Origin of the sequence: Nostoc sp. (assembly GCF_036917155.1) — a bacterium.
In the GTDB taxonomy this organism is placed as follows: Bacteria; Cyanobacteriota; Cyanobacteriia; order Cyanobacteriales; family Nostocaceae; genus Nostoc.
Map to the genome: position 1 here is coordinate 1 of NZ_JBALDZ010000247.1, position 57,671 is coordinate 57,671.

Consider the following 57,671-nt stretch of genomic DNA (forward strand, 5'->3'; position numbering starts at 1 on the left):
GGATTAACTTCTGCCTTTAATTGCTGTAACCCCTTCACCCATTCTATTTTGCCTGATTTCAGCAACTAATTACCCCTGTGAACGGTTACGTTTTTGGTTTATTTTTAAATATCTTAATTGCCTTAGAAATCTTAGAAAATATTACAGCCTATCTCCGAAAACACGTTTTTCAAGTTGAATTAGTTATTGTTACTTCTTTAATTGCTGTTGCCAGAAAAATTATTATTCTTGACTTAGAAAAAATTGGAGGTCTTGATATAATTGGTCTAGGTGTAGCTATTTTGGCCTTATCGATTAGTTATTTGATAATTCGTCTCAGTAATTCCAAAGATGCAGGTTGAAATAATTCGTAATTTGTAATGTGGATTTAGCGCAAAGTGCGGTCTTCTCTACGAGACGCTGCGCGATGGGGTCTCCCCAAGAGGAGCAACTTTGCAAGACAGACCCCGCCACAAAACTTGCTGCTTTTCCCATTCCCTATTCCCCATCAACTTTAGGTTTGTCGAACAATGACCGAAAACGACTCATGATACAGAGCAACTAAATTTATTGATGGGGATCATTAATTTTGAATTTTGAATTCGGAGCGAAGCGACGTGACAGATTTCTTTCAATTTGAAGCAGACTTTGTTGATTCCCTGCGTTGCATTCCTATGCAGGTACGCTGTAAATTAGATACCTGTGGCATCAAGTTAAAATTGCCCGACTGGAACCAAATGACTACAGATGAGCGTCAAGCTTTAGTTGAATTACCTTGCACCACAGAAACGGAAATTCAGTCTTACCACGACCATATCCAGCAGTTAATTATAGGACATACTGGTATACCAGCAAAAAAATTGCCCATCGAGCCTCATCCCGCATGGCTAGAATCTGGCATAGTACCAATTAGCCTTCAGGAAAAAGCTCAAGAAGTAGGTGTAACCCTGACACAACAAGATTGGGCAGCCTTAACGCCATTACAGCGTTTTGCCTTGATTAAACTCAGCCAGCCAGGACATGAAAACAAGAACTTTCCCAGAGCGATCGCAGAATTTCATCTGCTTTAATTAAGTAAGTCGGTGCTAATATTTCCAGCTATGTTAAGGAATTTTAATGTCGGGTGTGTTGTCGCCAAGCGCCGCACCGTCAACAATCTCAGGTGCGTTGCTATAAGGCATAACACACCCTACTGGCATGGCAAGCTTAAAATAGTACAATAGGTTTTTGCTTCAAAGCAGTTTCTTTCCCTACTCTCCACTCCCCATTCCCCATTCAAAACGAGATTAGTCAATTATCAGTAGCAAAAACAACCGACAACAGACAGCCGAAAATTATATATTTTTGCAATGGCACTGAATGCAGTAAAAACTACTATTTTTTGATAAACTGCCGTGGGTTTAATTTGCAGCTAGGATGTCAAAAGTACAGTACTGATACAATCTGATTTATCCGCCTAAGAAGTCAGCTTTATGACAAACTCTCAGTAGATGGAATACTTATTTACATTAGGTAAAACAATTTGAAATTTTGCATCGAGAATTTTAAATTTCTTAGCAGTAAGTGAAGCTATAGTGGATTTAGCAATGCTGCTGTTAATGTGGCCAAGGTTAGTCCTGCCGCCAAATTAGGTGAAGAATTAGTTTAGAAACGCACTTCTTATCGATGACAGGCAAAAACGCAAGACATAATGCATTTCTGCGGCTAGTGTCTGGTAATGGGGCAACTTCTGGAGCAGAATCTCGCTACTCACTGCCCCCCAGTAAAGAGATGGTAATTGGACGCGACCCCAGCTGCCAAGTTGTCTTGGATGCCATGATGTACCGAATGGTATCTCGTCGTCATGCAGTGGTTCGTCCCCTCTCTCTATCCCCAGATAGCAAATTTAGCTGGGTGCTTTGTGACTTGAATAGTGCTAATGGCACTTATTTGAATGGACAACGCTTGTATGAATGCCAGGAATTGCACCCAGGCGATCGCATTTCTCTAGGTGCTGATGGGCCGCAATATATTTTTGAGTATGAGTATACCTCAATTACTCCAGCGACGACACTGAACCAAGTTACACCACTGCCTTCGGCGACAAACTACCACAACCACACGCAATTAAAGCAGCCAGATTCTGTTAGCTTCACCCAGCTTTTTCCGATTATTTCTACTGGTAAAGATTTAACTAGTAAAGCTTACCTTGTACCGGGAATACTGACCGTCATCTTTGTAGTGTTAATGTTTGCTACAGTCGGTCGGCCCCAAGCTAATCAAGTGATTGTAGCAAGTTATATCGCTTTCGCTGCCTACTATTTTGTTTATCAACTTTGCGGTAAACAGAAGCCTTGGTGGGTACTAATGGCTACAGCATTGGGCACAACGCTGATTTTACTCAGTCCGGTGTTGGATCTATTTATCTTCGTGTTTCGCGGCATCCTACCTGGAAGCTTGCCCACACCTCAAGAATCGATCACCTTCACAGAGTTGCTGGTGCGGATGTTTTTTGGCGCTGGCTTGATGGAAGAACTACTTAAGGCATTACCTGTACTAGGGGCCTTTGCCATCGGTAGAATGTTATCTTCACCTTGGCGGGAACGCATCGGTATCTGGGAACCTCTAGATGGTATTCTCTTGGGAACGGCTTCTGCTGTAGGTTTCACTCTCTTGGAAACCCTCGGTCAGTATGTGCCAGATATCACTCAAAATGTCACGCAACAGGTGGGTATAGGCGCTGCTGGTCAATTGGCAGGTTTACAACTGCTAATTCCCCGAATTTTAGGCTCTGTAGCCGGACACATGGCTTATAGTGGCTACCTTGGTTATTTTATTGGATTGGCTGTCCTCAAACCTAGTAGGAGTTGGCAAATTCTTTCTATTGGTTATCTGAGTGCCTCTGCGCTCCACGCTCTATGGAATGCTACAGGATCAATCAATGCCTTGCTGTTAGTAGTTGTTGGGGTGTTATCTTACGCCTTTTTGATGGCGGCAATTCTCAAAGCACGAGCGCTGTCACCAACGCGATCGCAAAATTTTGCTACCCGATTTCTAGGCCCAAAGTAGGAGATGAGGGAGCAGGGGGAGATGAGGGGGATAGAGAATAACCAATGCCCAATGCTTCAATATTTACCTCTTGGGATAGATGGCCTAGTTTAAAAATTAGCGTAGAGTTACTTAATTGTGGGGTAACTGTAAATACAAAAATAAAAACCATTAAAATTTATTATAAAAGTTTTGATTTTTGGCTTTTTCTTTAGCACTTCTGCATAAGTAAACCAACATCTTTTCAAAAGATGCCTCTAAACAGAGTGAACCCAAAGTGCGGGTTACGCGAACACAACCCATGCTGAAAAGTTTTCCCTACTCCCCATTTCCCATTTCCCATTCATACCTCAGACTGAGACTTGTTGAGTTGTGTGAAAGCATAAGAAGCGATCGCTAAACTAACCTTTGCTTTATCTACTTCTGATAAAGCTGTCCACTCGCTATTTTGAAGATTACTGAGTGCAGATGCTGCATTTTGCGATTCACTACTTCGCATAGCATAAGCAAAAGGACGAGCCAATACTAAAAGATCCTCTGTTCCCCAAGCAGGTAGTACTGTCTGAACGCACTCAACCAGTTGCTCGCTGATTAATTGACGAGCCGCAAATATTTCAGCAGCTTTGGTGGCGATGGTGTTGAGCAATGTTTGGGGAACACAGGCAGCAAAATTAGTACGTAATATTTCTTGAAGATTAAGCACTACTACCTGTTGTTGGTTGTCATTGTACTCTGGTGTCGAAGTAATGCCAGACCAAAGTGTGTCTAGATGTCCATAAAAATCTTGCGATCGCCTTGTTAGTTCTTCATCAAGCAAATCGTCCATTCCGAACTGTTGTTCGAGTTCTTGAAAATAAGCTTCTGATTCATCATCACCTGGATTCCAGGGATAGGTAGCATCTTCTGGTTCCAGTAAGGCTTCTAATAACTCTAAGTCTATTTGAGATGGCAAAGAAGAGAAAGTGTCTGAGCCGTTAATTTTGTTAGCCATATTTTCTTACCTGATGATTATTTGGTGGTATTGACAACTACAAATTTTCAGAGGAGATTTCCGCAAAAAAAGTTGAATTTTTCTTCAAAAAAACAGATTTTAAAAGCTGATCCCTAACATAAAAATCCATTTGTGCAATAGCTCCGCTAGGAGTCTTCAATCACAAACTCCCAGGTTTCACCCCTCGTACTTCCAAACTTTACCTGCATTCCCGATTTCAATGGGACTTCCTCTCGGAGGATTTGTTGCCAACCATTAGGGCCTAAAAACCAGGTTGTGCCGTAGGTAGAAAAATCCTGCAAGTAATAAGTTCGCACCAACGTAGCATCAGTAAGAGTATTGCGGCAAAAGATTTCGGCGTGGCGTTTGGATACAGATGGTTCGGGAATAACGATATCATTATCTTTCGTGCGGCCGATGCGGGTAACTCCATAACGCAGTAACCAGGTTTTACCTTTGGGAGTAAGTGATCGCAAACAAGCAATTGGAAGTGAGGAACCGACATCAGGAATGGCTGTATCTGGTAGTTCCGTAATACCTTCATCCAGATTCTTAATGAGTTCGCCATTAAAATCTGGATGCAGGTAGAGAACAGGCAAAGTCCAAGCAGGTTGATTAAATTTATACAGTGTTAACAACTCTTGCCTAGCCTGGGCTACGGCTTCATCAATTGGCTTGTGCGATCGCAAAGCTTCGGTAAAGGCTTGAATAAAACTGTGGCTTTCGTGGTCAGCGATTTCATCGCGCATCCCCAAAACCGCAGGCACACCATGACGAATTAGTACTTCTGCTAAACTGCTGGCAGGGATAGCTTGATGGTTGATTGCAGCTGGTTGTGCGCCCCAACAGGCGTTAAAAACCGCTAGTTTCACACCTGTACGCGTCAATACTTGCGCCAATTCTATGCCATTCAGGGGCATCTCTGGTCGCAAAAACAGTAACCCTCCATCTGGGTCTGGCAAACCATGTCCAGCGTAAAAGAAAACATTGTATGCTTTGGTTTCTAATTCATCAATTAACTGCTGTGGAGTTGGTTGAATGAGTTGATTGACTACACAAGGCGCGTATCTTTGGGAATTACCAGGTGTATCTGCAAGAATTTGCTGTAAGATGGCGGCTTCTTGTTCTAGTTGCAGTTTGTCATCATGACCTAAAACTAGCAAAATACTTAAAGCCTGGTCAGTTTTCAAATAGGGTAAAGCATCAACCTCAGTACTGGTGCGACTAAATAGCAAATCTTGCGAGAGAGACATCGCCGATTGACCAGGCTCACGCTGCATAATTTCCCAAGGGAAAGCGATGAGATCCGGGTCGCGAATTTCTAGTCGAAAGCGCAAACGTGTATGCTGACCCATAGCAATACCGCGACTACGTTCTAGACTACCAAGAATTTGTCCGTCGAATACCCAGCGCCATAAATTCATTCCCAGGTATTGCATCAGACGACTGCTGTAGGGGCCAGTAGTCTGACCTGAAGGGGGTGAAATCAAATCTATGGGGAATGGTTTGGCCTGTTGAGATGTTGAGTTAGGGGAAATATCTAGGCGACTATGACCAGCAAACATCTGCTGCCATTCTTGCCAGACTTGGGTCAATTCAACAGGCCATACACAGTCACGTAAAACGTAGCCACTGGGATAGGGAGCCTTGACCACCCAAATGGCGAAGTTGTCAGTGCCAGTGTTTAGGAGACGGGCGATCGCCAAATTCAGGGATGGCATGGATTCATTAAACTAAAAGCTAATGTTATGAGGCAGGAGGCAGGGGGCAGGAGGTAGGGGGCAGGGGGCAGGGGGCAGGCAAAATAGTTCCGTTAGCATTAGCGGGGTGTTTAGCCCGTTCCGAGTTCCCAGTCCTGAGTAAAGAAGTGAGATTTCCCACTCAGCACTCATTACTCAGCACTCATTACTCAGCACTCTTGGGAGGCAGGAGGGGTAAATCAGTTATAGGATTCGACCTCTCTTGATTTGGAGCTACTGAACTCTCGTAGTCTGTGGGAAGTTGAGGCAACAGTGGGAGTCTTTGACCCTTTCCTCCAATAAGAACTGCCCTTGTCCTCTTGACTTTCTTGATAATTTCAAATAAAAGCCCTCCAAGGTGAAAATTTTCTACTTTTTTACCTTGTAAATTTTTTACTTAGGTTGTTACCTGTTATTATTCCAGGTTTTTACAAGTTTATCGAGTATTTGACTAAGTTGGACTTGTGTCAGCTGGTTCGGTAACTGGCGGTTGGGTAACGGGTGTACATGGACTTGGTGCATCTGATTGTAAAACAGAGACGCCAAAACGGTTGAGTTGAGACAAGTCTAGCAATATTGTTGCTGGCAAAGGTTTGGAATTTGGTGGAACTGAGGTAGTTACAGCTGGGGTATTAGTATTAGCTGGAGTTTGTGTACTTTTATTGGCACAGACTCGCATAGACACCGAAAAATTCCCAGAAGCAGGTTTAGGATTTGATTTTTTATCAATAACTTCTAAAAAAGTCCCACGGGGAAGTGATTGGTTGTTTCCCAAGGAGATGTCATTATTGGTTTTAATTACCCAACCAGGAGAAAGATTAGCCAGCGATCGCGGTGTGGGTGTTGCTTCAGTGGTAGGGTTGGCAGTTGGGGTGGGATTGGCAAAAGTTGGAAATGTCCATGATTGCGATCGCAGTTGCTTTACGAACAATCCTAAAGCACCTGCGGCTACTACAAATAGTAATGGAACAATCCACTGTAGCGGTAAACTACGCGTTTTGACTGGCTCCTTTTCAGTAATTACCTGAGTTTTGTGATTTGGGCTACCTAAAAGTGTCGGAGCTGTCGCTCTGGATGCCAAATCAACGGTTTTGGCAGAATAACTCTCTGGAATCACTGCTTTGATGGTGATTTCTGGTTCCCAATATTGGACTTGATAATGAACTAAAGCGACGGTGACATTATCGTGTCCATTTTTAGTATTAGCAAGTTCTACTAATCTATTGGCAACAGTTGCTATATCTGCTTCCCCAAGTAGAATTGGCAAGATTTCAGTTTCCCAGTATTCCTCCACCCGATCGAAATCACTCAAACCATCGGATGTGAGCAGAAAAACAGCATCTTCGTCGAGCATAAACCGTCCCGATGTGGGATGCAGTGAACTGCTGGGGCCCATCCCCAAAGCCTGGACGAGAGAGCCAGCAGCACTTTGTTGTACAGCCTCGCGGTAAATGGCATAACCTAGCCGCACTTCGCGGGAGGCGACATCATCATCGAGGGTAACTTGATAACAGCCGTGGCGTGTAATCCAGTAGGCACGACTATCGCCGACGTGGGTAATGTACATTTCATGAGCAACAGGCAATGCCATGACTAAAGTCGTGCCCATGCGTTGACGCCCTTGGCGATTTTCACCGTCATTGCGCTGACTAATTTTGTCATTGGCCATTGCCACTGCCTTATCTAAGTCATTTAGCAGCAGTGAAGGGTCTATGTGGTCATAGGGAACCTTTGTTAGTTGCTGTACCTGCTGCTGGATTGTTTCAATGGCTAAATTTGAGGCGACATTGCCGCCTTCGTGGCCACCGATGCCATCACAGACAATTGCTAAGGCTGTGGGCTGGGGTGGTTTGCTGACTAGAGTTCCACTGGGGGGGCTACAGGCATCTTCGTTACGCTGGCGACTAGGCCCGGTGTCGGTTTTGGTGATAATTTGGATTGTGGGTGTTTGCGATCGCCCTAACCCAGCCAGTCCTTGATCTAAAACTCCGATTAATTGATCGGTGGAATTAATCTGTCCCTGAATTAAAGCAAGGCTAACGCGATCGACAAATTCAGTTATGGCTGGTTTGGCATCACCGATCAACTGCTGCCAAAATTCACCTAACTGAGGTAATTCTGGTGTGGCGCTGTCGAAACGCAATTCCAACAAACGTACTAAGGATCCTTCTACCCGTAATACATAAGAGTCAAGTAAGCTAGAGGCGACACCTTCACTTGCAAGAGGTTGCCACAGATGAGCTATTTGCCATAACCAATTGAGTTGGCGCATCGATGTTGCATCCCGCCAAGCAATGGTTAATTCACTGCCCAAACTCACTTTTTGGATAGTGTCATCTACTAATAGTGGCGGTTTTTCTAAGAGTAATATCTCTCGCTCGGAAGAGCCGTCAGCAATAAACAGCACTCCGTACACCTGCGGTACGTGTAAGCGGTAGGGAATGAGTCTCAGGTAAGCTTTTAGGGGCTGAAGATTATCTAACTCTGGCGTTAGGGCTAATAAACCAGGCTTCGTATCTAAAAGAACAAATTTATCAAGGATTAAATAGCGATCGGCTAATATTTCTCCAGGGCTACCCACATTTGGGCCATCTACCACAGCCCAGAGATAATTTTTGGGTAGGGGCGTGGAACATCGCTGGCAAAACTTGTGAGTCAGGGGGTTGGCAGCCTGACAATTTTCGTTTGGACAGTAGAGCGTTGCCGCGTCATTTTCCATAGTTTTCGCACCGATCAGCGATTGGCAATTTCTTTAATAGCATTAGTAGGGACAATCTAGACCGCTCATCTTTCTTAAACTTGACATACCCAGACTTTAGATGATGATTTTAGCTGGCGGATATCAGCAGGTGCTAATACAAAACTTATCCAAAAAATACGCTCCTAAGTCAACCCTACAGCCTAATCATAGCTTCTATTGCCCTGTGACTCTCCATCGCCAAAGCAACTAACCCAACCCTGTCACCAAAGCATAACCCAAGCATAACTGCACGATTTGCTTTTGCTAAATTATCCATCATCAAGAGACGGATAATATTGGTATTTATTTAGTTTATAAGTAGGATAGCAAGAATTAACTTTAATTAAGAATTAAGAATAGCAAATATTAATTTTGGCAAAAGTACCGGATAAATGCAGTGGCTCTAAAAATCTCTTCAGATTGCTGTTAGCGGATAGCTAGGGTTGAGCCAGTGCTGAGTTAAGAAGTAGACTTATGAATCTTTTTACTCTAAGCCGAGGCACTTTTAACTCAGCACTCTTCATTGAAAGCGGCGGGAAACTCCATCCCGCAAGTGGCGTGGAGTTTTTTATCCAAAATGGTTCACCCAGCTCGCTACCGACTCATTGGCTTATTTTTTGTCGTCAATGGCAACTTGAGGGACTCCCATGCTGTAATTGGTAACACGGGCAGAAAGATTGTAGCTGACTTCTCCTTTTTGTAGGAGCGATCGCAGATAATGCTCTAAATCTGACCCCACACGGCGTAAGTTATAATCTGTGAGGTCTTCGCCACTAGATGCTTCTACTAATTCATCAAATTTTCGATAAATTTTTTGCAGGGCATCTTCATTCCAATTAAATTCGTTATCTGGGTCAACATCTAACGTTAAGACTTGTTGACTAGGAACTAGATCGCCATCCCGGTCAATTTCACCTGCGAAAATGCGGATATGCCGGGTTGTGGACTTGAGCAGCATCGGGTTATCCATAAAAAGGTGTAAGATTTGCGTGGATTACACTGAAATTATTGTAGACGCTATCTCTGAGCTTGGATGCTCTCAATTTACAAGCTTTGAATGCAGTTTTAAAAAGGTATATTGAATGGACATAAGTAAAAATATCACCTTTACTGATTAGTTTGTTACTTCTGTTATGAGTTAAAGACATAATTAACTGCTAGTACTGACAGTAGTCGAATTATTTTCCTGTAAAAATTAATGGAGAGAGTATTTTAATTTATTGTACTAATCTGACATACTGCTAAGATTTTTGTACTCACATCAAGCTCAAAAGACCGTAGAGTAGGCAATTGGCAGGAATAATTTGATCTGTGTACATTTTTTTCTGGAGAACAAAAGTTTTGACATTAATAATTATGCTGATCAATTTCTCCTGAATTTTATATTGCAAAAAACGCACACCAAGTAATTACACTGAATAGCGCTACATCGACTACTGGCTTTAAGAAACTCAAAAAAATCAAGCGGTTTTACTTACGTATAAACACCAAAATTAGAGTAACAAGTCAAACTGTTGTTGACGTTCACATAAAGTTGATGTAAAAACCTTTAAAAAGGTTGAGCAACTTCTTACAGAAACTTTATTGTGTAGAATCTTAAAAACTGAATAATAGTTATGGCTTACCATAAGCTACATCTGGCACAGAAACGTCAAAATCTAGACACTGAAAATCTAGCTTGAAAATACACCACAGGAGAGTGAAATGGAATACAAAGGTGATTGATGAAGAAAAATTCTTAATTCAAGCACTTTGGATTCAAAAGAGATATAAAGAATTTTTGCTAGACATCTACCTCCTTACCCTCATGACAACCAAGTAAAGGAATCTCAATAGCTATGAACTCCAAAGCATTACCACGCCAGATAAATAATCTCGAAGTAGGTGTTTATGAGTGCGAAATCCATCTTAAATTCCGGTTGATTGAGGAAAAGAGTTTATTAAGCGATCGCGAGCAGCTTTTACAGGTGCTACTTGATGCTTTAACCGAAGGGTCTGATGACTTTCTAGAGACACTGCAAGCGTCTGTTAAAGCGCAGGAAGTGTCTGAGTTTAAAGCCTCTCCTCAAATGCGACGACAGCTAATGCGCTTGCGTAATGTTGCTGAAAATCCTCAGACATAAAGGTGTAATTTAATTACTGAAAAACGTGAATTGGGCATCAAATCAAATGTTGATCCCATACCCCCGTTGCCATAAAAACTAAGCAGCAAGTAGAATTCATAAAAATATTGTGATTTCTGCTTTGTGAAGGTCTTATTTAGCAGCACAAAGTCCCAGGAACAGTTTCCGCTATTAAAAACTTTGTAGCAAAGGGTACTGGTAGAATCTAAGAGCAAATTCAGCCGGGTGCATTTTACCGAGTTTTTATCAAAACATTGCCGGAAGAACAAAACCCTGTGTCTTTACAGATGGGGAATTGGACAACAGGCGCGAATCAAATGAAAACCTAAAAGACCAAAGTAAAAATAAATAACCTTTCTTTTAGCTTTTTGCTAAAGCTAAGTGCCTGATTTGTTGAAATACTTATGTTTTATCTATTACTAGTAATAGGTAATGGTTTGGCAGCCAGTTACCTATTACCCAGAAGTGGGGAGTAGGGAGTAGGGAGTGGGCATTACCCGGATTTCTCACCACATCTCTCAAAACCTTGTGCAGAGGAGCAGAGGGGCAGAGGGGCAGAGGGGAAAGAACAAGGCACATTGAACTCTCCCCTGCTCCCCTGCTCCCCTGCACCTCTGCATTTCAAGCTTGTGAGAAATGCGGGATTAGTGTCAACTTAACGTGAAACCGCTTGTCCGCCGGGAATTAAAATTCCCGTCTCATAGCTAAAGTCATCTGAAGATGACTAAATATCGCCAAAAATCTCCAGTCTACTTCAGTAGACTTAAGCTATTAGCCAGACAATTTATTCCCTGGCGGGCATGGAAGCCAACAGATAAGCTATTTCCAGCTTAAGTTGACACCAATGGGGAGTGGGGAGCAGGGGGAGAAGAATTCATAACTAATGCCCCATGCTCAATGCCCAATCCCCAATCCCTATTTAGCAAGTCCGTGTTCTAGAGCAAAACGAACTAACTCTGTACGGCTATTGGTGCCGGTTTTACTAAATAAACGGCTCACGTATTTTTCTACATTACGGACGCTGGTTTCTAAGCGGCGGGCGATTTCTTTGTTCATCAACCCTTCAGCAACCAAATTTAAAACACTTTGCTCTCTCGGTGTCAAATCTATTTTAAAAGGGGCTGGCGATTGGGAAATAGCATTTCTTTGAGTTAACAAGGCCTTAATTTGGGCAATCTGATTAGCTAGTTCAGCCAGATCGGGGGTTTCAGAGTCATCTCCCGTACTTGCAGCCTTAGCAGCGCGGCGGGCTAGCAAATTTTCGACTATGGCAACTAACTCATCTGGGTCAAAGGGCTTGGGTAGATAGGCATCAACACCAGCATGATAGCCTTGGATGCGATCGCCTGTCATACCTTTAGCAGTTAAAAATACTACCGGTAGTGCTTGGAAGCGGGGGTCTTCTCGCAGTTGCTTGAGGAACTGATAGCCATCCACTTGAGGCATCATCACATCGGAAATTACTAAATCGGGTGTATTCAGCTGCATCCATTCCCAACCTTCAAGGGCGTTACTGGCGACTTGAACGCTGAAACCGCTCTCTTGCAAATAGTCTTTCACGGCTTCCCGTATCCCTGGTTCATCATCCACCAGTAACAATTGTGCTGACATTTAAGATTTCCTTGAGTTTTCCTTTTTCCAATTTAGCGAAAGTTGACAGTCATTGAACAAAAGGATAGAAGGGAAAAACCCATTAGTTCCTAACACCAGTAAAAAGAGCAAAGATAGTAATGACGATTTTTCAATTTGGATATAGCGTTTATTGACAAGCGTGAGGTACACCCGTAGGGGCACGGCATGTTTCCTACACTCGTGATGTAATGTTGTACTGCATCTGAATGGAAACCGCTATACTGCTAATCTCAAAATATTGTTGGAATCTAGAGCATTCAAGACTTGGGGTGTCAATATAGTAATAATCAAGACGGGAGAAGCTGCAAGATGACCAAGCCCCTTCGGGGCGGGAACAGGGAAGAGGGAACAGGGAACAGTGCAAGAATTAGCCCCGAAGATTTAGGGTACAAGCCCCTAAATTTATTTATGAAAGAAATAAAAACATTTTTTAAGGGGACGCGTAGCGCAAGAAAAAATACGTCCTTGTACAAATCCCCTAATTTTAATTATGGGGATTTCCCTGTTCCCTGTTGCCCGTTCCCTGTTCCCTTTTAATCTTCAACGATGTTTCAACTTCCCAATGGAGCTTTACGTTCACCTGATGCAGCTTGGATTCCTTTAGCGCGGTGGGAAGCACTGGCTTCTGAAGAAAGAAGGACTTTTCCTCCCATTTGTCCAGACTTCGTAGTAGAACTGCGGTCTGATTCCGACAGCCTCAAGTCCCTCCAAGACAAAATGCAGGAGTATATAAAGAATGGTGCGCGGTTAGGCTGGCTAATTGACCCTAAAGGTAAGCAAGTGGAAATTTATCGCCAGGGAAAAGACAAGGAAGTGCTACTATCACCAAATCAGTTATCGGAAGAAGATGTACTACCAGGTTTTACCTTGAATTTACCAGGAATTTTCTAATGGCTTAATTTTGGAATCAACTTCGACTGCGCCTAGCATTCTTAACGAAGCTTTCTGTGCCTCAGTTGTTAAAATTTTAAGACATTCTCCAGTATTTACATCTCATATTTGCACTTTGGGCGTCTGCCTTAACTTGACACCAATAGCATCTTGCCCGCCCAGCTTATGCAATAATTGGCACGTATTTTCTATCGCCTTTGGACATCTGGCGATCGCTATACTGACCCTGGTATTGATGCTTACGAGCAACAATATCGAGAGCGCACGTTGAAAAATCTCAAGAAAAAAGCTCAAGCTTTTGGCTTAGAACTCATCCCTATTTCAACACCTAACGAATGTGTTTCTTGAAAGTTTATCAAACTCACATTGTTTTAACGCTTACAATCGAAGCGATCGCAATTCATGCCGATTGTTCATAATTTGATCGTGTCTGTAGCCAAATGAAAAGGTTTGTAAAGTGGTGTGTTGAGTTTCCTTCTTGGTGGAATATTCGCCAAAGCAGAAAGTCTCTTTTGTTTGCCGTTATGCTTACTTTGAGTGTGGTAAGTACGCTGATGCTATCATTCCCCTTGAACGCTCAAATTAATCTGCCGCCAAGGCCAACATCGGAGTTAAGGGGAGTGTGGTTAACAAATATTGATAGTGATGTGTTATTTGAGCGCGATCGCCTCAAGGGATCTTTGCAGCGCCTTGACGAACTCAATTTTAACACCATATATCCGGCGGTTTGGAATTGGGGATATACATTGTATCCTAGCAAAGTTGCACAAAAAGTTATCGGGCGATCGCTCGATCCCACACCTGGACTGCAAGGGCGAGATATCCTCAAAGAAATTGTCGATGTAGGACATCAAAAAGGGTTAACAGTGATTCCCTGGTTTGAATTTGGCTTCATGGCACCAGCGGATTCTCTCTTAGCGAAAAATCGTCCCCAATGGCTCACCAGCCGCAGCAACGGGACTCGGATTGTCAAAGATGGGAATGATAATCGCGTTTGGCTAAATCCCTTTCGCCCAGAAGTACAACAGTTCATTCAAGATTTAATCGTTGAAATTGTTAGAAACTACAATATCGATGGTATTCAACTTGATGACCATTTTGGCTTACCATCAGAATTAGGATACGATGCTTATACAGTAGCACTTTACAAAAAAGAACACCGTGGTAAAGCTCCCCCCAAAAACTCTCAAGATCCAGAATGGGTAAGCTGGAGAGCTAATAAAATCACCGAGTTTATGAAACGGGTTTTCACAACCATCAAAGCTACTAAAAAAGATTGTCTGGTTTCCATTGCTCCTAATCCTCAACGTTTTTCCTACAACTTCTTTTTAGCAGACTGGCAGAAGTGGGAACGGCTGGGAATAATTGAAGACTTAGTTTTGCAGATATATCGTGATGACTTGAATGTTTTTGTTAGTGAATTAGATTATCCAGAAGTGAAAACAGCCAAGAGTCATATTCCCGTGAGTGTGGGTATTTTGGCTGGGTTAAAAAACAAAACCGTATCGATGCAGCAAATTCAGACACAAGTGCAAAAAGTACGCGATCGCAATTTTGCCGGAGTCTCTTTCTTTTTCTATGAATCCCTCTGGAACATGAGCAAAGAAAAGCCACAAGACCGTCAAGCTGCCTTACAAAAAATCTTCCCTACACCAACAACTTACCCGAATTTGCTAGCAGGCTGGAAACCGTTTAGTTAACAAGCAAGAATTCAGGAGTCAGGAGCCAGAATTCAGAATAGAATTCTTTGCAACTGGTGGATGAATAATCTGTGAAACAATTTTGGATTTTGAATCTTCAATCCAAAATCCAAAATTTAAAATTCGGCCATGGTTTTTTAACTAGCTTGCTGTCCAAACCGTCTCTCTAATTCAGCTTCCGCTTCCTCAATAGTCATCGGCATCTGATTTGCAGATTGGGCGCGTCTCCTGTCAATAGACATCTGGTGAAAATGAATGTAGAGACGTAGCACTGCTACGTCTCTACAACCCGGATTTCTCACCACATCTCTCAAAACCTTGTGCTCTTGAGCAGGGGAGCAGAGGAGCAGGGGAGAGATTTGTACAACAAGTTCTTTCCCCTCTGCCCCTCTGCCCCTCTGCCCCTCTGCCCCTCTGCATTTCAAGCTTGTGAGAAATGCGGGTGTCTACTGCGCTCCGCTCCGCAGACCGCTATCCATCCCCACCGTCTAGACGGATGGGGTTTTTCGCGAATTCTGATAAAACTATACGCTGTAGTGGCAATTCACGAATTGCCACTAGATGAAAATCCTAACTCCCAACTCAGCACTATCCTATTCCCAAACGCCCAGCCAAGCCGGGAGTTAAGGGTAAAAGAGTAGTAATCATTAAGAATAAAGCTAAAAGCCCCAAAGCCGCTCTAGCATCATCCGGTTCAGTGACTTCATTCAAGCTAGGACGTTCTTGATCGCGTTGCAAAAAGAAAATTACGATCGCCCAGTACATGGCAAGAGTATTACCGAGAGACACTACTGCCAGTAAAATTAAAGTTGCGATCGTTGCTCTTCCTGCGGTTTTGCGTCCATAAATCGCCTGAACAATGCGCCCACCATCTAGCTGTCCTGCGGGCATTAAGTTCAAAGCGGTAATGACTAACCCCAGCCAACCAATCACCACTAGGGGATGAACGCTTACCAGGGATGACTGCAACGCCGAACCAAGGACAACTCGCGCCAAACTCCCCACTAAAATCGACCCTTGGAAAAACTGATTGGGCAATTGAAATAAACTACCTGGGTGGGAAAGCAGCAAGCCTGTCACCAGCATTAACAAAGAGACAATACCACCTGCGGCTGGCCCTGCCAAGGCGATATCAAATAATACCTTGCGGTTGGGCAACAAAGACTCAAAGCGAGTAATTGCACCAAAGGAGCCAATTTGCACAGCCGGCAGAAAGAAAGGCCAGCTAAGGCGGATTTGGTGACGTTGGGCAAGTAACCAATGACCAATCTCGTGAGCGACTAAAATCGTAAATATCCCAGCGCCTATGGGTAAAGCTTCTTGAAACCGACCTGGATTGCCAAAGAAATCAAAATTCAGCAATAAGCCTGCTGCTTCTAAATTTGTGGCAATAGTTGCTACCAGTAGAACACCCGCAAAGACTTTTTGTGATAACTGAAGCGGACGGGGATCATTGCGACTGGGTAGCACAATCACCACGGGTCTACCCTCTGTGTTTTCCACTAAAAACAGGCGATATTGATCGCTAAGGCGTTGCCGTAAACTTGCAGTTAGACGGTTGTGAGTCTCTTCTGGTTCTCCTCGCAGATTGCCTTTGAAAATGGCTCCATCTTGGTAGGCGATGGTTTCTGTGGCAAAAAATGTATCGATACCAAAAATGCCTTTAATTGCATTCAAGTCATCTTCCGGTATTGGTGGGATCTCCACTTTCAGTTGTGCGACTGCTAGTTGTGGAGAATTTGCTGCAAGTGAGGAAGCAGCAGCAAGTCTTTCGGTTGCGCGTTGCTTGAGGATGGCATCTTGCCCAGCTGTACGTAACTGTCTGCCCAAATAGACGTACAAGCCGGCGGAAGTCACCACTAAGAACAATATACCCGCTATATTAATGTAAATCCCTACGGCAAACAATCCAAAAAACAGCAGCCAGGGAGTCATCAACACCACCGACTGTAACCAGGCTAAGATTCCCAGCTTACCAAAAGGTCTGGCGCGATAAAAGCCCCAGCCTAAAATGCCTAAAGCTACCAGTAGGATTGTCGCCAGGATAGAAGTTTCTGATAAAGTAAACATCTCCAAACCTTTGCTATTGAGACTAAGCCAGAACAAGTCCGGTATTGCAGATACACTATTAATTTATAACGTCACCTGTCCTCTGCTCAAATTATCCGGTTTGGCGATCGCATCTCATATTTGTGTGGGTGGGATTGAGGTAGTCTAACCTGGTAAAAAACCGTATTCATTCATTAAAAAATGCAGTTGCTAATTCCAAGTTTGGATTTTTAGATTTTAGATTGACAGGCTCGCAAAAATATGTATTAAGAGAATTTACTCTCGGAAAAGCTGGGTTTTGTACCTATTTCCTACATAATCTCAAGTTTTGGAATAGGCGATACCTACTAGCGTAGCAAGGCTAAAATGTTGCAAAAAAATTGTCGGTTGGGGAGCCACTGCGTTGCGCGGGTTAAGAGCGTTGTAGCAAGTGGCGTTGGAGGCTTTGCCAAAGCCAACATCCTGATATAGGTTGGGTGGAGCGGAGCGCAACCCAACCTTGTATCTTAGAAATAGTAGTAGACCTCTTGCAAAAGTCCCTAACACCCCACCCTTTAATCCCCTTGCTAAGGGGAAGGGTTCTTATTAGACATCTCCGAAAAAGAATGTAGAGACGTAGCAGTGCTACGTCTCTACAAGGGTTATGGGTAACGCATATTTAATTTCTGGAGATGTCTATTTGTTATTTATTGCAAGAGGTCTACTATTTTAAGCTTGCCACACCACTACGGTGAGCTACGCTAACGCACTCCATAAAGCGATCGCAATTTGAGGATATCTTGCCATTCGAGATCAGTGAATGGTTGGGTAACTAGTTCTATACCAAAGTACTGTTTTGCCCTTTCTGTCAACGTATCCACAATCTTGACAATCCAGCCATCCTCTTCCTGTGTGTTGCAAAGTGAGGTATTCCACGGTGCTGGTTGTTCAAAGATTTCCTCAAATAAACCTTTGTCTGTAGACAAAATCATCGAGCCGTGTTGAAGAATGGTATTTTTTCCCTTGCGTTGGGCGCTACCAATAAATTTACTTCCATCGGCAGTAACTAAGTCAGCTGCGGTTGCTGTATTGAAGCAACTGGGATTGTGAATGTAACCCCGTCTAGCAGAACCATAATTTAACTCAATACCCAAGCTTTGCCAGCCTTGGATTAAAAAGTTACAAATTTTTTCATAAGTACCCCAGCTTTTTCCAGTCCTAGCTGAGGTAATTAGGGTGTAGCTTAAGTCTCCTTGGTGGAGAACAGCTCTACCTCCTGTTGGACGACGAACTAGATCGAGTGCCTGTCCTTGGTAAATCAGATTATGCCACTGGGTAGGCCATTGTTTTTGCAGATGTCCCAAAGAGAGAGCATAAGGATACCAGGTATAAAAACGCAGAGTAGGTGGGTGCTGTCCCTTTTCATATTGGTTGAACAACCAAGCATCGATCGCCATTTGCACTGCTCCTGATGTCTGAAGCATTGGGATGAAACGCCAGGTGGATGGTGATTCGATTGCTAGTTGTTTCATAAGTTTCGGACTCTGGAAAGATATTAACTAATGACTCTGGCAAAGTGGTTTGATTTTTTTACTAATTGCCGTAAGTTTACTGCGATACCCAAAATACTGGGTATCGCAGCTGATATAGCGGTTCTTAATTGCATAGAATACAGACCATTTGTAGAGGCACAGCAATGCTCATTGGTGTCAACTTAACGTGAAACCGCTTGTCCGCCGGGAATTGAAATTCCCGTCTCATAGCTAAAGTCATCTGAAGATGACTAAATATCGCCAAAAATCTCCAGTCTACTTCAGTAGACTTTAGCCTATTAGCCAAAGAAATTTATTTCCGGGCGGGCATGGAAGCCAAGAATTAAGCTATTTCCAGCTGAAGTTGACACCAATGAGCAATGCTGTGCCCTATTGTGTATTGCATCCAAACGAGAACCGCTATAGTTCACGTTTCCCCACCAACCACTACATCTCGAATTCGGAGACTAGGACCACCACAACCCACTGACAAGCCATTTTGTCCTCCCTTACCACAACCGCCGGATTCATCCCAGTAAAAATCATCACCAAGGGACTCAATATCCGCTAATGTTTGGAATACATTTCCTGAAAGCGTTACATCCCGCACAGGTTCAGCAATTTTGCCGTTTCTAATCATCCATGCTTCCCCAGCGCTAAAGGTGAACATTTCCCCATTCGTCATCCCACCTAACCAATTACGGGCATACACTCCTTCTTTGATATCGGTGAATAAATCTGCAACTGGCGTTTTACCCCGTTCAATCCAGGTATTTGTCATCCGCACAATGGGAGTAAAGTGATAGTTGAGACAGCGAGCATTCCCCGTAGGCGCTTCCTCCAATTTGCCAGCAGTTTCACGAGAATGTAAACGTCCAACTAAAACCCCATCTTTAATTAGTTGAGTAGTAGTAGCAGGTGTGCCCTCATCGTCGTAAAAATAGCTACCGCGATGTCCCTCTGGAGCCGCGCCATCAAAAATTTGGAGTTCTTCTGGGCCAAACCGCCGTCCAATGGTCATAACTTCCAGCAGATCGGGGTTTTCGTAAGCCATATCAGCCTCAGAAAGATGTCCAAAGGCTTCGTGGACGAATAAACCCGTGAGAATTGGGTCAATGACTACGGTGTAAGTATTGCCTTTCACCGATGGCAGAGATAAAGCAGCGATCGCTCTTTGAGCAGCACCTTTTACCTGTTCATCCAAATCAGTTAAATCTTCGTAAGCTTTGCGAGAGCCAGTAGTTTCTCGTCCAGTTTGGACAGTTTCGCCATTTCTGGCGGTGGCGGCAAACCGCATTTCCATATCCACCCAAGATTGCTCGATCGAAGTACCTTCTGAGGTAGCAATGATCACTTTTTGGGCGCTATCACCGTAACGTACCGAAGTAGTAGTAATCCGCCGATCAACACTTTTGAGCAATTGGGCATAGCGATCGCACAACTGTTTTTTCTGTGAAAGTGGGATATTTCGGGGATCTGAACCTTTTAGAGGGAGAATGCACACTGCTTGCACCGGGTCAATGGGTGCAAGCAAAGTTTCTTCATCACCAACCATCCGCGCAGCTGCGATCGCTTCTTCAATACGATCTTGGATTGTCGCCAGTTGGTTAAAGCAGCTCAATCCCCATCCACCTTTATAACAAGCGCGAATATGACCACCAATGGAGATGCCTTCACTGAGAGTTTCTACCTTGTCGCCACGCAACAAGATATCAGTCCCTTCTGCTTCTTCAAGGCGAATCATTAGATAATCTACACGCCCACTGTAGCGGGCAATGAGGTCAGAAAGTAAATTTTGAGCATCAGCAAGTGTAGTCGGCATTTCCAGGTAGTCACAATGACGAACTGCATTTATTTTGCAATTATTTGGGGAATTTCTGCTAATTAATATTATGAGGGAATGGGGCATTGGGAATGGGGACTAGGGACGCAGAGCGAAAATTCCTCTTCTCTGAACCTTTTCCTCCTCTACATCTGTAACTCTTCAGAACCCTTACCCAGCCCCCAAATCCCCAGTACCCAATCCCCATTACCCCTTATCCCCAGAGGGGGCCCCACCTTCCCCAATCCCCAATCCCCAATCTTTAGCTACGGTGGGTAAGAACTGAATGATGTGCTAAGGTAATCATGTGAGAATAAAATTCGGTTGCAGTGTTTGTTTTTAGTATTGACAGGCTTTTCCCTTTTGGTCTTAACAAGCTTGTCTCCGAAATCTAAATCTCTACACACCTATGATTTTGGAGATAACGCATGTCAATTTATGTAGGTAATCTATCCTACGAGGTCACACAAGAAGACCTCAATTCTGTTTTTGCCGAACACGGTACTGTAAAACGGGTTCAGTTGCCTACTGACCGTGAAACAGGACGTCCACGCGGCTTTGCTTTCGTAGAGATGGGCACAGAAGCCGAAGAAACAGCTGCCATTGATGCTCTTGATGGTGCTGAGTGGATGGGACGTGACCTTAAAGTTAATAAGGCTAAACCCAAAGAAGATAGAGGTGGTTCTTTTGGTGGTGGAAACCGCGGCAACAGTGGTGGCGGCGGTGGATACAACAGAAATAGTCGCTACTAAACTTTAAGATCACTTTAAGATCAAAAATTAAGTTTTAACGTCTTAAGGGCAGAATCATTATCTGCCCTTTTTGCACTCCGGTCTACTGGATGGCGTGAAGGAGGCAGAAGGCAGGAGGCAGAAGGTAGGAATTTAGATGAGTCTTAAATCCTTGCTCTAAGAGCATTGTTGCAGCCCAACCCAGGCATCACAGCAGTAAGGCAGTTCCGATGAGATGAGTTTCAAAAGCCTTGCATAAAAATGTTCTAGAGACTGGGATTTTTACTCAGCACAGGCTAAGAGACTTCCAAATAAAAAATATCCAATTAACTCTTGTGGGGTGGGCATCTTGCCCGCCCAGTCCATAGGGCGGGCAAGATGCCCACCCCACAAGATTGGATAATCTATTTCTTGGAGTTCCCTAAACGCCCCGCTAACAGCACTTTCAAGGCCTCCTGCCTTTCTTATTATGCCCAGTACCAATTAAGTAGGAGATGAAAATGACACAAGTATTTGTGGGTGAAAATGAAGGAATTGAGTCAGCCTTGCGTCGATTTAAGAGGGAAGTTTCAAAAGCAGGTATTTTTCCAGACATGAGAAAGCATCGTCACTTTGAAACACCTTTGGAAAAACATAAGCGCAAAGAAGTCGCAAGGCACAAACAACGCAAGAGAAATTTCCGTCGTAATTGATTTGATCATTAGCGATACTTACAGTGAGCTACGCTAACGCACTCTCTCATTAGATTCTTAGCTGTCGAAAAGGCGATCGCTGTACTCCAAAGAAGAATCTAATGAGTAGGTTTTGACCTTCACAAACCTTTCCTGCTATCAGATATCTATCAAAATCATTCTAAATTTTTTTGAGTTCCTGCTGTTCTGCATCGGTGAGAATTTCCAGGGATTAGTTAGTTAGAAAATAATTTATAATTAATTTATAATTCAAAATTCATCATTATTCGGTAATATTGGCAAAGTAATAATAAACTTTGTCCCCTCGCCAGGTGTTGACAAGCAGTTGACTTGTCCATTATGTTTATCCACAATAATTTGATAGCTGATCGCTAATCCTAGCCCGGTTCCCTTTCCTACGGGCTTAGTTGTGAAAGATTGCTCAAAAATCCGAGTTTGCACCTCATCAATCATGCCTGGTCCGTTATCTTGGATGCAAATTGTGACGGTTTGTTGCTGAGGATCAACCGATGTTGTAATGGTGATAATGTTTGGGCAACCAGCAATCTCTCGAGCGGACTGATTTTGATGGAGTTCATCAAAGGCATCAATGGCATTGGCGATGATATTCATAAACACCTGGTTCAGTTGTCCAGGATAGCAGTTGATTGGAGGTAACTCACCGTATTGTGTTACAACCTGGATTTTAGTGCGATCGCCCTTACCTTGGAGTCGATGTTTCAACAGCATTAAGGTGCTATCGATTCCTTCGTGAATCTGAAACTCCACCTGAGATGCAATATCTGCACGGGCAAAAGTTCTCAGGGAGAGGCTTATATCTTTAATACGAGTAATTCCCTGGTGCATTGATGCCAGTAGTTTCGGCAGATCCTCCACCAAATACTCCAAGTCGATTTCGTTAACAAACTCTTGAATTTCCAAATCTGCCTGCGGTAGCTTTTTCTGTTGGAGGTTCACCAGACGAAGTAGATTATTTACATATTCCTCAATATAGGATAAATTTCCGCTCACAAAACCAACGGGATTATTAATTTCATGACCAATACCTGCAACCAACTGTCCGAGAGTGGACATTTTCTCACTTTGAATCAGTTGTAGTTGCGTTTGTTGTAACTTTTGTAGAGATTGAGTTAATTCTGCGGTGCGTTCTTGCACACGTTCTTCTAATGTACGAGTGAGATGGGAAATTTTTAGGTGTAATTTTAAACGGGCAATGACTTCTTCTTGTTGGAAAGGTTTCGTAATGTAATCAACTGCACCAATTTCCAATCCCGCCACCTTGTCTGTAGAATCAGAGAGGGCAGTCATGAAAATCACCGGAATATTCTGAGTGATGGGATTAGTTTTCAGCCTGCGACAAGTTTCAAATCCATCTATACCTACCATCATTACATCCAAGAGAATGAGATCGGGATGAGCATAAGCTGTTTGTTCGATCGCAGACTCTCCATCTGTTGCCATGAGGGCTTTCCAGCCACACCCCTGAATCGCCTCAGATAGCACCTTGAGATTATTTGGATTATCATCCACCAACAAAATATGTATGGGTTTCGAGAGAGGAACAGCGATCATGGATGTGACTCCGTTGTGACAAATGATTTGAGGAATTTACGGATTTTTCCGGTTTGGAAATTGGCAGTGAGTTTGCTTAACTCTGCTGCGAAGGGGGCTAGCTGACTGTTTTGTTCAATTAGCTCTCTTAACATTCCCTCGATCGCTGAGATATCTCCCATCATTGCTAAATGATAGAGTTGTTGCAAAACCTCCTGGGATGGTAGAACCCATTCACTATCTATCTGTTCACTTTTTGGCTGAGATAAAGATTGGGCATATATCCACTCCACTTTCAACAGCGATCGCAGTCTATTAAGTAGTTCATCAATCTGGAGGGGTTTGGGCAAGAATGCTGTTGCCCCTGCCTCTAAACTCCGCTGGCGATTTTCTTCAAAAACGCTGGCACTAGAGACAATAATGGGAATAGAGCAAGTTTGCGGATTCCCTTGGAGGTGAACCATTAGCTCAAAACCATCCATATTGGGCATGGCTAAATCGAGCAAAATCACATCTGGATTGTGTTCAATTGCCATCTGTAAACCGTGTTTGCCATCACTCGCTTCCAAGGTTCGACAGCCAATTTCTTGTAGTAGGTTAGTCAACATAGAACAGTGGTTGTGATCGTCATCGACAATGAGAATCTGAGGCGCACTACCCCGAATCCCGATAATTTTCTGGGAAATTGGGGCGTAGGCGTTGCCCGTCGTAGACATCGCTTTTTCGCGCCAGTCATGTACGCCTAGCCCGTCGTAGACATTGAGTGGTACTGGTACTGTCAAATCTAGCCAAAACTGACTTCCTTCGCCCAGGTGACTCTGCACCTGAATTTCACTCCCCATCAATGCCGCAATTCTTTGGCTAATTGCCAATCCTAAACCAGTACCTTCAGATCGCTGTCCGGCTTCACCAACTTGCTCAAAGGGCAAAAAGATTTTCTCTAGTTGGTCTGGTGACATTCCAATACCCGTATCTTCAATCTGAAAACGAATCTTGGGCATTGGGCATTGGGCATTGGGCATTGGGCATTCTCCCTCATCCCCCTCATCCCCAGTCCCCAATACCTCTACTTTAAATGTCACACCACCCCTGTCTGTAAATTTGATCGCGTTGCCCAGCAAGTTAATTAATACTTGCCGCAGACGTTTTTCATCAACTTCAATGACAAGTGGTAGGCGATCGCTAATTAAAACATGAAATCCAATCCCTTTCTCTTCAGCGCGGATACCACAAATCTCAGTTACACCATGTAAGAAATTGGGCAGATGCACGCTAGTGACAACCAAATCCAATTTCCTCGCTTCTATCTTCGAGAGATCGAGAATGTCATTAATCAGCATCAAGAGGTGTGAGCCGCATTGGTAGATAATGCTGACTCCTTCCAGGTTTTTAGCTGTCATATTTGGCGAGGCTTCTAGTACCTGGGCAAAACCAAGGATGCCATTAAGAGGTGTGCGTAGTTCGTGGCTCATATTGGCAAGAAACTCACTCTTGGCTTGATTAGCAGCATCAGCAGCAAGCTTTGCCTCAGACAATTCATGAGTTCGTTCTTCGACTTTTGTCTCTAGGGTTTTGGAATAATCCAATAGTTGATTGTTGGCAATTTCCAGTTGGCGATTTGTTTCTTCTAACTTCCGCTGTTTATAGGCATTAGTTGTTGCAATCACACTACCGATAAATGCAGCTAAGGCAGGTGTTACCGGAATTAAAACACCATACAAAAACATCCCATAGCCACCCCATATATAGGCTCCACTGATGCCTACAGTTGCCCAAAGAATTTTGCTGCCGGGAATCCGCAGCCTGGTACTAGCTAACCACCAACTGCCGGTAGAACCAATGACAGACCAAAAAACAATCCAGAGTGATAGAGAAATGCCAGTAATACCGTGCAGACTAGCTTTTCCTGTTTTTGCCCCTCGAACTAGTTGATAAGCAATATTGGTATGAACAACAACACCTGAAGTCGGTTTTTGAGCAGAGATCCAGGAAGAGAAGGGTGTGCTGAAGAAATCATTAGTACTGGAGGCGATTGAGCCAATAAATACCATGCGATCGCGCATCAAATCTGCCGGAATTTTCCCTGCTAACACATCGCGCATGGCAACTGTCCGAAATGCTGCATCCGTTCCATACCAGTTGAGCAGAATTTGATAGCCTCCTAAATCGGCATCAGTATAACCTGCTTCTTGATTTTGCAGTGGCAGGTAAATTTCCTTGCCCAACCGGAACTTTTGCTGTTTGGGGTCAATATTTTCTAAGCTAATTTTTTCAGTTTCAAGGTACTTCAGGGCTACCAAGGTTGCCAGTCCGGCTTTAATGGTGTTTTGCTCTTTGGCATCTTCAGCGGTGAGCAGCGCACGGCGTACAAAGCGATCGCCATCTAATACCAAATCTGCTAATCCTACCTGATCCTTTTTTTTCAATTCCGGTGGGGGATTGACGCGTTCACCAGTAATTTTCTCGACTCCGATTAAATTGGGAGTATTGCGGAAGACTTGCACAAGTTGATCGTGTCCGCTTCCTTCTGGTAAATCTCGATAGAGATCCAAGCCAATGGCGCGGGGTTGCTGCGATCGGATTTTTTCGATTAATTGTGCCAGCGCCCAGTCTGGAATCGGCCATTTACGCACCGATTGGATATCGCGCTCATCAATTGTAACAATTACAATTTCATCAGCGATCGCTTGTGAAGATCGCTGACGAACCCATTCGTCACGAATTTTCCATTCCGGTAAATTAAAAAGTCCCAACAATTGCCCAACTATAACCGTTAAAGCAACGCTGGGAGTAATAATCAAAACGCTACGAGTGCGTTGGATAAAAGCCTGAAATCTGCGCCACATATTGGGGATTGGGGAAGGTGGGGCCCCCTCTGGGGATTGGGGACTGGGGAAGAAGCAAGGGAACAGGGGAGAAGAATTTTCCCCTCTGCATCTCTTCAATGCCCAATCCCCAATGCCTAAATTGATATTAATTAATAGATGCTAATAAGTTTGCTGTGATATAGGATTACTATTTGATTTTTGAACAAAATTAGGTACTGTAGTGGCGTGTCAAGGCTAAAATGTTGCAAAAAAATTGTCGGTTGGGGAGCCACTGCGTTGCGCGGGTTAAGAGCGTTGTAGCAAGTGGCGTTGGAGGCTTTGCCAAAGCCAACAGATATCAGGATGTTGGCTTTGGCAAAGCCTCCACCCAACCTACGTCTCATGCACTATTTTTTTGCTTGCCACGCCACTACATATACTTAGATTTTTTCAGGAATCAAATCGGATTCCTATAATTTGCTTTAAACTTACTGAAGACAGAAGTTCTTCCCATTGTTTGCGGAGAGTTGCATTGCTAGGTTGGGAGTTGTATGCCGTTGCCAGTGTTGCCACACAGTCATACCAAACACCATTTTTACCCAAAGCAGTAGCTCGCTTCAAAGCATCCTGCTCTTGCATTGCAGTTGCCAACTCAGCGCTGGGCTGGATACGCTGAACCCAACCATCGACGTAAGGCGTACTTGGGCTGAGTTGTCCATCTAGTTTGAGCGCTAGAAACCATTGATAGTTTTTGCCAACGGCTAAAGCAGGTGCATTGGCTGGTAATTTGATCGCGATTATCCCAGTTTTCCCCGCAACTGGAATGTTCATCTGATGCTGCATATTGCCAGCTTCATCCTTGAGGCTGAATACGGCTTCTTGGGCATTGGAAGTTGGGAGATATACCAGTATTGTGGGACGCTCGGACACTGTTGTGCCATAGAAGTTTTGAGGCAAGAGAGCGATTAGCGCTGCTGGTTCTGTTGTACTTACAGTTGATGGATTCAAGTAGTAATTACCAACGCGAGAAGCACCTCCACTTGCTTGTTGGGGAGCGCCTTTCCCGGCAGTAGGCGTAAACAGGTTGCCTCGAGAAGCTCCTCCCGTTGCTTGTCTGGGCGCACCCTTCCCAGCAGTCGGAGTAAACATATTACCCCTAGAAGCACCTCCCGTTGCTTGACTAGGAGAGCCACTATTGATAGGTGGGGTAAATGTAACAGCATGGGCACTACATGTAATGCTAGCAATCAGAGCAATGACGCTCAATATACTAGTTAAATATCGACGTTTCATGATGTTTTACCTCATCTAATTGCAATTTGATACAAAATACGCTTCCTTCGACTATGGCCAGAAGCTAAATCCAAGCAACAGTCAAAAGATGTTGAATTTTGGATTTATGTTACTCATAAGGGGGAAAGTGCATAGCAGGATGTTAGTTCGGCATGAACCAAAAGAGTCTAAAATCTCAAATTGGCACAGTCAAATTAGGGAACTTCTAGTATAGGCAAAAATTAGCGGAAGTACTGTAAAAATTGCATGGTAATTTTGCAGATACTACGTGTCATTACTTATTTAATCCCAGTTTCCAATCAAAACAAAGGCAGACCAAAAGAAGGGATCGTGGAAATCCGTTTGGTGAATTATGCTAATTTGTGCTTGTCTTAGTGCTTCGGCTTTAGTGATTTTGGGTTGTTGCAGTTGGTCATAGAAGCGAGTCATGAGCATTGCCGCTACCCGATCTTTCACGGGCCATAGGGTGGCGATAGTTGAGCGAGCGCCAGATTTGACAGCCAAGCCCGCTAATCCCAGGACGGCGCGATCGTCTCCTGCTGCTGTATCACAGGCACTTAGTACCAGCAACTCGATGGCTTTCGATGGATCGCTACCCCGATTTTTCAGGAGTTCAGATAATTCTTTAACGTTGACTTCTCCATCCCAAGTCAGCAAGAAGGTATCTTCGAGGCGGGAACTAAATTGTCCGTGGGTTGCGAGGTGGACAATATCTGCGCTACTAGATTTCACCCGTTCTGCCAGGGCTTGACTGGTAAATCCCTGATTTAGCAGCAGAGAGGAGGACATCGTTTTAGAGATTTGTTTCACTTCTGATTCCACAGCGGGCAAAGCACTAAAGCCAGCATGAGCTTGGCTAATGCCACCCACGATCGCAGTGATGTGATTTTGATGAAGCGATCGCGTCGCCATCAGTTGCAATCCAGGTGAGAGGGCCACTGCATACTTCTCAATGAGATATTCTTTACCGTCATGCAAAGCTGCTATGGGAATATTCCGCAACCGACCATCCAAAACAAATACCAATGTCTTAGTATCAATGAATGCTCGATCTACTTCTGCTGGACGAATCAACCAATCATAAATCTGTTGGGATAATTGATCCCGATCTTTGGAATCTGATACAGGGCTGAGAGTAACCAAAAAGTTATCTAAAGTCTGCTGAATTTCGGCTTTAGATTTGTGAGTCACATAAAAACGGAGTGGTTGTCCGGCTTTCGAGAGGATGACTGTTAAACGATCTGGCAAGATGATTGGATAAACAACCGTTGCATTGGGATCAACTCGATCAATTTGTTCAGTTCTATCTAAACAAGCTTCCCGAAAAAAGTTATCGAGTTCGGCAATTTGAAGTGCCTCAATTAATTCACGAGCTTGCATTAGTGCTGCTTGACTCGGTTGATTGTCTAAAAGTAAATCAACCAGTTCTCGGTAGATAGGCTCCACACTGCTGCGAAAAGAGAATTGGACATCAGGGTTGATAGCTACCAAATCCCCCCGCAGCGCCTTTAAGGCATTGACTGCTTCTGTATAGGCGGTAATTGCTTGGGAGTGATCGCCTTGTTGTTTATACAACTGTCCCATCTGCCAAGCCGATTGAGCAATGATATCGTTCGCTTGGAGTTGATGGGCAATATCGAGAGATTGCTGAGTTAATTCCTGTGCTTCAGATACCTGCTGTGTACGACGATAGAGTTTTCCCCACTGATGCAGTGTGTATGCTTGGGCTTGAGCATCTTGGATTTCTTGTGCAGACTGGAGTGTGACTGCCATCAGTTGCGCCAAATCTTTCAGCGGTAGGATTTGCTCAGGATTTGACTGGCGATTGAGGGTAGCCACAAAATTGATTGCGGCGTAGAGGGATGTGTGACTGGGGGGTAGTTCCCGGAGTTGTTGGAGTAGTTGAGGTGCAAGTGGGGTAGCAAATTCCGGTTTGTCGTAATCGAGCAAAAGTTTAAACTGAGCTAAACGTCCTTGTAACCGATCGCTGGGATTTGTCGCTAAGAGTTGAGCCTGTTCAAAGTAATCTAATGCTGCTTCTGGATTTTGTAAGTTAACGGCAGTTTGGCCCAAGTTGAGAAGAATAGAACTTAACTGCGGCTGGGCTGAAATTTTGCGGGCGATCGCTAAACTTTGCTCTAAAACCAGTTTACTGTTACTAGAGTCGCCAATTATTTGCAGAGCTAAACCAAGCGATCGCAATCCGCTAATTTTGATTTCATTATCCGGCATCCCTTGGAGTTTTTGAGTCAGCACCTCCAATTGTTGTTTGGAACGACGGTAAAATCCCAAACTTTGTAAAGCTTGTGCCTGGTTGATTTGACTACCCAAGCTTCCCATTGTGTCGCCTGCTTGCTCATAAAATTTTTGAGATTGTTGCCAATTTTCCAGGGCGGTTTCAGCTTTGCCAGTGTGCAATTGCAAATTTGCCTGGGTATTGAGTACCTGTGCCCAAAGAACGGTATCAGCAGAGGGTTTGCCTGTTTGCAACAGTTTCAGACTTTGCTCAATAGATTGTTGGGCTGCTGGCCATTGATTAAGTTCTTGTTGTGCTAGTGAAAGGTAACTCCAGCTTAGGGCTTCGTTCAGGCGATCGCCTTGGGTATGATACTGTTGTGCTGCCGTTTGCCAAATTGTCACAGCTTCTGCAAAGCGTCCTGAACGGTAGAGGTTCCGTCCCTGTTCTAGCCAATTGGTAGATTGAGGAGAAGAGAGAACTGGGGTTGTTGCTGGTGGAAATGCTTTTACAGGTGTAATGTTAAATGCTAAACACAAACTTAAAATACTGAAGCTAACATATAGCCAACGAGTTTGTTTAATTCCAAAAGCCATAAATAATTACTTATTATTGAGCAGTTTGTTTCAAGATTAGTCACAGCACCAGTGTTGATAAAATGACTATATCTATGTATATTTCCCAACTTCTAATGCCAGCTATCAGTTAATGAGCGATCGCATACAATTAAAATACTGTGTCATTCCGGCTTACAGCTTTTTCAGGTAAATAGACCACGCGGTAGGGGCACAGCAATGCTCATTGGTGTCAACTTAACGTGAAACCCTTGTCAAGACATGATCTTCAATTCACTCACTTACCATTCCGATCTGTATTACCCCACCCCAACCCCTCCCCTTGCTAAGGGGAGGGGAGGGGGTGGGGTGAAACGTATGTAGGGTAAGCGTTTGACCTTGATTTGATACGTATGAGCAATGCTGTGCCCCTACGACTACGAGATGCACAGCGCCTTCGCCCTTGGCGTCTCGTAGAGCATTCGTGAGAGGTTAAGGTCAGATACTATTTGTCAATAAGCAATAGTACTTAAAATATTGCTAAAATCGGGGTTAGAAACAGAATTTTTGATCGGGCAATCGCGTCATCTTGATACGCATCATTTCTTCTTAACCCATAATTTCAGTACAACAGTTAACTTAATACCTCGGCTCTTTCCAAATTTTAAGCATAATTTCTAATTGACAAAAGTAAGATTATCTTAACCTCTCACCGATGCTCGTAGAGAGAAATACGAAGTCCGTTTACTTGCCCCTAAATTTATTTATGGGGATCATTAATTTTGAATTTTGAATTTGGAGCGAAGCGACATGACCACCTTCTTTCGCAGCAATGCAGATTTAGATTTCCCCGATAGCGACGGTAAGCCAATGGCAGACAATACCGAACAGTTTCGTTGGATCGTCCTAATTAAAGAAAATCTGGAAATTTTATTTGCTAACGAACCTAACGTGTTTGTAGCGGGAGATTTGCTCTGGTTACCGGTGAAATCGCGCTTAATCTCACCAGTTGCACCAGATGCAATGGTGGTATTTGGTAGACCGAAGGGACGGCGCGGGTCTTACAAACAGTGGCAGGAAGACAATATTGCCCCACAAGTGGTATGGGAAATTCTCTCACCCAGCAATAATGCAAATGAGATGGAACGCAAGCTAGAGTTTTACCAAACTTATGGGGTGGAAGAATACTATCAGTATGACCCAGACCGCTACGAACTCAAAGGTTGGCGTCGTCTTGGTGAACAGTTGCTACCAATTGCTCAGATAGATGAGTGGACGAGTCCTCTATTGGGGATTCGGTTTGCAGTGGGCAACCATGAACTGGTGATTTACCGACCAGATGGGCGGCAATTCTTGAGTTCAGTGGAGTTGGAGCAACGGGCTGAACAAGCGGAGCAACAATTGCAGGATGTGCAGGCGTTGCTTCAGCAGTATCGCGATCGCTTTGGGGAATTAGACCGTTAGCCGCAAAAAGTTAACTCCTCTTAAGCGCAGCACAGGTTAATGGTTGTTGCACCTGAGCAGAAGATTTACCTGCAATTAACTCAACGTTGCCCTGGGCGTTGCGATGCCAAGTTGTAGCCTCAATGATCACCTCCGGCGATCCGGGGATTTGAGCATTGTTCTCACCCGTTTTACGGTATGCAGAGAGATCGCGGATATCAGACCAAGTGCGATCGCTCGTCACTTGCTGATTGGGATTTTGCGGCACACCACCCCGTCCCGTTGCCACAAAACGGCTGCCTTGATTACTGGCGCAGCCTGTGGTAATTTGCTGGGATGGATCAATTACATTTGCTGGCAGTTCTACTAAGCCAGAATTTGGATCGATGCCAATGGCATTGATTTGCACATTCCCATTCACACCTGACTGTGAACTCGCCGTAATATCATTGTCAGGGGTGAGTTGATCGCGGAATTTTAGTCCAAAGATGCCTTGGGTGGTAATTTGGATATTACCACCCCTGCCTTGCACTGCATTGGCAATAATGTCGCTGTTTTCTGAGCCGACGATGATGGGTGCATTGATGCTGATATTACCCCCATTCCCTGAGCCGCCAGCTGTTGAGGAAATCAGACTATTGTCTTGCAGAAACAACAGGCTGCTGGCGGACAATGTAATATTGCCACCATTACCAGATTCCGTTTGTGCCTGGATAAACCCTTGATGCTTTAATTGGATGGTATCTGCATTGATGTTAATATTGCCACCATTTCCACTGCCTTGACTGGTGACACTAACTGTACCACCATCTGTCAGCGTTAGGTTAGGTGTGGTAATGCTCACAGTACCGGCATTCGCTGTTAGTATATCTGGCAGACCAAATCGCTGCCGCAATGACGGATCAGGTCGGAGGGTGGAGGCGTTAATGCTACTATTACTTGCCCGACCTTGACCAGTGATTGCGATCGATTCGGTTGCGTTGATGCTCAAATCTCCCCCATTCCCGACAAAAAATGCGGTGGCGGCAATTGTTGCCCCATCCAGAATTTGCAATTTGGCAGTATCTAGCGTTAAGGTTTCGACATTTCCGGTTGCAAATGTAATTGAGCTAATGTTGCTGTAAAGTCCAGAGGGGCTTTCTCCCTTTACCGTGGTGTTGGTGTTGTGAATTGTCACTTTACCGCTAGTACCGCTGCCAAAAGTAACCGAAGACAGTGAGGCACCACTTGATATTAATAGACTGTTGCTATTGATGAAAACATCACCAGCATTCCCAGTGCCTAGTGTGGCAGTATTAATGGTAGTAATATTAGCAGGATTAGCGGGTGAAAAGCCAGACAGTTCGATCGCATCTGCATCGATGTGAATATTGCCACTCGGAGCTGCTCCAAGAGTTGTGCTATTCAGCCCTGCTCCCAACTTAAGGGTCAGCCTGGGAGTAACGACGCTGATATTCCCACTAGCTCCAATACCCAGAGCTTCACTACGTACCCCGCTTAAAATTGTGCCATCGGTTGTTGTACCAATTAGATTAATGGCCTCCGTAGCCTGGAGGTGAATGTCACCGCCAGGCAGATTGCCGAAATTTTGCGCCAGCACCAGAGAGCCATCGGTAAATTGAATCTGCCTACCCTGAATTTGTACGGAGCCTGCATTCACCCCGCTGATATCTAATAGCGATCGCTGTGCCAGTTGAATATCACCAAAGCCTTGTATATCCCCATATCCCAATGTATAGCCTTGTGCGGTTGGTATCAAGTTGACCAATCCTGCATCCCTTACACTACCCAATTCAACTCGCCCTCTTTCAGCGCTCAGAGTTGCCCCATTTAGATATAGATCGCCACCCACTAAAGCAAGGGTATTTCCCGGCTGTACTTGCAGTTTTGTCGCACTGGGAATTCGAGCCAGGGGAGCCAGAGGCAGTCCACTGGGATTGCTCAAGGAGTGTCCAGTGCCTTGAACGGTGATTGATGCGGGATTGTTGCCCAGTTGTAACCCAATGGGAACATTGATACTCAATAACGGGGGAGCTTGAGAATTAATGGCGCTAAATTCAACACCATCGACAAATTTAATACTGTTAGCAGTTGTACCAATAAATGAACCGCCGATGTTCAGTTGGGCATTAGCTCCAAAAATTATCCCACTAGGGTTGATCAACAATAGACTAATGGGGTTCTTGCTGTTAATTGTCTGAATCAAGCCATCAACGTGAGATATATTACCGCCAGTAACACGGCTGAAGATGGTGGAAATGTTGGGCGTGTTCACTAAATCAAAGGTAACTGAACCGCCAGTGGGAACCGAAAACTGCTGGAAACTATGAAAAAGATTACTATTGGCGGCACTACCGTTAGTAATGGTGAAGTTATTACCACTTTGAGAGACAGTAGTATTGAGGGTGTTATCAGATGTCACCTGAGCGATCGCGCAGCGACTCCAAAGGAGTATCGCAAGTAACAGTATTCCTTGAGTTAATAACCCACTTGTTAATAGAAAAATGATCGCTCTCATACCATAAATCCTACCCTTATCTTCTTGATATTAGAATTCCCAAAATATTGAAATACTCACCGCTCTGAAGAGACGGTGATTCTTGACACTTCACTGAGATGTGCCGGCCCCTATCTCCCTTGTTAAATTCGGTCAATGTCTAAAGCTTTAATGCGGGGCAATTTTTTTTGTAACAAACTTATGCAAAGCTGTAAGAGAAAAATGCCTTGTTAAAGATTATCTATGAACATCCATAAAGTCTCTACTACTCCCTTAAGCGATCAAAAGCCTGGTACTTCTGGGCTGCGGAAAGCAGTTAAGGCTTTTCAGCAGCCCCACTACCTGGAAAATTTTATCCAATCCATCTTCGATTCTGTCGGGGATTTGCGGGGACAAACCTTAGTTGTGGGTGGTGATGGCCGTTATTACAATCGCCCAGCCATTCAAATCATTTTGAAAATGGCGGCGGCCACTGGCATTGGGCGAATTAAAGTTGGTCAAAAGGGGATTTTATCTACTCCTGCGACTTCCGCTATTATTCGCAAATACCAGGCTATTGGCGGCATCATCTTGTCTGCTAGTCATAATCCGGGCGGGCCAAATGGTGACTTTGGTGTGAAATATAACATTAGCAACGGTGGGCCAGCACCGGAAAAGGTGACAGAGGCGATCTACGATCGCACTAAAGTAATTGAGAGTTACCAAATTCTGGAAGCGCCAGATGTAGATTTAGAAACCTTGGGTGAGTCACATTTGGGAGAAACGGTAGTTGAGGTGATTGACTCCGTACATGATTATCAAGAGTTAATGGAGTCCCTGTTTGATTTCGATCGCATTCACCAACTATTGACCTCTGGAAATTTTCGCATCAGCATCGATGCCTTACACGCGGTAGCTGGCCCCTATGCCCATGCCATTTTTGAGCAACGTTTGGGCGCACCAGTGGGAACCGTGCGTAATGGTACACCCCTAGAAGACTTTGGGGGCGGACACCCTGACCCAAATTTAGTTTATGCTCATGAGTTGGTGGATATTTTATACGGCGAGAATGCGCCAGACTTTGGAGCAGCTTTTGATGGAGATGGCGATCGCAATATGATCTTAGGGCGTAAGTTCTTTGTCACTCCTAGCGATAGCCTTGCAGTGTTAGCCGCAAACGCCAAGCTAGTCCCTGGTTATAGTTCAGGTTTAGCAGGGGTAGCGCGATCGATGCCTACTAGTCAAGCAGTGGATCGAGTTGCGGCTCAAATTGGCATTGAATCTTATGAAACGCCCACTGGCTGGAAGTTTTTCGGCAATCTTTTAGACGCACGTAAAGCTACTCTCTGCGGTGAAGAAAGCTTTGGTACTGGCTCTAATCATATCCGCGAAAAAGATGGGCTATGGGCTGTTCTCTTTTGGCTGAATATCATAGCAGTCCGGCAGCAATCTGTTGAGCAGATTGTACGGGAACACTGGCAGACTTATGGACGTAATTATTACTCCCGTCATGACTATGAGGAGATAGAGACAGCACCAGCTAACACCTTAATCGAAAGACTGCGTTCCTTACTGCCAAACCTTACAGGCAAGCAGTTCGGTAACTATCAAGTTGAATATAGTGATGACTTCAGTTATACCGACCCTGTTGATGGCAGCATTAGCGAAAAACAAGGTGTTCGCATTGGCTTTACTGATGGCTCCCGCATTGTGGTGCGACTTTCTGGTACTGGTACTCAAGGTGCGACTCTGAGAGTTTACCTAGAAAGTTACGAGCCAGATCCCGCCAAACATGACCTCGATCCACAGCAAGCACTTGCTCCTTTAATCACTATTGTTGAGGAGATAGCCCAGATCCGCGAATTGACAGGACGAGAACAGCCAACTGTAATCACCTAGTACAAGAAGGCAAAAGTAAAAAGAAAGAATGCTTATTTTGTAAGCTTTCTGGCTATTTTAAATGGGTGGTTTATTTCCGCCGTGTTGTACTAGTACTTTGTCAAGCAGTGGTCTGCAAAGTCAAAAATGCTCGGTGAGGGCTGGAGAAAGCGGTAAGGGAAAGGGAGTGACGTACCTACACTGCCTGAGTACAGGTCAGATGTAGGACTTCTGCTGAATTAAGTTAAAAATCTTTCGCCCTTTCCCGATCTCTCGCAAGCAGATTTTTGGGTTGACAAATTACTCGCTTACGCTTTGCAGTTTCCTAAGCTTCCACTAGACATCTCCAGAAATTAAATATGCGTTATCCAGAGTCCTTGTAGAGACGTAGCACTGCTACGTCTCTACATTCATTTTCGGAGATGTCTAATATATCGACGCTTTTCTGTGGGGTATCCTATCTCTGCATTGATGCCTTAAAACTTCGTCCCCACTGCTGGACTTTAGAAACAAGGTCTGGAAAAATTTGGTTGTCATGGAGTTTTATCAAGAGCCTAGTACCGCAAGGCGGAATTAAAAATTAAAAATTAAAAATGAACACAGCGTAAGCATTTCATTGATTTGGAGTGGGTGGTTTATTTACGCCGTGTTGTACTAGAAATTCTAAATCTAAAGTTAAGCCACAATAATATTTACCAATTAACATTAAACTGCCGTTACTAATTTGGGAACAATAAATTTAGAAATCACTAGGATTTAGCAGTATGTTCAGTACTCGTGTTACTATTCCTGGATACCAGGTCAGTGAAGAAATCTACAATGGTTCGAGAACCATAGTTTATCGAGGGTATCGAGAAACTGACTCATTACCTGTGGCGATCAAACTACTGAAAAATCTATATCTCACCTTCAATGAACTGGTGCAGCTTCGCAATCAGTACACTATTGCCAAAAATCTAAACTCATCCTTAATCATCCAAAGCTACTGCCTGGAAATGTATCAAAATGGCTATGCGTTAGTGATGAAAGATTTTGACGGCATTTCTCTAAAAGATTATTTTGATCGCGACAAAACACTAGGCATCAGGTCTTTACAAGAGTTTTTACAAATAGCGATCGCACTATGTCATACCTTATACCGTTTTTTTGTGAAGCTGCATATAATTCCCCCCCCCGCTATCGCCGTCCTTCCGATGCCTTGGGGGACTATAGGGGGGTATTATTATGTGTATCTTCATACAGAATTGGTATTAGATATACTCGATAGTCAGCGCATCCTTCATAAAGGCATTAAGGCGAGCAATATTTTAATTAATCCTGAAATCAAACAAGTTAAATTAATCGACTTTAGTATTGCCTCTCTATTACCAAGAGAAACGCAAACGCTATTTGCACTCTTAATTCCAGTTCGACAGTAAGCGGGAGAAACAAGTCATGTATACTGAAGAACTAGAACATAAAATACTCTTTCTTCGTCAGCAAAATGCTGAATTACAGAAGCAATTAGCAAAATCCACCAGTGAATTCAGTGCAAGAATCACTCAACTAGAACAAAAACTCAAAGAATCAAAACAACTATTACAAAGCGATCGCCAAGCAGAATTAGCCGAATTACTGGCATTGTTTAACGCCATACAAGATGTCATTCTTATCCTTGATGCAGAAGGATGCTACCTGAAAATTGCCCCTAGCGGCGCGCCTTTACTGTATCAACCACCTGCGGAACTAATAGGCAAAACCATACACGAGGTTTTACCTTCCGCTTTTGCAGACTCTTTTCTCGGCTGTATTCAACAGGCACTAAAAACCAAGATAGCTGTCAAAATCGAATATAGCTTGCCCATTGGCGATCGCGAAGTTTGGTTTGAGGCGAGTATTTCGCCAATGAGCGAGGACACTGTTGTTTGTGTAGCGAGAGATATTAGCGATGTCTACAACGAGCTTCTCTTACGCAAAGCAGCTGAGGCAGCCCTAATTCAACAAGAAGCTCGCTATCGCAACATTTTTGAGACTGTGAATGATGGCATCAGTGTTATTGATTTAGAGACCGGTAAAGTTGTCGCTGCTAATCCGGCTTTTTATCAGATGCATGGTTATTCTCAAGCAGAATTTTTGCAATTAATTCCTACAGATTTCATCCATCCCGATTATTTTCATATATTCGGGAAATTTATCAAATCAATTAAAAAAGGAGATGAATTTCACACTCAGGCTGTAGACATCCGCAAAGATGGTACTTACCTTGATATAGAAGTTACAGGCAAACTCTTGAACTACAATGGTAAACCCCATGCACTTTCGGTAGTGCGAGATATTAGCGAGCGTAAACAAGCAGAACAAGAGCAAAGAAGACTGTTAACTATTTTAGAAGCCACAACTGACATTGTGGTTATGGCTGATGCAGCCGGAAATAATTTCTACCTAAACAAAGCAGGGCAGAAGATTTTAGATATTCCCGCCTCAGAAACTAACAAGTTTCATATTAGCGAGGTTGTAGGATTATCGATATTAGAGGAATTCCAGAATCAGATCATACCTACCGTAGTTCGAGAAGGAATTTGGTCTGGAGAATCTATATTTCGCTGTCGCAATGGTGAAGAGTTTCCAGTTTCTCAAGTACTGATTGCCCATAAAAATGAACAGGGCGAAGTAGAATTCTTCTCAACCATAGCCCGTGACATCCGCGATCGCCAACAAATCGAAGCCCAACTTAGACAACAGGCAGAAGATTTAGCCCAAACTCTTCAAGAACTCCAACGCACCCAAGCACAAATGATTCAGGCAGAAAAAATGTCCAGTCTGGGCCAACTGGTTGCCGGAGTTGCCCATGAAATCAACAACCCCGTCAATTTTATTCACGGTAATCTCAGCCATCTTGAAGAACATACCCAAGATTTATTACGACTAGTTCACCTATATCAATCCAGTAACGTTCCTGAATTTCACAACGGCAGTTGCTACCCTGCGGGAACCTTAAGAGCATCTTTATGTGAGGAAATCGACTTAGAGTTTATCCAGGGAGATTTACCCAAAATCTTGAATTCAATGAAAGTCGGTACTCAACGCATCCGTCAGATTGTCTTGTCGTTGCGTACCTTCTCGCGCATGGATGAAGCCGAATTTAAAGCAGTGGACATTCACGAAAGCATAGACAGTACTTTAATGATTTTGCAACATCGCCTTAAAGAAAAGCCAGATTTTCCTGAAATTCATGTGAGCAAAAACTATAGCCACTTACCTTTAGTAGAATGCTACGCCGGACAACTCAATCAGGTGTTTATGAATATTTTGGCAAATTCTATTGATGCTTTAGAAGAAAGAATAGACAATGAAGTTTCTCTACCCACAATTACCATTCATACCGCATTAATTGATTCTGATTGGGTAAAAATTACCATCGCTGACAATGGTTTAGGGATGCCAGAAAAAGTTGAAAAGCAGGTTTTTAATCCATTTTTTACCACCAAACCTGTGGGTAAGGGAACAGGTATGGGAATGTCTATTAGTTATCAAATCATTACCGAAAAACATGCTGGTAAATTGGAATGTTACTCAAAACTAGGACAGGGAACAAAGTTTGTGATTGCAATTCCAATTCGGCACTAGAGATTCCAGATGATCCAAAAAACCGCGATGGCCCATCGAATAGGCAAAAGTCAGAGTGGAGAAAATCTCCACTCTGAACTTTGTTAAGAGAGTGTTTTTATTTAAATCCCCTAACTTTAGCTATAGGGATTCACTGTTAGCTGATAACTGTTAAGCACTATATTTCATTCACAAATTGAAATGTACTTACCCTGATTTCATTTTTTGTACAGTGTGATTTACGAGAGTTCAGAAGCTCTTTCCTCTTTAGAAGAAAGAGAGCGAATTAACTCCCGAATTACATCAGTCGCGGGTCTCCCCGTTATTGAACAGTATTGTTCAAGTTTCTGTGCCTCGCTTGAGGTAAGGTTGATTGTAAGTCGTTTAGCAGCCCATTTTTTATTCATGTATTAGACAAGCTATGTTTTTAAACTACTTCTCTAATATCAATCATGTAGGATGCTACTACAATGGTATAACTAACGACATTTCATTCAAGTAATCGTGAAGTTGGATAGGATATTTTCCTAAGCAATTAGTGAAGAGGCCTAGTATATTGTAGAGTATAAAGTTTAGCTACTTTCCAGGCAGTAATTATAAATAAAATGTAATAAATATCAGTGCATTTTAAGTTAAAGCAAGTATTCTTACTGAAGAGGGCTTTTGCTTGTTTCAAATGGTAGCTTGATTTCCGCCGCGCTTTACTAGTGATTCATTCAAATGTGGAGCGATCGCTGAATCTTCTGTTTGGCTTGCTCTGTGGAAACTGTTTATGTCATACTTACGAAGCTTGTATCTACTAAAATCCGACCGAATTTAAGTAGTATTGTTAATGTTCAGCAGGAGACCTGAGATCGAGGTCAAAAGGCAACTGATGAACAAAAGAAAGCAGGATTTAGACTACAAGTAGTTGCGGCTTAACTCCGATGGAAGCATCTACAAGTTTGCAGAAACATCAATTTTTTACGGGATGGGATTCAGTAGTAAAGTGAGTTTTAAAGGAGTATTTATGTCACAGTTGAAGCAAGCAGTGCCAGACACCTTTGTAGCCAAAGGCTTAGAAACTCTCCCCAATATTTTCGGGCAAGTTGAGGCTCTAGCCGAGGACTTTGCCACCCGTGCAGGGATACATGACAAAGATGGTTCCTTTCCCTTCGAGAATTTTACTGCTTTGCATGAGGCAGGACTACTTAGCCTTACCATCCCAATTGAATTTGGTGGTCAGGATTTGGGGCTGCCAGCTATCTGCCGAGTGATTGAAGGGATAGCGCGTGGCGATGCTTCGACCGCATTAGTACTGACAATGCACTACCTTCAACATGCTCATGCCGCTCGTAGCCGTCGCTGGCATCCAGAAGTATATAAGCAGCTGTGTCGTGAATCAATCGAAGGTATTGCCCTGCTTAATGCTGCCCGTGTCGAACCAGAGCTAGGAACACCAGCTAGAGGCGGATTACCTGCGACAATTGCCGAACGAACACCAGAAGGCTGGCGTTTAACAGGACATAAACAGTACACCACAGGTAGTCCGATTCTCAGTTACTTTGTTGTTTGGGCACGGACAACTGAGGATGAACCACAAGTTGGAAGTTTTCTGGTTCCACGCGATCTGCCAGGTTTGCAAATTGTCGAAACCTGGGATCACTTGGGGATGAGGGCTACAGGTAGCCACGATCTCATTTTAGAGAATGTATTAATTCCCTCAGAGTATGCTCTCAGTATCAGTCCTATATCTGCTGCACCATCCTTTGATCCGCTAATTTCCACTTGGGGTAGTTTGACAGTGAGTGCCTTATATCTCGGTGTTGCTACTAGTGCGCGAGACTGGCTTGCTAAATATCTTTGGGAGCGATCGCCTTCTAATCTTAAAGAGCCACTGGCAACTCTGCCCCGCTTCCAAACTGCTGTGGGTGAGATTGAAGCACTCTTGTTTGCTAACAATAGATTAATTTATAGTTTGGCTGAAGATATTGACAAAGGCGAGTATGAACCTAACGTAGGATTACAGGCACAGGCTGTTAAATATCTCACCACAACTAACTCAATTCGTGCTGTGGAGATTGCCTTAGAACTAACTGGTAATCCTGGTTTATTAAAAAGGAACCCTTTAGAGCGACACTACCGTGACGTTCTGTGCAGCCGTATCCATACACCGCAAAATGATGTTATTTGCCAATCTTTAGGGAAGTCGGTGCTGAAAATCAAGTGATTGGGGATTGGGGACTGGGGACTAGGGAATGAGCAGGAGTTCTACCAATCCTAATCCCCAAGCCTTAACAAGAAAGGCAGAGGGCAGGAGGCTCAGTTGGCAGAAGGGAATTCTGATTCCTGCCCACAGAAGAGACCAAAGTCCATAAGGGTTGAAGTCCCACACCCAAAATCTCTGATTTGGTGTTTTGCAATCAGTGTAGGTCTGTTCGCGGAGCGTCTCGTTGGCGCAGCCTCTCGTAGAGAAGAGAAGCCTAGACGTGCGCCTAAGAAAGTTCTTTTAGTGCGATTCGTTTAACCTAAAATCAATTAATTTTGTAGCTTAGGAAAGTACTGGTTGTGCTTCTAGATTCTGGGCTTTTTGCTTGAAGACGGTTGGTACTTCGGAACTGAACGCTTCACCTTGAACCACTTCTGAGCGGAAACCATCAACCCCAACTTTTTTCTGGAGCTTGCGGATTTTTCTATCTAATTTTGAATAATCTGGACTTTCCGCTTTCTCGCCATCACTCATTACAGCAAAAGTTTTTAGTCCTAAATCAATACCGATACTTTGGTTCTTAGCATCAATATGAACAGGCTGAACTTCGACTACAAAACTTAGAAAATAGCGGTTAGCACAGTCTTTGATGACTGTTACCGATGTAGCCGAGGATGGTAACTCTCTAGACCAAATCGGTTTAACATTGCCAATCTTGGCTAAATAAACATGACCATCCTTGATTGAAAATCCTCCAATCCTAAAACGTGCTGATTGCTGATTAGTTTTCTTCTTGAACTTAGGTCTACCTAACTTTTTACCTTTTCTTTTGCCTTTGAGCGAATCAAAAAAGTTTTTGTAGGCAACTCCCAAATCTGCAACTGACTGTTGCAATGGGATATTAGAAACTTCAGACAGCCATTCACGTTCTAATGTTTTCTTTGCTTGAGTAATTACCAACTTTTGCAAGTCGTTGTTGCTTGGCAATTTTTCCGACTGTTTGCAGATAGCCAGGGCATCATTCCAAACTACGCGAACACAACCAAACAACTGAGCTAAAAGCTGTTGTTGTTGGTCTGTCGGGTAGAAACGAAATTGATACCTAGCTTTCATCACTGATGCTATAATTGGTCTGCTAAATTAATTATACATTGGTCTGCATAGAATGACAACTGGATTCAGAAGAGAAAGGCACAGCGTTACAGACCTAAAAATACATTTGGTCTGTGTGACAAAATATCGCCGGTCTATATTTACTTCCGTTAGCCTTTCACTGATTGAAAAGTCGTTTCAAGAAGTTGCCAAAAAGATGGATTTTCAAGTAATCGAATTTAATGGTGAAGGGAATCATGTTCACTCGCTGATTGAGTATCCACCCAAGTTGTCTGTGTCTCAAATAGTTAACGCACTAAAAGGCGTTTCCAGTCGTCGTTATGGACAAGCGGGGTATAAAAAACCCCACAAAGAGGCTTTATGGAGTCCTAGCTATTTTGCTATTTCTGTAGGAGGTGCGCCGCTAGAAATTTTAAAGGAGTATATTCAGAATCAAGAAAAGCCGTCCTAGAAGGACGGGGCTTGTACCCATTATTTCGGTCATAGGGCGATCGCTATTGGCTGTATAGTTAATTTTGCTTAATCACTCAACAGGGTAGTTGATTTTAGGAAGTTCCCAGAGTCTAATTCGATGAAACTCATGTAAGCCATGTATCGCTTTTTCCTTGGCAACGTGTCCATAATTAGCAAAGTCAGTAAAATAGCCATCTATTCCTAACTTAATGAACTGTTCATACTCACGAAGCGGTTTCCCTTGATAGTCAGGGGAGAGAAAATATGAATCGCTGCGGAAAGTGTAAGGATGGACTAGCAAGCCAGCATTATGTGCATCACTGACTAAGGAAGTTGGTTGTTTAAGGAACTTATCGGCATCGCTAATCTGCCCATCTCTATTAATATCAATCGGTTGACCTTGCTTATCCAATCGTGCAGAGGCAGGCACAATTAACCGTTTATCAGGGCCAATTCCTGTTGCGTAAGTTTTAACTTGGGTCAACCCTTTAGGAGTGATCAGATCAGCGTAGGTTTGAGGAAGGTTGTGGTAAATGAAGTCATAAGGAGCGCCACTGCTATTAATTAACTGAATCAGAGGAATATCGACTCCAGCAGCAGGCATGATCTGATTTTTTAATTCTTTAAGATTAGAGACTTCAAAGGATTGAATAAAAATGCGATCGCGATTGGTGTAGCCGTTGGCAACTAACCGATCAATCAGAAGTTTTGAAGTATTAACATGGATCGGAGTACCATCTAAATATTTACCAACTTCAGCAAAATATGTCGGGTGTTTGGTTTCTGGATAGATACCAATTTTCCGACCAGTTTTTGCTTCGCTACGTTTGGCAAGGTTGATAACTTCATCAAAAGTAGGGATTTGGAACAGACCATTATACTGAGTATTATGAGGGCGAATATTAGGGAGGCGCTCGATTGCCCGGAGTTTCTTAATCTCAGCTAAAGTAAAGTCTTCTGCAAACCAGCCTGTAACAGGATTCCCGTCAAGGACTTTGGTTGTTAGACGGGAAGCAAATTCTGAAACATCGGCAACGTTTGTTGTGGCTTCTTGGATAGTAGCTTTTCCATGAGCATCGTAAACAATCTTGCCATTGTTATCTGTTTTCACTGTTGCCAATAGAGGTTCGTGGCGAACAATAAGGACTCCATCTTTGGTTACTACCAAATCAGGTTCAATATAGTCTGCACCAAATTCAATTCCTAAGTTGTGAGAACCAATCAGATCATGTCCAAAGTCTCCTACTGTATGTTCTGGACGATAACCAGTTCCACCGCCGCGATGACCGATTACTATCGGAGGTTGTCCGTATAGAGTATTTAGCTTGGGAAGGTTTGGGTTGCGGCTGCCCAAGTCATTAGCGTCAACCAAATTAATACTGCCTAAAATGACTGAAACAGATAATGCTAGAAAAAAGCACAGAAATAATAATATATAACCTTTGAGTCGAAACATATTTAAAGCCTAGCGAGTCTAAGCTTTTAGTTTGAGAGTTCAAGGTTAAAACAAGGTTTACAAGAGTTTAACCACTGCAATCGGTGATTAGGGCTATTTATAGAATAGCAAATCACGCCATCCACTGCCCCCAATCAGGCGCTTTTTTCTATTAACTACCAGCAATAACAACCGCGTACCTCTGCGTTAGTTGAATCGGCAACTAAGGCATCGCGTGGCTCTACCCGAATACCTTTACCAATGCGATCGCGATTTGTTTAATGCCCAAAAATACTCACAAGCCACTGAAGCTTTAAAGGCGTGCGAATTAGATTTTCAGCTATTTACTGAACAGGTGTATCAAGCAGAAGGGATAGACTCAGAATCTCTATAAATAACTGGATCTTAACTAATGGCGTAGGCATTGCAAGATGCGTTTGCCTCATACAACAAATAATCACAGTTTAGCCCAGCCGCATTTTTAATGGCGGTTGAGCAGTTCGCAGGGCAGAAGCACCCAGCGATGCACAAAGCAAGCGCCTCCCACTATCTATGTGATTCAGTAGCTAATTACACATAAGTTACAGTTAGTAATTATTATTCATTAACTGTTTTAAATATTTTTACTATCTGCTTAACTGTCCAATTAACTGTCTTAACTGTCTTATACCAATTCTGTATGAAGATGCACATAATAATACCCCCCTGTAGTCCCCCCAAGGCATCGGGGGGACGGCGATAGCCGGGGGGTGAATTATATGCAGCTTCACAAAAAAACTGTCTTAACTGTCTTAACTGTCTTAACTGTCCAAATAATTGTCCAAATAACTGTTTTCTCCCTATTGCATTTTGTTGGTAAATCTGAGATCATCTAAATTATTAAATTAATTTAGAAAAATAATAAATTAAAATAGTAGTTTTTAAATAAGATTCAGGTGATATCAAAATTGCTCAAACTTTTGCCCTATAAGCCTTTGTACAAAAAAAACCAGAAAATCTTATTCTCAATAAAGTTTCGGAAATTGGTTTAAATTCGTAGCTGATTGCAAATAATGTTTTAGCTAAACTAGATAGAAGGCTAATTTTGAAACCCTCCTTGTGGCTAGGTTTGAAACACCTGAAACCTGACGTTTTTAAGTAGGCTAAATAAAGTTTCTTGTTATTAGTAATATTTAACTAAGAATATAAAGTATTTAAGGTTGATTCCAATGGACGAAATCGTTAAGAAACTTGCTGGTCTGGGTCTTCCTGCTGTAATCCTTGTGATTCTAACGGTAGCATCAGGAGTTAGTTTTGCCATCGTTGCAGCTACTCTTACAGAATTAGGAGGGCAGTTTGGCATTGTCGGAGGTACTTTATACAGGTGTGAATGTAAATGAATATTGATATATCAGAAAATAGCAAAATCGACCTAACTCAACAGATGAATAAGTGTATTCATCAGCTATTTGAAGCTCAAGTAGAACAGACCCCTGACAATATAGCAGTAGTGTTTGGACGCGAACAACTTACTTACCGCCAGTTGAATAATCGCGCGAACAAAATAGCACGCTACTTACAGGTATTAGATGTTGGTCCAGAAGTATTAGTCAGCATTTATATGGAGCGCTCTGTGGAAATGATGGCTGGGCTGTTGGGCATTCTTAAGGCTGGTGGAGCCTATGTGCCGCTTGACCCTGCCTATCCTAGTGAGCGACTGGCTTTCATACTAGAAGACACGCAAACTAAGGTACTGCTTACTCAAGAGCGATTAGTCGAGTCTCTTCCTAAACACCAAGCATACGTTATCTGCTTGGACAGACAAGAGCAAGAGATTTCGCAACAGAGCGGGGAGAAACCCAGTAGTGGTGTAAAACCCGATAACCTAGCCTATATCATCTACACTTCAGGCTCCACAGGCAAGCCCAAGGGCGTTATGGTAGCTCACCGGGGGCTATGCAACTTAGCTCGCGCACAACAGGAGATATTTGACGTGCAGCCATCCAACCGCGTCCTCCAGTTCGCCTCTGTGAGCTTCGATGCCTCGGTTTCGGAAATCTTCATGGCTCTAACGGCGGGAGCAACGCTAGTCTTGGCAGCGAAAAACTCCCTGATGCCAGGAACCCCATTGCTGAAGGTGCTACGCGAGAGTGCCATCACGACTGTTACCTTGCCGCCATCAGTACTGGCGGTTCTGCCCGTTTTAGAGCTTCCTGCCTTACAGACAATAATTGTCGCGGGAGAAGCTTGCTCCCCAGATATTGTGGCGAGATGGGCTACAGTCCGTCGCTTCTTCAACGCTTACGGACCGACGGAATCCACAGTTTGCGCCACCGTTGCCGAGTATAGTGGCGATACTAAGATGCCGATCGGGCGGCCGCTCGCTAACACTCAGGTTTATCTGCTCGACGAGCAGATGCAACCCGTTCCTAATGGGGTTCCGGGTGAGATTTACATTGGCGGTATTGGTTTAGCGCGGGGCTACCTCAACCGCCCCGAACTCACTGCCGAGCGATTTGTTTTCAACCCTTTGAGCGAAAAACTAGGAGTTAGCGAAGCGGAGCGTGGCAGCGCACATCGCCTTTACAAGACTGGCGATTTAGGCCGCTATCTGCCCGACGGCAACATTGAGTTTCTTGGACGTATTGACCGACAGGTAAAGCTTCGCGGCTTCCGCATCGAAATGGGCGAAATCGAGGCAGTGCTAGGTCAACACCCCGATATCCAGACAGCTGTGGTCGTAGACCGGGAAGACGTACCTGGACAGAAGCGCCTAGTAGCCTACGTGGTTCCCAAGCCCAAGCACGTATTTGCTGAAAGCAAGCAAGTAGAACTATGGCCGTCAATAGCAGAGTATTTTATCTACGACGAACTCTTGTACTATGCGATGACGCATGATGAACGAAGAAATAATAGTTATAAGGTAGCTATAAACCAATCGGTCAAAGATAAAATAGTTCTAGACATTGGTACGGGAAAAGATGCAATTTTAGCTAGGTTTTGTGTAGAAGCAGGTGCAAAAAAGGTATATGCAATCGAGATTTTAGATGAATCTTACAAGCAAGCAGCAGCTTGCATTGAAAGACTGGGTTTGTCAGAAAAAATAATTTTAATTCACGGGAATTCTACTCAGGTAGAACTACCGCAAAAAGTTGATGTCTGCGTTTCTGAAATAGTAGGAGCTATTGGTGGATCTGAAGGTGCTGCTTATATTATTAATGATGCCCACAGGTTCCTCAAAGAAGATGGAATAATGATTCCTGAAAAAAGCATCACTAAAATTGCTGCTGTTTGCCTACCTGAAAAATTATTAACAAATCCGAGTTTTAATCAACTATCTGGGTATTACACCGAGAAAATATTTGAACAAGTTGGCTATAAGTTTGATTTGAGATTGAGCGTGAAAAACTTTCCCAAATCAAATGTTATATCTAATATCGAAACATTTGAAGATTTAAACTTTACTCAGAGGCTTGAATCAGAATATGACCGTAAAGTAACTTTTTCTTTTAGTAAGAGTGCAAAAATAGATGGCTTTTTAGTCTGGCTAACTTTGCAGACCATCAAAGGTGAAGTTATCGACATTCTAGAGTACGAATATTGTTGGTTGCCTGTTTATTTTCCTGTATTTTATCCAGGGATTGAAGTTTTTGAAGGGGACAGTATCGAAGCAGTTATTAGTGGTACTTTCTGTGAAAACAAGCTTAACTTAGACTACCGCGTTAAGGGCAGTCTAATCAGAAAGAATGGAGTAGCGATCGCATTTGATTGGGAATCATTTCACTATAAAAAAATCTTCAAAAAAACAGCTTTTTATCAAAAATTGTTTTCTGAGGGTAGCGTCAGCACGGAGGCTTCAGAGGAGGAGTCACTGAAGACGGACTTGTATGCCGAACAGGTGTTGCAATGGCAGATGATCTCAAACGAAACTTATAACAAGACTGATGTAGCACCAGACCCGACGTTCAATATAGCTGGCTGGAAAAGCAGCTATACCCGTCAGCTTATTCCCGTTGAACAAATGCGGGAGTGGGTCAACGACAAGGTTCAGGCAATTCTAACTCGGCAACCGGGCCGGGTACTAGAAATTGGGTGTGGGACAGGTTTACTGTTGTTCCAAATCGCTCCCCACTGTAACCATTATTTAGGAACAGACTTCTCGAAAGTGGCCCTAAATTACATTGAGGAACAGTTAACCAAGCCCGAGCAAAAACTGCCCCAAGTGAGTCTAGGGCAGCGAATGGCAGACGACTTTGAGGGTGTAGATAGACAAGCGTTTGACGCTGTGATCCTCAACTCAGTACTAGAATACTTTCCTAATATTGACTATCTGTTGCGTGTCCTAAAAGGTGCGGTGAATGTCGTTGCGCCTGGAGGCTTTATTTTTGTGGGAGATGTACGCAGCCTGCCATTGCTGGAGACTTTCCACGCCTCTATCGAGGTGCATCAAGCTCCTGATTCGCTATCTATGGCACAATTGCAGCAGCGCGTACAAAGGCAACTATTGCAGGAAAATCAACTAGTCATTGACCCAGCCTTTTTCACGGCTATTCAGCAACGCTTCCCAGAAATCACCCATGTAGAAATCCAGCTTCAGAGAGGTCATCACCACAACGAACTCACCAAGTTCCGCTACAACGCGATACTATCTGTAGGAGTCCAGACCGATTCCCCCCAAGACTTTCCTTGGGTTGACTGGTACAAAGAACAGCTAACGTTGTCTGCTGTTCGGCAATTGCTTGTAGAGTCAAAACCTGAAAGGCTTGGAATTACACGAGTACCGAATGCACGACTGGCAAAAGACCTCAAAATCGCAGAATTGCTCAAAAAACCTGAACAAGTCCAGACGGTGGGCGCGTTACGCGAAGTTCTGAAAGCTATTCCCCCAGAGACTGGTGTGGAACCTGAAGACTTATGGGCCTTGGCTGACGCTCTGACTTATTCGGCGGTTCTGAGTTGGTCAGATTTTGATACCTCAGGCTATTACGATGTAGTGTTTGTGCGCCGCCAAACTTCAGATTCAGCCCCTGTAAGAGTGCTAACTCCCTTTACGAAGCAAACGAACAGCTTGCGCCCTTGGCATTCTTATGCTAACAATCCTCTACAGCCAACCTTAAGCAGTCAGTTGGTGCCACAACTGCGGAATTATTTAAGTACTCGTCTGCCCGATTACATGTTGCCCAGCGCCTATGTGCTGTTGGAGAGCCTACCCTTAACCCCCAATGGCAAGCTAGATCGTTGCGCTCTACCGATTCCAGAAAGTTCTAGACCTGAGTTAGCAATTGATCTAGTCCTACCCCAATCCGATGCAGAGCAAATCATTGCTCAGGTTTGGCAAGAAGTTCTGCAATTGGACATTGTGGGAATCAATGATAACTTTTTTGACTTAGGTGGTAATTCTCTACTTCTGCTCCAAAGCTGTAGCAAATTAACTGAAATTTTAGGAAGAGAACTATCAACTGTGGAGTTGTTTCAATATCCGACTATATGGGCTTTAGCTCAACACTTAAGCCAGACTAACACAGAATCCTCAGTCGTTAGCGATCGCAATCTCAGTAGTAGATCTAGTCGTCAGTCTTCACTAAATCAACAAAGGCAACACAGGCAAAACCACCGTAGTAGCAAAAAACTATGACTATTAATATCAAAGAATCAGATATAGCGATTATCGGCATGACATGCCGCTTTCCAGGAGCAAAGGATGTTGAGGCATTTTGGCAGAATCTGGTTGCGGGAGTCGAATCTATTTCATTTTTTTCTAATGCAGAATCGGAGCTAGATGAGCCTACTTGGCTCTCTAATCCTAACTATGTCAAAGCAGCCGCAACTTTGCCAGATATTGATCTGTTCGATGCTTCGTTTTTCGGCTACAGCACTAAAGAAGCCAAAATCATGGACCCGCAACAGCGGGTTTTCTTGGAATGTGCCTGGGAAGCTTTTGAGAGTGCTGGCTACAATCCAGAAAATTATCAAGGGTTGATAGGTGTTTATGCGGGTTCGGGAATGAACAGCTATGTGATTAACAACGTTCATTCCAACTCGGACTTTTCCCCGGTTCGCACTTACTTACCAACAACCAGCTTTTTACTACATGTGAGATATGGCAATGGACAGGAATGCCTGCCGACGCGAGTTTCTTACAAGCTAAATTTAACCGGACCGAGTGTTAATATTCAAACGGCTTGTTCAACTTCACTCGTAGCTGTTCATCTGGCAATCCAGAGTTTACTGACTGGTGAATGTGATATGGCAATAGCGGGAGCCGTTGCCATTCAGGTTCCTCAAAAAGTAGGTTATCTGTACCAAGATGATATGATTTGGTCTGCCGACGGGCACTGTCGAGCTTTTGATGCAAAAGCCAGTGGAACTGTATTCGGCAACGGAGCGGGAGTTGTTGTCTTGAAGTTGCTAGATCAAGCCATTGCCGATGGAGACTGCATCCAGGCTGTGATCAAAGGATCGGCCATTAATAACGATGGTGCTCAGAAAGTTGGCTATACGGCTCCAAGTGTAGAAGGTCAAGCTGCTGTAATCTCAGAGGCACTAGCGATCGCCCAAATAGATCCTAGTACCATTACTTATGTAGAATCTCACGGAACTGGTACCAGTCTAGGAGACCCAATTGAAATTGCAGCCCTAAGTAAAGCCTTTCGCCAGAGTACCGAGAAAAACAGTTTTTGTGCAATTGGCTCAGTTAAAACCAATATCGGACATATAGCTGAAGCAGCCGGGATCGCTGGTTTAATTAAAACAGTTTTGGCACTCAAGCATAAAGCCATACCACCCAGCTTGCACTTTCAACAACCTAATCCTAGTATTGATTTTGCCGACAGCCCCTTTTACGTTAATACAACACTCTCTGAATGGAAAGTTAATGGGACTCCAAGACGTGCTGGAGTTAGTTCTTTTGGGATGGGGGGGACAAATTGTCATCTAGTTTTGGAAGAAGCTCCCCAGCTAACCAAAAACCAAGAGTCAAACGATCGTCCACTGCATATTTTGACCCTATCGGCAAAGACAGCAGAAGCTTTGGAGGAATTGTTACAGCGTTATGAAGTTTATTTGAAGTTCCATCCAGATGCCTCTGTTGCAGATATTTGTTTTACGGCTAACACAGGTCGCAAGCACTTTAACAATCGTTTTGCAGTCACAGCTTTCTCTACTGAGCAATTGGAATCTCAACTGCGGGCTTTTAGACAACAGACTACTCCTGCATCGAATCATCCAACAAACTCGGAAAACTCCACCTTTTCAGTTGGTGCCCTTGGAACAATCACGCCAACAGTTCAAAAAGAGCGTATCGCCTTCCTGTTCACAGGTCAGGGGTCGCAGTATGTAGGCATGGGAAGGCAACTCTACAACACGCAACCCACCTTTCGCGCTGCTTTCGACGATTGCGCTCAAATTTTGCGTCCTTATCTAGATAAACCTTTACTGGAAGTACTTTATCCCTCTCCAGAACAGGAGAATCTCCCCCAAGCCAAATCTCTTATCGACTCAACAGCCTATACCCAACCCGCCTTATTTGCCCTGGAATATGCTCTGTTTAAGTTGTGGAAATCCTGGGGCATAGAACCTGATGTGGTAATGGGTCACAGTGTCGGGGAATATGTAGCTGCGACTGTAGCTGGAGTGTTCAGCTTAGAAGATGGCTTGAAATTAATCGCTGCACGGGGACGTTTAATGCAAGCCCTACCCCCTGGTGGGGAGATGGTAGCGCTATTAACTGATGAAGCGCAGGCTCTAGCTGCCATTCAACCCTATGCCGAGGAAGTATCAATTGCTGCCATTAATGGGCCTCAAAGCTTAGTAATTTCCGGTGGTTGCGAGGCAATTAACACCCTCTGCGCCTCCTTGGAAGCGGCTGGAGTCAAGACCAAGAAATTAAACGTCTCCCATGCTTTCCATTCCCCACTGATTGAGCCGATGGTGTCAGAATTTGAGCAAGTGGCTCGACAAGTAAAATTTACTGCACCCCAAGGGAAACTGATTTCCAATCTCACAGGGGAGTTGGCAACTTCAGAAATTGCCACTCCTTTGTATTGGTGTCGTCATCTGAGAGAACCAGTAAAATTTGCTGCCAGTATGGAAACCCTACAGCAGCAGGGGGTAGAGTTGTTCGTAGAACTCGGACCAAAACCCACTTTGTTGGGAATGGGTCGGGCCTGCCTGAGAGAAAACAACCAACTGTGGTTGCCTTCTTTGCGTCCAGGACAAGAGGATTGGCAGCAGCTACTCAGTAGTCTGACACAACTATATGTGCGCGGAATCGCAGTAAACTGGGTGGGCTTTGATCAGGACTATGTTCGTCATCGCCTGCAATTACCCACCTATCCTTGGCAGCGACAGCGCTATTGGATAGAGGCGACTGCTTTTGAAAACAAACTTACAGCCCCTACCCAGTTCAAAAGTGTAAGTAGCCAGAGCCAGAATCCCCTGCTGGGTCAACAGTTAAACTTACCAGGAACAGCCGAGATTCGGTTTCAATCACAAATTAGCCAGAATTTCCCAGCTTGGGTCAAACATCATCGCATCTATGAGACAGCGATTTTGCCAGGAACCGCTTACTTAGAAATGGTTTTGGCAGCTGGGGCTATTGTTGCAAAGGCCAAGAATCTTTATTTGCAGGATGTGGTCATAGCTAAGGCGCTGATGCTACCAAAGGATGAAGTCAAAACTATCCAATTAATTTTGATCCCCAAGGAATCTAGTATTTATTCCTTTGAAATATATAGTTTAGCATCCGCAGCAGATGAAATTAATGGAAAAACATCTTGGACGCTCCATGCCTCAGGCAAATTATTTATTAGCGAAAAAGAGTCGTTAGCACAGCAGGTAGATTTGACTGCTTTACAACAGCGATGCACCCAAGAGATTCTCCCCGAAAGCTTATATCGACGGTTTCAACAGCAGGGGATGGATTATGGTTCCAGCTTTCAGGGGCTAGAACAAATTTGGCGGAATGAACAAGAAGCTATAGGCAAGATAGAGGTGCCGTCAGAATTGCTCCCAGAAGCAGAAAAATACCAGCTACATCCAGTGTTGTTAGATACTTGCTTACAGGTTTTAGAAGCGATTTCTACAGATGAAAGCCAACAAGTTACTTATGTACCAGTAGGCTTAGACCGGCTGCTCGTTTGGGGTCATCCTGGCAAGAGCCTGTGGTGCCATGCTCAGTGGCGGAAAGGAGAAGGCTCCGAAAACCCAACAGCCAGCGCCGATTTTCACCTATTAACCCCATCTGGAGAGCGAATTGCAACCCTTGAAGGTTTGCAACTGAAGCAGGCTCCACGCGAAGCACTGTTAGGTAGCTCACAAGAATCATGGAAGAATTGGCGTTATCAGGTAGAGTGGCGTCTTAAAGAACCTCAAAATCTTTCACTCGATTCTATACCTGCGCCCTCAACACCTCGCGACAAGTCGAAAAACTGGCTGATTTTGGCAGATAGTCAAGGACTTGCTCAACAGTTGGGTGTACTCTTGCACTCCCAAGGAGAGGTTTGTACCCTAGTTTTCCCAGGGAAGCAGTACGAACAGATAGCCTCACAAGAATTCAGGGTAAACCCAGCCAGTCCAGAGGATTTTGGGCGGCTGTTGGAGGCTGTACCTGACTTACACTATGTCGTAAATAACTGGAGTTTAGATACACCCCAAGCCCTAACGCCAGACGACTTGGAAATAGCATCTGTTAAAGGCTGTGGTAGTACGTTGCATTTAGTCCAGGCGTTAGTTAAGCATTATGCCAAACCTCCTTGCTTGTGGTTAGTGACTCGAGGAGCGCAAGCGGTGACAGCCGCTTCGGGTGTGCCGGGATTAGCTCAATCTCCCTTATGGGGCATGGGAAAAGTGATCGCTCTGGAACATCCCGAACTTAACTGTACGATTATCGATTTAGACCCAGAAACAAAGCAGGATGAGGTGAAAACCCTGTTTGAAGAAATCTGGTCAGGGGATGGAGAAAACCAAGTTGTTTTTCGAGACCAGGCTCGTTATGTAGCCAGACTTGTGCGCCATCATCAGACCGAAATTAGTGTTAGTCAAACCCGATTAAATGTTCCATCAAACCAGCCGTTCCGATTAGATATTTCTCAGCGAGGAACATTGGATAATTTACAACTGGTGCCGACAAATCGCCGTCAACCGGGTGCTGGTGAAGTAGAAATTCAAGTAAGAACTGTAGGGCTAAATTTTAGAGATGTTCTCAACGCACTGGGCTTATATCCCGGAGATCCTCCACTAGGTGTGGAGTGTGCAGGCGAGGTTGTAGCTTTGGGTGCTGGTGTAGAAGATTTTCAGATCGCAGATTCAGTTGTTGCTTTAGCGCAGGGTAGTTTTAGTCAGTATGTTACAGTTAACGCCAAGCAGGTGGTTCTTAAGCCTGCATCTCTTACTTTTGAGGAAGCAGCAAGCATCCCGACAGCTTTCCTAACGGCTTACTGGAGTTTGCATCATCTTGCTAATATCTCTCCCAAAGATCGGGTATTGATTCATGCCGCTGCTGGGGGTGTTGGTCAAGCAGCTGTGCAACTAGCTCTTCAAGCCGGAGCTGAGGTTTTTGGCACAGCTAGCCCTAACAAATGGCAGGTTCTCAAGTCTTTGGGAGTGAAACACGTGATGAACTCCCGAACGCTGGATTTTGCAGAGGAGATAATGGCACATACCAATGGTCAGGGAGTGGACATTGTACTCAACTCTTTGACCGGAGAAGGATTTATTCAAAAGAATTTAGAAGTTCTTGCCAACAAAGGATGCTTTTTAGAACTGGCTAAGAGGAATATCTGGACTCCTGAACAGGTCTGCCAATTCCGATCTGACATATCATACTTTGTGGTGGAAATAGACCCAGGGGAACAAGCCAGCGAAATCCAGCAAATGCTGCGCCAACTCTTCGAGCAGTTTGAAAAGGGTGTGCTCAAACCCATACCGCTAAAAGTATTCCCGGTTCATGATGTTATTAGTGCTTTCCGCTACATGCAGCAAGCAAAACATACTGGGAAGATTGTTATTACATTTCCGGAGCCAGGAAAGGCACAAGAGTACTTCAGCGTTCGTGGTGATAGCAGCTATTTGATTACTGGTGGCTTGGGAGGTGTGGGTTTAACAGTGGCTCGCTGGATAGTGGAACGTGGGGCACGGCACATAGTACTGGTAGGGCGCTCCCAGCCAAGCGAAGAAATCAAAAGTCAATTAAGGGAGCTAGAGCAATCTGGGGCGCAGGTAGTCGTAGCCCAAGCTGATGTATCCGACGCTTTTCAACTGACACGACTGCTATCCTCCCTTGAGCAATCGTCACCACCACTGCGGGGGATTATACACGCTGCGGGCGTTCTGGATGACGGTGTACTAACTCAACTTGATTGGCAGCGCTTTGAGCAAGTAATGGCTCCGAAAGTTCAAGGAGCGTGGAATTTACATACCTTAACCCAGAACCAACCTTTAGACTTTTTTGTGCTGTTTTCTTCTGCTGCTGCCCTGCTGGGTTCTGCTGGTCAAGCTAACTATGTAGCAGCCAATGCCTTTCTAGATGCTTTAGCATTTTATCGTCGCTCTCAAGGACTACCAGCCATGAGTGTCAACTGGGGAGCTTGGGGCGAGGTAGGAATGTTAGCTAAACGCCAGCTAAACGAGCAATGGAGCCACAAAGGAGTAGAAAGCTTTGCCCCCGAACAAGGATTGCAAGTACTGGAGCAGCTGTTGTGGGAAGCACCTGTACAGGTTGGGGTTTTAGCCATCAACTGGCCGAATTTTTTGAAAAGACAACTAACAATGAAGTCATTATTCATTGATTTGGGCAGAGAAATTCAGGAATTACACGGACAGTCAGAAGTCCTTACGCAAGACAGAGGAAGAGATTTCCTCCACAACACCCTCGTGTCTTGTCCGCCAGTAGAGCGTCAACAGTTATTGGAATCTCGCCTTAAAGAACAAGTGGCTGGGGTAGTGGGATTGTCTGCCGCTAAACTGAACATGCAAGAGTCACTAATCAATTTGGGATTTGACTCTCTAATAGCAATCGATCTGAAGAATCGGATCAATAACGAGATGGGGATAAACTTGCCCGTAATTAAAATCATGGAGGGTGCAAGCATTTCTCAACTGGCAGAGCTAATGCTTTCGCAATTAGCCTTGACGGGGATAATCACATCAACATCTCCATCTACTGAGTTCAGCGACGATATGGAGGAAATCATTCTATGAAGCTTAATCAATTAGTAGCTGAACTGACTGAGCAGGGTGTCAAGCTGTCGGCTGAGGGTGACCAGTTACGTATTCATGCGCCAAAGGGAGTAATTACACCAGATCTGCGTGCTTTACTAGCATTGCATAAAAGAGAGCTTGTCGCTTTGCTACACCAGAGCAACGCGCTTAATATTGACATCCCTCTTCTAAAAGTTTCACAAACTGAGAACTTACCTCTATCTTTTGCCCAGGAACGATTGTGGTTCTTCAGTCAGATGGAGCCAGCTAATCCCATCTACAACGAACCAGCAGCTCTACGACTGAAGGGTTCCCTGAACATCGCCGCTTTAAAAAAAAGCCTCAATAAGATTATTCAACGTCACGAAGCTTTACGGACTAACTTCACTACTGTTGACGGGCAAGCAGTTCAGGTAATTGCTGAAAACTTGACCTTGAATGTGTCAGTAGTAGACCTGCAAGAGCTACCTCCAAGTGAAAGAGAAATTACTTATCAGCAACTAGCAACGGTAGAAATCCAACGACCCTTTGACCTTATTAGCTCTCCCTTAATCCGAGCTACTTTATTTAAGCTGGCAGAAGTAGAATACGTGTTGTTGCTAACGATTCATCACATTCTCTATGACGGTTGGTCATATGGAATAATTCTCAAGGAACTAGCAACTATTTACTCAGCTGAATGTAATGGCTTATCTCCAAAGCTACCATCTCTACCCATTCAGTACAAAGACTTTGCTGTTTGGCACCGGGAGTGGTTGTTTAAAGAGGTATTTCCCTCCCAACTAGCTTATTGGAAGCAACAGCTCTCAGGTATGCCAGCTTTATTGGAACTGCCAACTGACCGACCAAGACCAG

At 43.9% G+C, this 57,671-nt stretch carries 33 protein-coding genes and 5 pseudogenes (1 of these 38 running past the window's edge); 20 read left to right on the forward strand and 18 right to left on the reverse strand.

Annotated features, from left to right (window positions below; translation table 11 throughout):
• Positions 1–89: 89 nt before the first annotated feature.
• The 3 genes and pseudogenes from V7K67_RS33225 to V7K67_RS33235 all read left to right on the forward strand — a co-directional run.
• Positions 90–341: pseudogene (locus V7K67_RS33225) on the forward strand (phosphate-starvation-inducible PsiE family protein); the annotation flags it as partial.
• Positions 342–596: 255 nt separating this feature from the next.
• Entirely contained in the window at positions 597–1,049 is a 453-nt protein-coding gene (locus V7K67_RS33230; RefSeq protein WP_334708913.1) for a nitrate reductase associated protein, read from the forward strand.
• A 595-nt stretch (positions 1,050–1,644) separates the two neighbouring features.
• On the forward strand, positions 1,645–3,027 hold the full coding sequence (locus V7K67_RS33235) for a PrsW family glutamic-type intramembrane protease (protein WP_334708912.1): 1,383 nt from the start codon (positions 1,645–1,647) through the stop codon (positions 3,025–3,027).
• Positions 3,028–3,349: 322 nt separating this feature from the next.
• On the opposite strand, the gene V7K67_RS33240 is transcribed toward V7K67_RS33235, so the two are convergent.
• The 4 genes from V7K67_RS33240 to V7K67_RS33255 form a co-directional block, all read right to left on the reverse strand.
• On the reverse strand, positions 3,350–3,997 hold the full coding sequence (locus V7K67_RS33240; protein WP_334708911.1) for a hypothetical protein: 648 nt from the start codon (positions 3,995–3,997) through the stop codon (positions 3,350–3,352).
• 146 nt (positions 3,998–4,143) lie between these two features.
• Positions 4,144–5,718 (reverse strand): CHAT domain-containing protein, encoded by a 1,575-nt coding sequence (locus V7K67_RS33245; RefSeq protein WP_334731303.1) that lies wholly within the window; start codon positions 5,716–5,718, stop codon positions 4,144–4,146.
• 469 nt (positions 5,719–6,187) lie between these two features.
• Complete coding sequence (locus V7K67_RS33250) at positions 6,188–8,455, reverse strand: protein phosphatase 2C domain-containing protein (RefSeq protein WP_334731302.1); 2,268 nt, start codon at positions 8,453–8,455, stop codon at positions 6,188–6,190.
• Positions 8,456–9,086: 631 nt separating this feature from the next.
• Positions 9,087–9,446 carry an NAD(P)H-quinone oxidoreductase subunit M gene (locus tag V7K67_RS33255; RefSeq protein ID WP_334731301.1) on the reverse strand — a complete coding sequence of 120 codons (360 nt, stop codon included), beginning with the start codon at positions 9,444–9,446 and terminating at the stop codon, positions 9,087–9,089.
• Between the two features lie 868 nt (positions 9,447–10,314).
• On the opposite strand from V7K67_RS33255, the gene V7K67_RS33260 reads away from it, so the two are divergent.
• Complete coding sequence (locus V7K67_RS33260; protein ID WP_251959532.1) at positions 10,315–10,599, forward strand: Npun_R1517 family heterocyst differentiation transcriptional regulator; 285 nt, start codon at positions 10,315–10,317, stop codon at positions 10,597–10,599.
• Between the two features lie 915 nt (positions 10,600–11,514).
• On the opposite strand, the gene V7K67_RS33265 is transcribed toward V7K67_RS33260, so the two are convergent.
• Positions 11,515–12,210 carry a response regulator transcription factor gene (locus V7K67_RS33265; RefSeq protein ID WP_094350941.1) on the reverse strand — a complete coding sequence of 232 codons (696 nt, stop codon included), beginning with the start codon at positions 12,208–12,210 and terminating at the stop codon, positions 11,515–11,517.
• A gap of 558 nt (positions 12,211–12,768) precedes the next feature.
• Between V7K67_RS33265 and V7K67_RS33270 the strand changes: the two are divergent.
• From V7K67_RS33270 to V7K67_RS33280, 3 genes and pseudogenes are all read left to right on the forward strand, one after another.
• A pseudogene (locus V7K67_RS33270) lies at positions 12,769–13,122 on the forward strand (Uma2 family endonuclease); the annotation flags it as partial.
• Between the two features lie 174 nt (positions 13,123–13,296).
• Complete coding sequence (locus tag V7K67_RS33275) at positions 13,297–13,470, forward strand: hypothetical protein (protein ID WP_334731300.1); 174 nt, start codon at positions 13,297–13,299, stop codon at positions 13,468–13,470.
• 92 nt (positions 13,471–13,562) lie between these two features.
• Complete coding sequence (locus V7K67_RS33280) at positions 13,563–14,822, forward strand: glycoside hydrolase family 10 protein (RefSeq protein WP_334731299.1); 1,260 nt, start codon at positions 13,563–13,565, stop codon at positions 14,820–14,822.
• Positions 14,823–14,959: 137 nt separating this feature from the next.
• Here V7K67_RS33280 and V7K67_RS33285 read toward each other — a convergent pair whose 3' ends face one another.
• The 4 genes from V7K67_RS33285 to V7K67_RS33300 all read right to left on the reverse strand — a co-directional run bounded on the left by V7K67_RS33285 (position 14,960) and on the right by V7K67_RS33300 (position 20,204).
• Positions 14,960–15,124, reverse strand: a complete 165-nt coding sequence (locus V7K67_RS33285; RefSeq protein WP_335170216.1) for a hypothetical protein — start codon at positions 15,122–15,124, stop codon at positions 14,960–14,962.
• A 286-nt stretch (positions 15,125–15,410) separates the two neighbouring features.
• Complete coding sequence (locus tag V7K67_RS33290) at positions 15,411–16,892, reverse strand: site-2 protease family protein (protein ID WP_334705579.1); 1,482 nt, start codon at positions 16,890–16,892, stop codon at positions 15,411–15,413.
• Positions 16,893–17,611: 719 nt separating this feature from the next.
• A complete protein-coding gene (locus V7K67_RS33295; protein ID WP_335170218.1) occupies positions 17,612–18,382 on the reverse strand; it encodes a lipoate--protein ligase family protein in 771 nt (256 codons plus the stop codon).
• A gap of 427 nt (positions 18,383–18,809) precedes the next feature.
• Positions 18,810–20,204: a TldD/PmbA family protein gene (locus V7K67_RS33300; RefSeq protein WP_334731295.1), complete on the reverse strand. Its 1,395-nt coding sequence runs from the start codon at positions 20,202–20,204 to the stop codon at positions 18,810–18,812.
• A 428-nt stretch (positions 20,205–20,632) separates the two neighbouring features.
• Between V7K67_RS33300 and V7K67_RS33305 the strand changes: the two genes are divergently transcribed.
• A complete protein-coding gene (locus tag V7K67_RS33305) occupies positions 20,633–20,956 on the forward strand; it encodes an RNA recognition motif domain-containing protein (protein WP_179064326.1) in 324 nt (107 codons plus the stop codon).
• A gap of 479 nt (positions 20,957–21,435) precedes the next feature.
• The gene (gene rpsU, locus V7K67_RS33310) at positions 21,436–21,627 is read left to right on the forward strand and encodes a 30S ribosomal protein S21 (RefSeq protein ID WP_094333031.1); all 192 of its coding nucleotides are present in this window, start codon (positions 21,436–21,438) and stop codon (positions 21,625–21,627) included.
• 249 nt (positions 21,628–21,876) lie between these two features.
• On the opposite strand, the gene V7K67_RS33315 is transcribed toward rpsU, so the two are convergent.
• The 5 genes from V7K67_RS33315 to V7K67_RS33335 all read right to left on the reverse strand — a co-directional run bounded on the left by V7K67_RS33315 (position 21,877) and on the right by V7K67_RS33335 (position 30,110).
• On the reverse strand, positions 21,877–23,199 hold the full coding sequence (locus tag V7K67_RS33315; RefSeq protein WP_334731294.1) for a hybrid sensor histidine kinase/response regulator: 1,323 nt from the start codon (positions 23,197–23,199) through the stop codon (positions 21,877–21,879).
• Entirely contained in the window at positions 23,196–26,024 is a 2,829-nt protein-coding gene (locus V7K67_RS33320; protein ID WP_335170221.1) for a CHASE2 domain-containing protein, read from the reverse strand. The genes V7K67_RS33315 and V7K67_RS33320 overlap by 4 nt, the downstream gene beginning before the upstream one ends.
• A 131-nt stretch (positions 26,025–26,155) precedes the next feature.
• Positions 26,156–26,389, reverse strand: coding sequence for a hypothetical protein (locus tag V7K67_RS33325; RefSeq protein ID WP_335170223.1), 234 nt, complete (start codon positions 26,387–26,389; stop codon positions 26,156–26,158).
• 46 nt (positions 26,390–26,435) lie between these two features.
• Positions 26,436–27,278 carry a DUF928 domain-containing protein gene (locus V7K67_RS33330; protein ID WP_334705574.1) on the reverse strand — a complete coding sequence of 281 codons (843 nt, stop codon included), beginning with the start codon at positions 27,276–27,278 and terminating at the stop codon, positions 26,436–26,438.
• 282 nt (positions 27,279–27,560) lie between these two features.
• Complete coding sequence (locus V7K67_RS33335) at positions 27,561–30,110, reverse strand: CHAT domain-containing protein (protein ID WP_335170225.1); 2,550 nt, start codon at positions 30,108–30,110, stop codon at positions 27,561–27,563.
• Between the two features lie 768 nt (positions 30,111–30,878).
• On the opposite strand from V7K67_RS33335, the gene V7K67_RS33340 reads away from it, so the two are divergent.
• Entirely contained in the window at positions 30,879–31,532 is a 654-nt protein-coding gene (locus V7K67_RS33340; protein WP_334705572.1) for a Uma2 family endonuclease, read from the forward strand.
• 10 nt (positions 31,533–31,542) lie between these two features.
• On the opposite strand, the gene V7K67_RS33345 is transcribed toward V7K67_RS33340, so the two are convergent.
• Positions 31,543–34,029 carry an S-layer family protein gene (locus tag V7K67_RS33345; protein ID WP_334731290.1) on the reverse strand — a complete coding sequence of 829 codons (2,487 nt, stop codon included), beginning with the start codon at positions 34,027–34,029 and terminating at the stop codon, positions 31,543–31,545.
• 222 nt (positions 34,030–34,251) lie between these two features.
• On the opposite strand from V7K67_RS33345, the gene V7K67_RS33350 reads away from it, so the two are divergent.
• The 3 genes and pseudogenes from V7K67_RS33350 (at position 34,252) to V7K67_RS33360 (ending at position 39,471) form a co-directional block, all read left to right on the forward strand.
• Positions 34,252–35,886, forward strand: coding sequence for an alpha-D-glucose phosphate-specific phosphoglucomutase (locus V7K67_RS33350; RefSeq protein WP_334731289.1), 1,635 nt, complete (start codon positions 34,252–34,254; stop codon positions 35,884–35,886).
• A gap of 743 nt (positions 35,887–36,629) precedes the next feature.
• A pseudogene (locus V7K67_RS33355) lies at positions 36,630–36,998 on the forward strand (hypothetical protein); the annotation flags it as partial.
• A gap of 301 nt (positions 36,999–37,299) precedes the next feature.
• On the forward strand, positions 37,300–39,471 hold the full coding sequence (locus tag V7K67_RS33360; protein ID WP_334731287.1) for a PAS domain-containing sensor histidine kinase: 2,172 nt from the start codon (positions 37,300–37,302) through the stop codon (positions 39,469–39,471).
• Positions 39,472–39,689: 218 nt separating this feature from the next.
• Here V7K67_RS33360 and V7K67_RS33365 read toward each other — a convergent pair whose 3' ends face one another.
• Positions 39,690–39,857, reverse strand: a complete 168-nt coding sequence (locus V7K67_RS33365) for a CopG family transcriptional regulator (RefSeq protein ID WP_334709352.1) — start codon at positions 39,855–39,857, stop codon at positions 39,690–39,692.
• A gap of 602 nt (positions 39,858–40,459) precedes the next feature.
• On the opposite strand from V7K67_RS33365, the gene V7K67_RS33370 reads away from it, so the two are divergent.
• The gene (locus tag V7K67_RS33370) at positions 40,460–41,659 is read left to right on the forward strand and encodes an acyl-CoA dehydrogenase family protein (protein WP_334731286.1); all 1,200 of its coding nucleotides are present in this window, start codon (positions 40,460–40,462) and stop codon (positions 41,657–41,659) included.
• Between the two features lie 321 nt (positions 41,660–41,980).
• Here V7K67_RS33370 and V7K67_RS33375 read toward each other — a convergent pair whose 3' ends face one another.
• Positions 41,981–42,751, reverse strand: coding sequence for an RNA-guided endonuclease InsQ/TnpB family protein (locus V7K67_RS33375; RefSeq protein WP_335170229.1), 771 nt, complete (start codon positions 42,749–42,751; stop codon positions 41,981–41,983).
• Between the two features lie 52 nt (positions 42,752–42,803).
• Between V7K67_RS33375 and tnpA the strand changes: the two genes are divergently transcribed.
• Positions 42,804–43,202 carry an IS200/IS605 family transposase gene (gene tnpA, locus V7K67_RS33380; RefSeq protein ID WP_334731283.1) on the forward strand — a complete coding sequence of 133 codons (399 nt, stop codon included), beginning with the start codon at positions 42,804–42,806 and terminating at the stop codon, positions 43,200–43,202.
• A 72-nt stretch (positions 43,203–43,274) separates the two neighbouring features.
• On the opposite strand, the gene V7K67_RS33385 is transcribed toward tnpA, so the two are convergent.
• A complete protein-coding gene (locus V7K67_RS33385; RefSeq protein WP_335170232.1) occupies positions 43,275–44,660 on the reverse strand; it encodes a glycerophosphodiester phosphodiesterase in 1,386 nt (461 codons plus the stop codon).
• 214 nt (positions 44,661–44,874) lie between these two features.
• Here V7K67_RS33385 and V7K67_RS33390 point away from each other — a divergent pair, with 214 nt between their 5' ends.
• From V7K67_RS33390 to V7K67_RS33410, 5 genes and pseudogenes are all read left to right on the forward strand, one after another.
• The gene (locus tag V7K67_RS33390; protein WP_334731281.1) at positions 44,875–45,033 is read left to right on the forward strand and encodes a hypothetical protein; all 159 of its coding nucleotides are present in this window, start codon (positions 44,875–44,877) and stop codon (positions 45,031–45,033) included.
• 814 nt (positions 45,034–45,847) lie between these two features.
• Complete coding sequence (locus V7K67_RS33395; protein ID WP_334731350.1) at positions 45,848–46,018, forward strand: hypothetical protein; 171 nt, start codon at positions 45,848–45,850, stop codon at positions 46,016–46,018.
• A 47-nt stretch (positions 46,019–46,065) separates the two neighbouring features.
• Positions 46,066–50,253, forward strand: a pseudogene (locus V7K67_RS33400) (amino acid adenylation domain-containing protein); the annotation flags it as partial.
• On the forward strand, positions 50,250–56,816 hold the full coding sequence (locus tag V7K67_RS33405; protein ID WP_334731280.1) for a type I polyketide synthase: 6,567 nt from the start codon (positions 50,250–50,252) through the stop codon (positions 56,814–56,816). The pseudogene V7K67_RS33400 and the gene V7K67_RS33405, both read left to right, overlap by 4 nt.
• A pseudogene (locus tag V7K67_RS33410) lies at positions 56,801–57,671 on the forward strand (amino acid adenylation domain-containing protein) (its annotated part continues 6,995 nt past the right edge of the window); the annotation flags it as partial. The gene V7K67_RS33405 and the pseudogene V7K67_RS33410, both read left to right, overlap by 16 nt.

What these genes read in the sequence shown, in the direction of transcription:
- rpsU (WP_094333031.1), top strand. Translation starts at nt 21,436, where the DNA reads ATGACACAAGTATTTGTGGGTGAAAATGAAGGAATTGAGTCAGCCTTG.
- V7K67_RS33265 (WP_094350941.1), bottom strand. Translation starts at nt 12,210, where the DNA reads ATGTCAGCACAATTGTTACTGGTGGATGATGAACCAGGGATACGGGAA.
- V7K67_RS33395 (WP_334731350.1), top strand. Translation starts at nt 45,848, where the DNA reads ATGGACGAAATCGTTAAGAAACTTGCTGGTCTGGGTCTTCCTGCTGTA.
- V7K67_RS33365 (WP_334709352.1), bottom strand. Translation starts at nt 39,857, where the DNA reads ATGAATAAAAAATGGGCTGCTAAACGACTTACAATCAACCTTACCTCA.
- V7K67_RS33250 (WP_334731302.1), bottom strand. Translation starts at nt 8,455, where the DNA reads ATGGAAAATGACGCGGCAACGCTCTACTGTCCAAACGAAAATTGTCAG.
- V7K67_RS33295 (WP_335170218.1), bottom strand. Translation starts at nt 18,382, where the DNA reads ATGAAACAACTAGCAATCGAATCACCATCCACCTGGCGTTTCATCCCA.
- tnpA (WP_334731283.1), top strand. Translation starts at nt 42,804, where the DNA reads ATGACAACTGGATTCAGAAGAGAAAGGCACAGCGTTACAGACCTAAAA.
- V7K67_RS33350 (WP_334731289.1), top strand. Translation starts at nt 34,252, where the DNA reads ATGAACATCCATAAAGTCTCTACTACTCCCTTAAGCGATCAAAAGCCT.
- V7K67_RS33305 (WP_179064326.1), top strand. Translation starts at nt 20,633, where the DNA reads ATGTCAATTTATGTAGGTAATCTATCCTACGAGGTCACACAAGAAGAC.
- V7K67_RS33375 (WP_335170229.1), bottom strand. Translation starts at nt 42,751, where the DNA reads ATGAAAGCTAGGTATCAATTTCGTTTCTACCCGACAGACCAACAACAA.
- V7K67_RS33260 (WP_251959532.1), top strand. Translation starts at nt 10,315, where the DNA reads ATGAACTCCAAAGCATTACCACGCCAGATAAATAATCTCGAAGTAGGT.
- V7K67_RS33405 (WP_334731280.1), top strand. Translation starts at nt 50,250, where the DNA reads ATGACTATTAATATCAAAGAATCAGATATAGCGATTATCGGCATGACA.
- V7K67_RS33330 (WP_334705574.1), bottom strand. Translation starts at nt 27,278, where the DNA reads ATGAAACGTCGATATTTAACTAGTATATTGAGCGTCATTGCTCTGATT.
- V7K67_RS33360 (WP_334731287.1), top strand. Translation starts at nt 37,300, where the DNA reads ATGTATACTGAAGAACTAGAACATAAAATACTCTTTCTTCGTCAGCAA.
- V7K67_RS33235 (WP_334708912.1), top strand. Translation starts at nt 1,645, where the DNA reads ATGACAGGCAAAAACGCAAGACATAATGCATTTCTGCGGCTAGTGTCT.
- V7K67_RS33370 (WP_334731286.1), top strand. Translation starts at nt 40,460, where the DNA reads ATGTCACAGTTGAAGCAAGCAGTGCCAGACACCTTTGTAGCCAAAGGC.
- V7K67_RS33255 (WP_334731301.1), bottom strand. Translation starts at nt 9,446, where the DNA reads ATGGATAACCCGATGCTGCTCAAGTCCACAACCCGGCATATCCGCATT.
- V7K67_RS33300 (WP_334731295.1), bottom strand. Translation starts at nt 20,204, where the DNA reads ATGCCGACTACACTTGCTGATGCTCAAAATTTACTTTCTGACCTCATT.
- V7K67_RS33335 (WP_335170225.1), bottom strand. Translation starts at nt 30,110, where the DNA reads ATGGCTTTTGGAATTAAACAAACTCGTTGGCTATATGTTAGCTTCAGT.
- V7K67_RS33290 (WP_334705579.1), bottom strand. Translation starts at nt 16,892, where the DNA reads ATGTTTACTTTATCAGAAACTTCTATCCTGGCGACAATCCTACTGGTA.
- V7K67_RS33240 (WP_334708911.1), bottom strand. Translation starts at nt 3,997, where the DNA reads ATGGCTAACAAAATTAACGGCTCAGACACTTTCTCTTCTTTGCCATCT.
- V7K67_RS33315 (WP_334731294.1), bottom strand. Translation starts at nt 23,199, where the DNA reads ATGATCGCTGTTCCTCTCTCGAAACCCATACATATTTTGTTGGTGGAT.
- V7K67_RS33280 (WP_334731299.1), top strand. Translation starts at nt 13,563, where the DNA reads ATGAAAAGGTTTGTAAAGTGGTGTGTTGAGTTTCCTTCTTGGTGGAAT.
- V7K67_RS33245 (WP_334731303.1), bottom strand. Translation starts at nt 5,718, where the DNA reads ATGCCATCCCTGAATTTGGCGATCGCCCGTCTCCTAAACACTGGCACT.
- V7K67_RS33320 (WP_335170221.1), bottom strand. Translation starts at nt 26,024, where the DNA reads ATGTGGCGCAGATTTCAGGCTTTTATCCAACGCACTCGTAGCGTTTTG.
- V7K67_RS33325 (WP_335170223.1), bottom strand. Translation starts at nt 26,389, where the DNA reads ATGAGACGTAGGTTGGGTGGAGGCTTTGCCAAAGCCAACATCCTGATA.
- V7K67_RS33340 (WP_334705572.1), top strand. Translation starts at nt 30,879, where the DNA reads ATGACCACCTTCTTTCGCAGCAATGCAGATTTAGATTTCCCCGATAGC.
- V7K67_RS33385 (WP_335170232.1), bottom strand. Translation starts at nt 44,660, where the DNA reads ATGTTTCGACTCAAAGGTTATATATTATTATTTCTGTGCTTTTTTCTA.
- V7K67_RS33345 (WP_334731290.1), bottom strand. Translation starts at nt 34,029, where the DNA reads ATGAGAGCGATCATTTTTCTATTAACAAGTGGGTTATTAACTCAAGGA.